The sequence below is a fragment of the Sphingobium ummariense RL-3 genome, from assembly GCF_000447205.1.
Classification (GTDB): Bacteria; Pseudomonadota; Alphaproteobacteria; order Sphingomonadales; family Sphingomonadaceae; genus Sphingobium; species Sphingobium ummariense.
This window is the reverse complement of record NZ_AUWY01000058.1, coordinates 1-53,480: the sequence shown is the minus strand read 5'-3', so window position 1 is coordinate 53,480 and position 53,480 is coordinate 1. Positions and strand designations below refer to the sequence as shown.

The following is a 53,480-nucleotide window of genomic DNA, read 5'->3' as shown; positions in this document are numbered from 1 at the left end:
CCGGGGCAGTGCAGCACGTCCAGCACGAGACGACCGACGGTCACCTGGTCGCCATCTTTCAGCCAGCGATCTGGTTCGAACACCTGACCGTCAATGCCATATTTGCGGCCATCCTCGACCAGCTTGGCGATCCAGAAGCGGTCTGCCTCGTGCGGCCCCTCGATCGGCACGCCCAGTTCCTTGGCAAGGATGCCCGCCTGGCCGCAATGGTCGATATGGCCGTGCGTGACGAGCAGCTTTTCGATGGTGACGCCCTGCTGCTGCGCCGCGGCCTTCAGGCGCGGCAGGTCGCCGCCCGGATCGACGAAGGCGCCGCGCATCGTTTCCGTGCACCAGAGCAGGGTGCAGTTCTGCTGGAGCGGCGTGACGGGGATGAGGGCGGCCTTGAGCGGAGGATTGGTCATGCCCCCGATGTGGCGAAAGCGTCCGGGCGGCGCAAGGCTTTGGGCGAGAGCCGAAGACTGACGGCCTTTCCCGTCATCCCAGCGAAAGCTGGGATGACGGCGATGGGTTAGCGTCCGCAGCCCCCCGTCAGGCAGCATCCCCCGTCGCGAAGGGTTCCGCCAGGCTGATGCCGTCCAGCACCTTGGCGGTCTCGTCGCGCACGCGCAGCATCACGCGATGCAGGCGGCATTCCGATTCGGGCAGGCAATTGGTGCAGGTTTCGTGCGCGAAGCGGCTGGCGCAGGGGGTGAGCGCCAGCGAGCCCCGAGTCAGGCGGACGATGTCGCCATAGCTGATATCCACCGGCGCCAGCGCCAGCCAGTAGCCCCCGTCCCGCCCGCGCTGGGTCGCCACCAGCCCCTCGCGGGAGAGTTCAGAGAGGATGACGGTGAGGAACTTGGCGGGAATATTCTGCCGCGTCGCGATCTCGTTCAGGGGAACGGGCCCCTGGCGGTAACGGTCGGCGAGATGCTGGAGAGCGCGGATGGCGTAACGGGTCTTCTGGGACAGCATAGGTCCGTTATTCGCCCTCGCCGTCCATTTGACAAGCCGCTCGCCGCGCTCAATTCCTTGCCGAAAGCGCCGCCCTCGCCTGGCCCGGGAAATCGCTGAAGATGCCGTCGACACCCGTCGCGGCGATCGCGCGGACATAGCCGGCGAAATCGCCCCGCCCCTGTTCATTGTCCGGGCGCTGATAGACCGCGGGCAGAAAGACGTTCTCCATCCGCAGCGTCCAGACATGGACCTGAAGCCCGGCATCATGGGCGCGGCCGACCAGGCCGGTCGCTCCTTCCGGCGCCAGCACCATCGCGGCCGAGGGACCAAGGCCGTCGGCATATTCGGCGATATGGGCCAGTCCCTCGACCGTCATCATATCGGCATAGCTGGTGCCGGGCTCGTCGGCCGGGCCGCCCTGCGCATCGACCAGCTGGATGAGGCGGAGCCGGGTGGCGGCGCGCAGCGCCTTCAGATTGCCGACTTCGAAGGACTGGATGAAGACCGGGTCGGCCTCCGTCGCATAGCCGTAGCGGCCGAGCAGCTCAAGCAGCGGCGCCTGGTGCGGCAGGCCGATGCCGGCGAAATAGCTGGGATGCTTGGTTTCGGGGTAGATGCCGATGCGGCGGCCGGTCTCCGCCTCCTTGGCGCGGACCAGCTTCAATATCTCCTCGAAGGTCGGGATCTGGTAGAGGTCGTTGAAGCGCTTGTTGGCGGAGCGCAGGTCGGGCAGCCGCTCGCGGGCGTGGAGCGTGCGCAGTTCCGCCAAGGTGAAGTCCTCGGTGAACCAGCCCGCCATCTCGACACCGTCGATGGTCTTCGTGGTCTTGCGGTCGGCGAATTCCGGATGATCGGCGACGTCGGTCGTGCCGCCGATCTCATTTTCGTGCCGGGCGACGAGCACGCCGTCCTTCGTCAGTACCAGATCCGGCTCGATATAGTCGGCGCCCTGGTCGATCGCGCGTTCATAGCCGGCGAGCGTATGTTCGGGGCGCTCCCCACTGGCGCCGCGATGGGCGATGAGGATGGGATCGGCATGCGCGGCGGCCATGGGTAGAACACTCGCCAGAAGGAGAAGAGCGAAGCGGAGCGCCGCGCGCAGGATCATGCGGCCTTGCCCTCCAGCGCCGCCTCATAGGTCGATGCCTTGAACCCGACCACGGTGCGGCCCTTCACGTCCAGGATCGGCCGCTTGATCATCGAGGGGTTGGCCATCATCAGCAGCACCGCCTTGTCCGCGTCGATATGCGCCTTGTCGCCCGCGTCCAGCGCCTTGAACGTGGTGCCCGAACGGTTGAGAATCGTTTCCCAGCCATGTTCCGCCACCCAGCCGCGCAGGCGGTCCTCGTCGATGCCCGACACCTTATAGTCGTGGAAGCCGTAGGAGACGCGGGCGCCATCGAGGAAATTGCGTGCCTTCTTGATCGTGTCGCAGTTCTTGATGCCGTACATGGTGATCATGATGCGTTACCCTTTAAAGGCGGTGACTTCGATTTCGACTTTCATCTCCGGCTTGATGAGGCCGGCGACGACGCAGGTGGCGGCGGGCCGTATGTCGCCAAAGATGGGGGCGGTGGCCTGCCCCAGATCGTCCCAATAGGCGGGGTCGGTGATGTAATAGGTGACGCGCACGACGTCGGCAAAGGAGAAGCCGGCCTGCTCGAGCGCGCGGCCGATGGTCTTGAGGGCATTGGCCGCCTGGTCGACGAAGCCCTCCGGCATCGCCTTCGTGTCGGGATCGCTGCCGGTGGTGCCGGCGACGAAGCACCAGTCGCCCTGGACGAGCGCGCGGGAATAACCGACCTGCGCCTCGAAGGGCGAGCCGGAGGAAATGAGCTGGCGGGACATGAAGATCGCCTTTGTGCAATGCGAAAAGGATCGCCAGCGCCTTTGCCCGTGCCCGCCCCCGCTGTCCAGCGCTTTGTCGGGAACGACGGGCGCGGCCGGCCGTTGGAGCGGCTGGCAGCAGGCCAGGAGAAAGACGATGGACCGACCGATTCCCGACAGGCAGGACGAAGAGAATCTGGAACAGAACGAGGAGGGCTCTCAGGCCCAGGACGTGAGTGGCGACGCACTGGTGCGGTCCACCGATCTGTCGGAGGAGTCGGAACGCGGCGGCCGGTCCGATCCCGCAAGCCTGATCCCCGAGGACATGGAGGATCTGGTCGAGAAGATGAACGCGATGAACCGATCCGGCCGGATCGACATGGATGCCTATACGGGCGAACCGCAGATGGACGACGAGGAGGACATATACGGCGATACCGAGGATGCCGACGACCTCGACGACCCGGAATAGCCGGCAGGTCAGGCCGCGGCGTCGTTCCGCAGGCCGAAGTTGATCATCCCGCGCGCCATATGGCCGAGCGCCTCGGCCATGGCATCGCCAAGCGCGGGATCAAGCTCCTCCTCCCCCGCGATGGCGCAGGTCATGGCCGTCGCCCACTGATCCGCCAGCGCGGGGGTGATCGGGAAGGCACGGTGCAGCGACATGATGCACGGCCCGCGTTCGAACCAGTCGCGCGGGCCGCCGAGCCAGCCGACGAGGAAGCGGGTGAGCCCATGACGGACGGCGGACAGGTCGGCGGCATGGAGGGCGCGCAAGTCGGCGTAGGCGGGATCGCTTTCGACCAGATCGTAGAAGCGACCGACGATCGCGCCGATGACGGAATCTCCGCCGATACGGACATAGGGGCTGGGTGGCGCGGCGGCGTTCATGCGGATGATTTCCCTGGCTGATCACGCAAGCCTGCGCGACGGGCACGGGCGCGTCCTTGATCCCGGTCAAAATGGATCGCTCCATTCCCGCACGATGGCGGACGGGCTTTAACCTTCCTTTTGCGTTCCGTTCCCTATGGTGGCGCGATGGCGAAGGGATGGAGAGCGAGGCACAGGCGGAAGGCCGGCGTGAGCGGGCCTGCGGTCGTCTACATGCTGTGCATCGGCCTGCTGGTCGGGTGGTACGGGCCGGACTGGCGCGACCGGCTGGAGGGCGGGTCGGGAAGTGCGGGGGCGGCGGCCATGCATTCCGCCTCCTCCGATACGCTCTCCGCCCGTTTCGGCCTCTGCCACAGCGGCGGCGGGGCGAACTGCGTGGTCGACGGCGATACCTTCTGGTTCCGGGGCGAAAAGGTCCGGATCGCAGACATCGATACGCCCGAGACCCATGGCCCCCGTTGCGCCGCCGAGGGCGCGCTCGGCGCCCGGGCGACCGAGCGACTGCATGTGCTGCTCAACGCCGGTCCCTTCTCGCTGGAGAGCATCGACCGGGAAACGGATCGCTATGGCCGGACATTGCGCGTGGTCACGCGCGGGGGCCAGTCGATCGGCGGCATGCTGGTCGCCGAAGGACTGGCCCGTGACTGGGACGGCAGTCGCCATCCCTGGTGCTGATCGGCCCGAAGCCGATCGATCCTAGCGGCAGTTGAGGCTGCCGCGGTCGATCTCCCGGCCGAGCAATGCGCCTGCGCCGCCGCCGATCAGGATGCCCGCGATGTTGGAACGGCCCCGATCGAGCTGGCTGCCGAGCAGCCCGCCCAACGCCGCGCCGACGATCAGGCCGGTCGTGCCGTCCGAACGGCGGCAATAATAGCGATCGTCATAGCCGCGATAGATGCGGGTCGAACGGGTCACGCGAATCGGCGCATAGCCACCGCGATAATAGCGGTCGGGGCGATAGTAACGGCCGTAGCGCGGGTCCGGCCGGTTCCAGTCATAGTTGTACACCACGCGGCCGGGGCGACCGTAGCGGTCATGCTTGCCGCCATGCTTCCAGTCGCCGCGGCCGTGGCCGGGATTGCCGTGCTTGCCATGGCCTGCCCAGGGGGGCGGATCGGCGGCGGCGGGCGCCGAACCGAGCGCCATGGCACCGAGCGAAAGGGCCGCGATTGCGGCTTTCAGGCTGAACTTCATCCTCAGTTTCCTTGGTTGTCCTTCCGATGGAGGCAAAACGACCGATTTGCATGTCCGTTGCATGAACGGAACAAAACAATCGGTTCATGGGGTCGTCAGCCTTTCGACGCTCATCGCGGGGCCAGGAGACGGGTGTCGATGGGGAGGGGCACCAACGAGGCAGGAAGCAGGCGAGACCGGACGCTCCGTCAGAAGACGCTGTTGATCGCGGCCTTCTGATCGGCGGGGCTGCTTGCGGCGGCGCGCTGCGCATCGTCCGCGCCGCTGTCGTCCCTGTCGCCGGTTCCCACGAACTGGATCGCCGTCAGGATCACCAGCATCGCCCAGAGCAGCGCAAGCCAGCGGCTGGTGAAAAGCGAGGACAGGCGGACGCCGAACATGGGGCGGAATATAGGGTGGTGGTAGTTAAAAAGTAACACGTGATGCCGCAACATCAGTTGGAACCGCATTCCTAATTGGCCTAGAAAAATCTCGGAGCCTGAGGATCAATAATCCGATAGCCGTTGAGAATCGGTGACTTTGTGTCCGCCCCTCTAGCTTCCGCCAATGCCACACCCTTTACATAGATGTCCAACAAACGGTCTATTGCATCTCCAGTAAATCGAAACCGATCTCTACCGTGTATAGCGCGAAAATCGCGCGCCGAGCCGAGTGCAGGCCCCGCATATAGGTATTCGAAATCTGCACCTTCGTGATCATCTTGCGCAAAGATAGACAGGGCCACGGAGCAAGCAAAATCGATGGCAATTTCGCTCGGAATATAGCTCAAGCGCAATCCCGGCATAACTATGAAGGCTTTTCCTCCCCTCACTCGCAACAGGGGCGCCTTAATTTTTGCATAAACAGTTTTACCATCGTAACGACCAATAGCTATCGCCGTTAGGCCAATCCGATAGCAAAGGGAAGTATTCTCTAATATATATGGCATCAACGTGCGGATAGCTTCTACATTCTGCTTCCGACCTTTAGGATTACCGTGCGTTTGACAATGACGAACCGCAGACTCTAAAGAGTGCTTGCCCCTAAATGCATCACAAATTGTATTGATGGCTGGATCATAATTAAACCCTCCTCCCTTACGGCCGCCATATTCTGAAAGCAACCAATCAGCCACTGAAGAAGGCGTCGCTTGGAACGGTGCATCTCCAAGAGATCGAGCAATATCAACTATGTCTATACTACGTATCGACGACAATTTAACCTCCTCAGTTCACCACAAACTTCTCAGGTAAGTTCGCAAAATGAGCACGAATGTCATCTTCACTTAATCTCAGCGCCAACCTTCCGAGAGGTATTTCAGAGTTCCAAATGCGATCCCAAGGCGACCCTCTTTCGTGCGTCATATCGGACAGTTTCCAAGCATCAAAATGCCGATATTCTTGGAAAACCTTAGATATGAAATCTACGTCAAAATTATTAGTCACCTGAGGAACCGTATTATAATTGCCAGTGTATATATCTAACTTCTTCGCTCTAGTTGTAATCGGGTTCTTTCCAAATTCCTTAAATGCATTCCGTACCACCCGTATAACTGGGCCGTAGTCCCACGCCTCAAAATCTTGTTTTATAAGTCGACAACCCTGGGTAGCTAAATACCATCCATTGCAATAATAAAGTATTTTAAGAAGCTTCAATTGAGTTATAATTACTTTATGCTGGTCGCCCAAATCCAATATTAGATTGGCTACTGATCTTCCATCATATGGAGCCATTTGAGAGCCCAAAGGCGACATGAAGCGAACCCACTATCCCCCTACTCCGCCGCGATGCCCGCTGCCTTGAACATGTCCGGGTCGGCCTCGTCCGCATTGGCCGCGGCGCCGCCCTTGATCTTCTGGCGGCGGTCGAAGGCGTCCCACACGTCGTTCCACTGGCCGCGCGTCGCGCCCTTCGAATATTCGGTCGCGCGGGTTTCGAAGAAATTGGCGTGCTCGACGCCGTTCAGCAGCGGGGCGAGCCAGGGGAGCGGGTGCTCGTCGATCATGTAGATGGGCTTCAGGCCCAGCTGCCCCAGCCGCCAGTCGGCGATGTAGCGGACATAGCGCTTGATGTCCTTGGGCGTCATGCCGGGGACCGGCCCCATTTCGAACACCAGGTCGATGAAGGCGTCCTCGATCCGCACCGTCTTGTGGCACATGTCGATGATGTCGTCCTTGACCGACGCGGTCAGGCAGTCGCGTTCCTTCACGAAGGTGTGGAACAGCTTGATGATGCCCTCGCAATGCAGCGTCTCGTCGCGGACGGACCAGGTGACGATCTGGCCCATGCCCTTCATCTTGTTGAAGCGCGGGAAGTTCATCAGCATCGCGAAGGACGCGAAGAGCTGAAGCCCCTCGGTGAAGCCGCCGAACATGGCCAGCGTCTTGGCGATGTCCTCGTCCGTGTCGACGCCGAACTGGGCGAGATAGTCGTGCTTGTCCTTCATCTCCTTATACTGGAGGAAGGCCGAATATTCGGTCTCCGGCATGCCGATGGTGTCGAGCAGGTGCGAATAGGCGGCGATGTGGACCGTTTCCATGTTGCTGAACGCGGTCAGCATCATCTTGATCTCGGTCGGCTTGAACACGCGGCCATATTTTTCGTGATAGCAGTCCTGCACCTCCACGTCCGCCTGGGTGAAGAAGCGGAAGATCTGGGTCAGCAGGTTGCGCTCATGGTCGGACAGCTTCTGCGCCCAGTCGCGGCAATCCTCGCCCAGCGGCACTTCCTCCGGCAGCCAGTGCAGCTGCTGCTGGCGCTTCCAGAACTCATAGGCCCAGGGATATTCGAACGGCTTGTAGACCTTGGAGGCTTGGAGAAGGGACATGGGTTACTCCGAGACGAATAGGTAAATGTTGAAGAGAAGCGTCAGCGAAAACACGAATATGCCGACCATCCTCAGTTTCATGGAAGTGTCGGGGCGCTGAAGCTTTCGAACGAAATCATCGGTCGTTGGCGTCACTGGCGTCGATAACAATGGAAGCCGAAGATCACGCATCAACAGAATCATCTGAAGAACAGATAGGCAAATCCAAAACAGATGTCCGGACCGTGGATCGCCGGTCGCCAGCCCGTAAACCCATGCGCTCATTCCGATCACAAAAATGAGGAGTAGCATCGTTTTGCCGAGGAGAGATCTGTGCGCCGTCATGCGACCATCTCCGCGCCCGCGCGTTCTGGCTGCGCCAATCCATTAACAGGAGAGCAATGATGGTCGACCTCAGCAGCATCAAGGAACATGCCGAAGTCATCGGCGCCGACGGCGTCCATGTGGGCACCGTCGACCATGTCGACGGCAACCGCATCAAGCTGACCAAGAAGGACAGCAGCGCGCAGATCGAGGGCGCCACCGGCACGCATGAAGGGCATCATCATTATATCAGCGAGGGCCTGGTCGCGGCGGTCGAGGACGACGGCACCGTGCGCCTGAGCGCCAATGCCGATGTGGCGGTGATGTTCGAGGAAGAGGAATGATCGCGCGGGCGCGGCGGCGATTGCCGTCGCGCCCGGCTCCATGCCGTCACTGGCAGGCCAGGCACTCGTCATAGTCGGTGCTCCCGCCGGCCAGCTCGAACTTCGGGGCGTCGATGGTGTTGTCGGCCTCCACCCCGCCCGCGAAGCCGGCGCGCTGCACCGACTTCGAGCGCAGATAATAGAGCGACTTGATGCCCAGTTCCCACGCGCGGAAGTGGAGCATCATCAGATCCCATTTCTCGACGTCCGCCGGGATGAAGAGATTGAGCGACTGCGCCTGGTCGATATAGGGCGTGCGATCCGCCGCCAGTTCGAGCAACCATCGCTGGTCGATCTCGAAGCTGGTCTTGAACACGTCCTTCTCTTCCTGGCTCAGGAAGTCGAGATGCTGGACCGAGCCGCCGCGCTCGAGAATCGAGTTCCAGACGTTGGTGCTGTCCTTCGCCTTGTCGCGCAGCAGCTTTTCCAGATAGGGATTCTTGACCGCGAAGCTGCCCGACAGCGTCTTGTGGGTGTAGATGTTCGCCGGGATCGGCTCGATGCATGCCGAGGTGCCGCCGCAGATGATGCTGATCGACGCGGTCGGCGCGATCGCCATCTTGCAGGAGAAGCGCTCCATCACGCCCTGGTCGGCGGCATCGGGGCACGGCCCGCGCTCCTGCGCCAGCATCATCGACGCTTCGTTCACCTTCGCATTGATGTGCTTGAAGATGCGCAGGTTCCACGATTTCGCCATCGCGCCCTCGAAGGAGAGGCCGCGCGCCTGGAGGAAGCTGTGGAAGCCCATGACGCCCAGGCCCACCGAGCGCTCGCGCGAGGCGCTGTACCGGGCGCGCGCCATCTCGTCGGGCGCGCGGTCGATATAGTCCTGCAGCACATTGTCGAGGAAGCGCATGACGTCCTCGACGAACTGCGGGTCCTTGTTCCACTCGTCCCAGGTCTCGAGGTTGAGGCTGGAGAGGCAGCACACGGCGGTGCGGTCGGCGCCGAGGTGGTCGCGACCCGTCGGCAGGGTGATTTCCGAACAGAGGTTCGAGGTGGAGACCTTGAGCCCCAGGTCGCGGTGATGCTTGGGCATCATCCGGTTCACCGTGTCGGCGAAGATGATGTACGGCTCGCCGGTGGCGAGGCGGGTTTCCACCAGCTTCTGGAACAGGTTGCGCGCATCGACCTTGCCGCGCACCGAGCCGTCCTTGGGCGAGCGGAGCGCGAACTCGGCGCCGTCGCGCACCGCCGCCATGAACTCGTCGGTCAGCAGCACGCCATGGTGCAGGTTCAGCGCCTTGCGGTTGAAGTCGCCCGACGGCTTGCGGATCTCCAGGAACTCCTCGATCTCCGGGTGGGAGATGTCGAGATAGCAGGCGGCCGAGCCGCGACGCAGCGAACCCTGGCTGATCGCGAGCGTCAGCGAGTCCATCACGCGGACGAAGGGGATGATGCCGCTCGTCTTGCCGTTGAGGCCGACCGGCTCGCCGATGCCGCGCACGCTGCCCCAATAGGTGCCGATGCCGCCGCCGCGCGAGGCGAGCCAGACATTCTCGTTCCAGGTGTTGACGATGCCTTCCAGGCTGTCGTCCACCGAATTGAGGTAGCAGCTGATCGGCAGGCCGCGACCGGTGCCGCCGTTCGACAGCACGGGCGTCGCCGGCATGAACCAGAGGCGCGAGATATAGTCATAGACGCGCTGGGCATGATCCGCATCGTCGGCATAGGCCGCGGCGACGCGCGCGAACAGATCCTGGTAGGATTCGCCGGGCAGCAGATAGCGGTCCCTCAGCGTATCCTTGCCGAACTCGGTCAGCAGCGCATCGCGCGAGGGATCGGTCGCCACGTCGAAGCGGCGCGCCTGCACCGTCGTGGAGGAAGTCGGCGCTGCCGCCGGCGCGGCGGGCTTCTTCGCCTCCACCTTGGGCTCCAGTTCGTCCGTCATCGTCGCCACGTCGTCTCTACCTGCCTGTGCACTGTCGCGGAAATCCATGTGATCCCCCGGTTATTGTTCCTGTTTCGTTCGAGTCGGTCAAACAGGCCCAAGGGAAGCCTTGTGCCATAGCATGAACCGTACCCGAGGGGCACAGGAAATGGGTTCAACCGACCGGATCACAAGGGCAAAAAAGCCCGTGGCCGAAATTGACTTCGGCGCCGCGATCACAATCTGTTGGGTCGTCCCTGTTACCCCTATACAAGGGATAGTGCCATAGCCGATGCACGGTTCAAGGGGGTAAATGACAGTTTAGGGACTCGGTTCGCCGACGATATGATTCATTTCGTCGACGGAAAAACACACCGCATCGCAGCGACGCGCGGACTTACAAGGCCCACGGAAAAGACAAGAGGGAGAATGTGCGCCGGAAAATAAATTTGGCTTGCCAAGCAAATGCGTGCGTCGCGCGATCGTCACATTTTTCGCGCGGGGCGGGGTAGACCGTAACGCGGCCGTGTCGCACGAGCGCCAGCGCAATTTTCCCGCGCCGGGCGTTAGAAGGACCATGCGAAAGGATGCCCGGATGATTCTCTATCACCATCCCCTTTCCTCCTATTGCTGGAAGGTGCTGATCGCGTTCTACGAGAACGGCACCCCCTTCACACCGAAGCGCCTGGACGCTGCTGGGGCGGCGGAGGAATGGCAGGCGCTATGGTCGATCGGGCGTTTCCCGGTGCTGCGCGATCCGGTGCGCGACACGACGGTAGCGGAAGCGAGCATCATCATCGAATATCTCGCACGGCACGAGCCAGGCACCTTCCGTCCCATCCCCGCCGATCCCGACGCGGCGCTGGAGGTGCGGCTGATGGACCGACTGTTCGACAATTATGTGATGACGCCGATGCAGACGCTGGTCACCGATCGGTTGCGGCCCGAGGACCAGCGCGATCCCTTGGGTGCGGTGCAGGCGCAGGAATTGCTGGCGAAGAGCTATGCCCTGCTCGACGCACGGATCGCCGAACGCGAATGGGCGGCGGGCGGCAGCTTCTCTCTCGCCGACTGCGCCGCCCTGCCCGCTCTGTTCTACGCCGACCGCATCGTGCCCCTGCGCGATTCGCATCCCGCACTCGGCACCTATCTGGCGCGGCTGGAAGCCAGGCCCAGCGTCGCCCGGGTGCTGGCGGAGAAGGAGCCCTGGTGGCACCTCTTCCCCTTTGCCCGAGAGTGAGCGGGACGGAGGCCTGCTGGCTGTGCGGGCGATCGCTGGGGGGGCGGATCGAATGGCACCATCCGTTGCCCAAAAGCCGGGGCGGCAAGGAGACGGTGCCGGTCCATCCGATCTGCCATCGCACCATCCACGCGACGATCGGCAACGCGGAGCTGGCGCGGCTCTATACCGAGCCGGATCGATTGCGCGCCCATCCCGACATCGCGCGATTCGTCGCCTGGATCGCCGGCAAGCCTCCCAATTTCCATGCGCCGACACGACGCAAGGGCTGAACGATTTTCCCTCTTGCGTCCCGCCGCACAGAGGTAGACCCTCCCCCCGGTTCCGACAGAGAACAGGGGTAGAGGATGATGAAGCGAATCATGGTGGCGGCAGTGCCGCTCGCGACACTGGCCGCGCTCGGCGGCTGCGGCTCGGAGCCGGCACCCGCACCGCAGGAAGAGGCTCCCATAGTGATGCAGGCGGGCCAGTGGCAGCTGATCCGCAAGACCACGGGCTACAACACGCCGACGGTGACGCCGGCCGAATATCAGGAGGCGCTGAAGCAGGTCAGCGACGACAAGGTCTGCATCGCGGTGGATGCGGCCGGCGTGCCCGACGCCAACGCGCTGGCGGGCAGCGAAGGGACGGAATGCACCTACAAGGACAAGATGCTGCGCAAGGGCCGGCTGATTGCGACGCTCAGTTGCAAGGCGGGAAGCGGAACGTCGGAGATCACGGTTGAAGGCAACTACACCGCCGATACGCTGACCGCCGGGACGACGATGACTAAGACGGACGGCGGGCAACCGGTGCTGCGCACCACGCATGACGTGACCGGCAAGCGGCTGGGGGATTGTCCGGCCTGACAGAAACAGAGCCGCTCCAGGCACGCGCCGGCCGGTCAGGATTACGCCGGCGCGTCCACGTCCAGTGGGCGGCCCTGCCGTGCCTTGAGATCGGCGAGCAAGGTGCGCATCGCCCAGCCGCAGGCGCGTGCGATCTGTGCGCCATCGAGGCCCCAATGGTCGCGCATTTCCAGCCAGGGGGGGCGTATGTAGCAACTGGAGCATGGCGGTCGCGAGGCGCCGGTCCTCCGGCAGCAGGTCGCACACGGCGTCGGCGGTAGCCGCCTCATAAGCGACGACGCGGCGCTGGTTGCCGGCAAGACGGATCACTCGCCCCTGCGGGTGGATCGCACCAGCGTGGCAAGCGGCGCGATCCGGTCCGCCTCGCTTTCGGGAAGCGCCACCGTGCTGCGCGGAGGCGGACGGTGATGCGGATGCCTAGAGCGTGGGTAGCGGGCAAGCGGCCTTACCGCCACCCACGCCGCCATCGCCACGGTGCTTGGCCGGGAAGCGGTGATGGCGATCGCGCTGCGGGAGGGCTGGCCGGCCAAATATCCCAAGCGCGGCGGACAGTTCGGCGTGATCGAACTGTGGATCGAGGGGCGGCAGATGATCGAGGGGCTGACCGCCGAGATGCAGGCGGAGCATCTTGCCACCGTCACCATCGACAACTGGCGCGCGATGCTGGCCACCAGCACGCCGGTCTGACGAACAAGACGAAGCGCTATTCCAGGGCGGCGATGGCCCTTCTATCACAGCGCTTCCCCTCGCGGGGAACCGGCGACCAGGCGGGAACCTGGATCGACTGCCCGATCCTCAGCGGCGCGAAGCGGGCACGGGCGATGCCCTCGCAGCGCAGGAACAGCTCCAGCATGCGCGGCGGCGTGTCCCACTTTTCATAGGAAAGCCGGAAGGTTCCCCAGTGGATCGGGATCGCGGTCGAGGCGTCGAGCTTCCCGAAGATCTGCACCGCCTGTTCCGGACCGATATGCGAATCCGATTTCATCTGCCCCTTCCAGAAGCGGAAGGCGCCGATTGGGATGAGGGCGAGGCGGATCGGGCCGAAGCGCGTGGCCTCCGCGGGCCACGCCATGTCCCCTGCCCCGGTGTCGCCGGCGAAGAAGATGTTGCCTGCGCGCGTTTCGATCACGAAGCTGGACCAGAGCGCACGGTTGCGGTCGGTCATCCAGCGGCTGCCCCAATGATGGTTGCGCGTCACATGGACGCGATAGTCGGGGCAATGCTCGTAATTGCCGCACTGAACCACGCTCTGGTCCGGCAGGCCATTGAGCTGCGCACCGCTGACGGACCGGCCCCAGTCCAGCGCGGTGGCCGGGATACCGGCAGCCTTCAGGATCGTGTCGTTGCCCAGGCTGGTGACGATCTTCGGCCGATCCCGGTCCCAGAGCCGCTTCAGCGTCGGAATGTCGAGATGGTCATAATGATTGTGGCTGATGACGACCAGGTCGACCTTCGGCAGGTCCTCGAAGCGGATGCCTGGCTGCGCCACGCGCCGCGGACCGAGCGGTGGAAAGGGGCTGGCATAGTCGGACCAGATTGGGTCGGTGAGAATGTTGAGCCCCGCCGCCTGCACCAGCACGGTCGCATGGCCCACCCAGGTCGCGCTCATCCCGCGGGGTGCGGCGAAGGGCGCCGGGCGCGCCGGCTTCACTGCGATCGCATCGGGCCATTCAGGCCTGTCGTCCTGCCGCAGCAGCCAGCGCGCGATAAAGCCCTGGCGGCTGGTGCCCGGCGGCGCTTCTATGCGGAACTCGCCATCCGGGTTGAAGAAATGCGCCCCGTCATAATGGCCGCTGGCTGGCCCCCGATAATAGATGCGATCGAGAAAAGGGGGGATGATGGTGATCGCAAGACAGAGCGCGACGACGAGAAACAGGAGCGCGACGCCCAGTCCCTTCCCGATAGTACCGATGATACGCCCCATGCCTGCTCCCGATCCGGTTTCGCCAAGCGACATAGCGCGCCACGGGAGGGGGGCAAGGGCGACGGATCAGGTGGCAGTCAATTCTGGTCCTGATAGGCCATCTGCAAAATGCCCCAGTGTCGCCCGTTGATATGGATGGAGGCGATCACCTGCTTCAGCAGGATGACCTCTCCCTCGGCTGTCAGGCGGCGATAGGCCTTGATGCAGAAAGGCTGGGTGATGCGGCACTGCTCGCGCGTGTCGGGGAAATCGAAGATCATGCCCTGGCGGGCAAATTCGAGGTTCCATTTCTCATCGCCCCGCCGCTGCGGCAAGGCGCGCTCTGGCATCGCCACCGCTCCGAAGCTGTTGCGGTCGGTGAAGGTCATGCCGAAAAGGCCCCCGAAGGCACGGGCGCGTTCCTGCTGCTCCCGCGCGGCCGGAACCAGGACGGGCTGGACCGGGTGGCTGTAAAGCGGCGGGTTGGTGCCGGCGATCTGCGCATAATGTTCGCTGAACACTTCGGCCTCACTCAACCGGCCGTCGGCTATCGCGCGCTCGACCGCCTGCTCGACGGCGCGGGCCGCTTCCAGGCAGAAACGGATATAGGGCGAGTCGGGAATTTCGACGCCACTTTCGGCCAGATATTGCAGCAGCTGGTTGGTATCGTCGCTCGCGGTCGATACGCGCCCCGACAGGCGCTGCAGGCCACTGGCATTGTCCGTTGAGGTGCTGGCGAGCGCGGCAAGGCCGCCGCGAATCTCCCCTGCGGAATCGACCATGGATGCGATGCGGAGCGCCACCCCCTCGCTGTTGGCGGAAAGGTCGTGCATCAGCGCCCCGAGCCGTTCCACCAGCGCCTCTATGTTACGCGTGTCGGACATAGCGGTGCGCGCCGTTTCGGCGCCGTGGGTGATGCCTTCCAGCATCTTGCCAGCCTCACCCGTCAGGGCAGCGATGGAGCGCTCGATCGTCTGGGTGGCGGCGGCCGTTTCCTGCGCCAGCTTCTTCACTTCGGAAGCGACGACGGCAAAGCCGCGGCCGGCATCCCCGGCGCGTGCCGCTTCGATCGTGGCGTTGAGCGCCAGCAGATTGGTCTGGCTGGCAATGCCGCTGATGACGCTGGTGACATGGGCGACGGTCTTGAGCGCCTCTCCGAAGCTGCCGAGCTGCTCGTGGATGCCGCTGACCTTGGCGATCAGTTCGACGAAATTCTGGTTCGCGGTGGAGATCTGGCGGCCGGAATCCTCGATGATGCCGCGTGCAGCGATGGCCTTCTCCCGCGCATCCTGGCCCGCGAGCGAGACATTTTCGCCGTCCTGTGAAAGCTGCGCCGCGGCCCCACTGATGGCCTCGATCGTCTGCGCCTGCCGCGTCACACGATCGGCCAGTTCGCTGATGTCTGCCTGCAGGTCGAGCGTACGGATGCCGAGGTCACCCGACAGTCGGGCAACCTGCATCACCGCGCGCGCGACATTCTCTGATTTCGGCTCGTATCCCACGCCCGCATGGCTAGCCCAGGATGGTAAAGGAAGGGTTAGCAGCGCGGCGGGATGAACCCGGCGAAAGGCGGATTTGCGCGGTCGCGAGTACCTGTGGCGGCCATGGCTTCTTGCACCGCGAGGAAGATTGAGACGTGGCAGAGGATCTCGCTCCCGACAGGAAGACCGCTCACCCCCGGTCCGGCGCGGCACGCGGGGCCCACTTCACCTACCGGGAATGGCGGAAGTTACCGGTCCGTTTCCCTTGCATTTCCGCCGTTCCCCCACCCTCCCACCTGATCCTCAGCCCATCATCACCAGGAAGGTGAAGAACAGCGTCAGCGCGATGCACGCGAACAGGTAGAGGAAGGGCAGGCGCAGCAGCGTGCTTGCGCGGCCAAGCGAATAGGCGTCCTTGAACTGGCGATACATGTGCCAGGCCGCGAACAGCAGCAGCACGAAGGTGACGAGACCGGTCGCCACATGCATGACGCTCAGCACCATGGAGAGCGAGAAAAGCAGCGACATAAACGCGATGGAATAAGTGATGTAGATCGCATGATCGTACATCTTGAACCGGCGGCTGAAAGGAAAGAGCAGCCACAGGAAAGGCAGCGAGATCAGGATCAGCGTCCAGGAGAATTTATAGGCATTCGCCTTCAGCTTGTAATAGGCGAATTCCGGATCCTTAGCCGCTGCGCTGACCGCCTTGCCCACTGCCCCGGCAACCCCGCCGTTCACCCCTTCCCCCACCAGCGCATCGGTGAGACCGCTAGCAAGGGTCAGGCCCTGTCGTTCCTCGCGAGCGTCGGCCAGCCTTTCCTGCAGCCTTTCGCGCCGCGATGCCGACAGCCCGCCAGCGCCCAGTTCCCGCTCCAGCTTGCGGATACGGGAATCGGCCTTCGCGATCTCCTTCGCCAGCTCCGCCTTCGCCTCGCCGTTCATCTTGACGCCCTGGACGGTGCCTTCGGGCGCATGGTGGCTGGTGAGCGAGAAGATCGCGTACATGAGGAAGGCGCTGAACAGGAACAGGGCGAAGGGCGAGACGAACTTGGCGCGCTCACCATGGATATAGCGGCGCGTCAGCTTGCCGGGGCGGAAGGCGAGTTCCGGCAGGGTATTCCAGATCTTTCCTTCGAAATGCAGCACGCCATGGGCGAGGTCGTGCCCGATCGCCATGAAGCTGCGATGCAGATGCGCCGCCTGCCCGCATTGCGCGCAATAATTGCCGGTGACCGGCGCGCCGCAGTTCAGGCAGGCGCCATGACCCGCCTCCTGCGCCTCGCCATGCGCCGGCTCCACCGCCCGCGCCAGCATCGCCCCGGTGACCGCGTCACCCGCCGCTTCGATTCCCCCTGTCATGGAGTTTAGGATATCAGGGGTGTATCAGCTGTGCCAGCCACCTTGGCTGTTCCTCCCCATCGCAAGACGGGGAGGATGCGGAAGCCGTCAGGCTCCTTCGAGCAGCTTTTCCCGCTTGATCTTCTCCTGCCACACCAGCGGGGCGAGGCGGTGGACGTTCTGGCCTTCGCTGTCGACCGCGACGGTGACGGGCATGTCCTCCACCGTGAATTCGTAAATGGCTTCCATGCCAAGGTCCGCGAAGCCCACGACCTTCGCCTCCTTGATCGCGCGCGCAACCAGATAGGCCGCGCCGCCGACCGCCATCAGATAGGCGCTCTTGTGCTTCGCGATGCTGTCCGTTGCGCCCGGGCCCCGCTCCGCCTTGCCGACGCAGGCGGCGAGGCCCTGTTCCAGCATCATATCCATGAACTTGTCCATGCGCGTCGCCGTGGTGGGACCTGCGGGGCCGACCACCTCGTCGCGTACCGGATCGACCGGGCCGACATAATAGATGACGCGGCCCTTGAAATCGACCGGCAGGCTCTCGCCCTTCGCCAGCATGTCCTGGATGCGCTTGTGCGCGGCGTCGCGCCCGGTCAGCATCCGGCCGTTGAGCAGCAGCCGGTCGCCATGCTTCCAGCTCTGCACGATCTCCGGCGTCAGCGTGTCCAGGTCGACGCGGATCGCTTCCTTGCTCGGCTTCCAGTCCACCTGCGGCCATTCGGAGAGCTTGGGCGCTTCCAGATACGCGGGGCCCGACCCATCCAGCGTGAAATGGGCGTGGCGGGTCGCGGCGCAATTGGGGATCATCGCCACCGGCTTCCCCGCCGCATGGCAGGGATAGTCGTGGATCTTGACGTCGAGCACTGTGGCGAGGCCGCCCAGCCCCTGCGCCCCGATACCGAGCGCATTGACCTTGTCGAAAATCTCGATCCGCAGTTCCTCGATCTTGTTCTGCGGCCCGCGCGCCTTCAGCTCGCCCATGTCGATCGGGTCCATCAGGCTTTCCTTGGCCAGTGCGACGGCCTTTTCCGCGGTGCCGCCGATGCCGATGCCCAGCATGCCCGGCGGGCACCAGCCCGCGCCCATCTGCGGTACCATTTCCAGCACCCAATCGACGATCGAATCGCTCGGGTTCATCATCTTGAACTTGGTCTTGTTCTCGCTGCCGCCGCCCTTGGCCGCGACGTCGACGGTAACCTTGTTCCCCGGCACCATTTCGACGTTCAGCACGCAGGGCGTGTTGTCCTTGGTGTTCTGGCGGCTGAAGGCGGGATCGCGCAGGATGGAGGCGCGCAGGCGGTTTTCCGGGTTGAGATAGGCGCGGCGCACGCCTTCATCGACGACATCCTGCATGGAACGGCTATTGTCGTCCAGGCGGCAGTCCATGCCCCATTTGATGAAGACGTTGACGATGCCGGTGTCCTGGCAGATCGGGCGATGCCCCTCCGCGCACATACGGCTGTTGGTCAGGATCTGGGCGATGGCGTCCTTGGCCGCCGGATTGGCCTCCGCTTCATAGGCTTTGCCCAGCGCGCGGATATAATCCATCGGGTGATAATAGCTGATGAATTGGAGCGCATCGGCGACGCTCTCGATCAGGTCGGCGGTCTTGATGACGGTCATCTACCCTTGTCCCATTCGGCTGTGTTTTGCGGCCGGCTATAGGAGTTTGCGAGGACGAGTCCAGTAGGGAGCCCGTCCCCGCGTCAGGCGTTCAGGCGTCATGGCGCGCACGCTCAAGGTCTTCCGCACAGCGATCGGCTTCCACGACGCCTATGTCGCGGCGCCGAGCCAGAAGGCTGCGCTGGAGGTTTGGGGCGCGGACATCGATCTGTTCGCGCGCGGCGTGGCGGAGGTAGTTCTCGATGAGACGCTCGCCGCGGAGCCGCTTGCACATCCAGGCAAAGTGATCAAGCGGCCGCGCGGCACCATGGCCGAACATCTCGCGGCCCTTCCCAAGACCAAGCCAGTAAGCAGGGATAAGGCCGGCAGAGTTGGAAAGGCCAAGCCGACCCCTCGGCCCGACCGGTCGGCTCTCGAAGCAGCGGAGGAGACGCTCACACAAGCCAGAAAGGCGCAGGAGAAGAAGCGGAGCGAACTGGCGGCCAGGGAAGCCGCCCTTCGGCGCGAACGACAAGCGATGGACAAGCGTCACGCGGCCGAGATCCAGCGGCTGGAGCGGCGACGGGACGACGCGAAGAGGAGATATGATCGCGCGATGGATGCGTGGCGGGAAACGGCGTGAACGCCCTAGCGTTTACGAACACTCCGCCCCAACCCACCTCCCCGTCGAGCGCGCCTTCATCGCCATGGTTGATCCCTGCGGGCTGCCCACCATCTTCATGTCCATCTGCATCTCGTAGCTTTCGGGCGCGTAGTTGCCGTTCATGACGGCATTCATCGTGCCGCCCTCCGTCTTGCAGGACACCTGCCCCTTCACCGATCCGCCGCGCGCCTCGAACCCGCTGTAGGTGCAGTCCTTGCTCTCCTGGCCAGAGAACATCCGCGCGCCCGGATTGGCAGCCTCTTCCGGCGTCACGCAGTAGCGAAGCGCGGTGCGGCTCATCATCCGCTTCATCTGGTCCTCCATCTGCGCCGGCGCGCCGGGCATATTCGACAGGTCGATGTCATCGACCGCAAAGCTGCCTTCCCATTCGCCGGGCTTGAGCTGGACCTTGTTGACTTCGGCCCTGACCTCCTCCTTGGTCATGCCATCGGTCGCCGCGATCCGGCCAGCCTCCTCGCCCGCCTTCTCGCCACATGCCGACAGCATGGCCAGCAGGCCGGCAAGCATCGGGATCGTCCGGCGCATGACTGTTCCTTCCTCGGTTCGCTCCAGTATTCGCAAGACCATATCAGGAGGCGGCGACGATTCAACGAGAAGACAACATTGGATCGTTCCTTATCCGTTCTCACTTCTCCGTTAAGCAGCCCTGCACGGGAGCAGATGCAGAGAAACCAGAAGATAAACTCCATCGCTTGGGCCACTGATGAACGACATCCGGCACGAACGGGTGGGTGGTCGGCGGCGGTCCCGATGGCATTTCTGCATGTCGAGATCGGCGACCCTTGGATGAGCCTAACCTCTATAAGCACGAAGGCGATGTCGTCCGCAATTTCGATCGCAGCCAAGCCCTGTCCGACCTGCCCCGGGAGGCATAGTATTTCGAACCGGGAGGGCCGAACCTCCAATGGCGCGTGATGGAGTACAGCATCGAGAACGGAAATTCGAGGTTAGTCTCCAAATAGCCGGTGGTTTACCCGCCGCCGCTCTATAGCGCGTTCGAGCTGAAGCCTTGATGCAGCGCCGCGGATTGCGTCGCGGCTCATAGCCCCCATATTCGTCCCATGGCCATCCAGATTCGCACCGACCTGTCCGAACCGGAAACCGGGCAGAGCTTCGTTCCGCATCGTCCGGCGCGCCCCGAAAAGAGCGAGGGCGGGCGGGCATTCAAGCTGGTCAGCGACTATGAGCCGTCCGGCGACCAGCCGACCGCGATCGCCGAGCTGGTGGCGGCAGCCCGCGCGGGCGAGAAGGACCAGGTGCTGCTGGGGGTCACCGGATCGGGAAAGACCTTCACCATGGCGAAGGTGGTCGAGGCGCTGCAGCGTCCCGCGCTGGTGCTCGCCCCCAACAAGATCCTCGCCGCGCAGCTCTATGGCGAGTTCAAGAGCTTCTTTCCGGAGAATGCCGTCGAATATTTCGTCAGCTATTACGACTATTACCAACCCGAAGCCTACGTCCCGCGCTCCGACACCTATATCGAGAAGGAGTCGAGCGTGAACGAGGCGATCGACCGGATGCGCCATTCCGCCACGCGCGCACTGCTGGAGCGGGACGACGTGCTGATCGTCGCGTCGGTCTCCTGCCTCTATGGCATCGGATCGGTCGAGACCTATTCGGCCATGACCTTCGCGATGAAGAAGGGCGGGATCGAGGACCAGCGGGAGATCATCCGCAAGCTGGTCGCGCTCCAGTACAAGCGCAACGACGCGGCCTTCGCGCGCGGCAATTTCCGCGTGAAGGGCGACAATCTGGAGATCTTCCCCTCACACTATGAGGACACCGCCTGGCGCATCAGCTTCTTCGGCAACGAGATCGAGGAGATCGTCGAATTCGATCCCCTGACCGGCAAGAAGATCGCGAGCCTCGATTATGTGAAGGTCTTCCCCAACAGCCACCACGTCACCCCCGGCCCGACGCTCAAGCAGGCGATGGAGGCGATTCGCCACGAACTCACCGAGCGGCTGAAGGAGCTGGTCGATGAGGGCAAGCTGTTGGAAGCGCAGCGGCTGGAGCAGCGCACCAATTTCGACCTGGAGATGATCGCGGCGACGGGCAGTTGCGCAGGGATCGAGAATTATTCCCGCTTCCTGACCGGCCGCCTGCCCGGCGAACCGCCGCCGACTTTGTTCGAATATCTGCCCGAGAACGCCGTGCTGTTCGTCGACGAAAGCCACCAGACCGTGCCGCAGATCGGCGCGATGGCGCGCGGCGACCATCGGCGCAAGATCACGCTGGCCGAATATGGATTCCGCCTGCCGAGCTGCATCGACAACCGCCCGCTGCGCTTCAACGAATGGGACGCGATGCGGCCGCAGACGGTCAGTGTATCGGCGACGCCCGGCCCCTGGGAAATGGAGCAGACCGGCGGCGTGTTCAGCGAGCAGGTGATCCGTCCCACCGGACTGATCGACCCCCCGGTCGAGATCAAGCCGGTTGAGGACCAGGTGGACGACCTGATCCACGAGGCGAAGGAGACGGCCAAGAAGGGCTATCGCACGCTGGTGACCACGCTCACCAAGCGAATGGCCGAGGACCTGACCGAGTTCATGCACGAGGCGGGGATCAAGGTCCGCTATATGCACAGCGATGTCGAAACGTTGGAGCGCATCGAGCTGATCCGCGACCTGCGGCTCGGTGTCTATGACGTGCTGGTCGGCATCAACCTGCTGCGCGAGGGACTGGACATTCCCGAATGCGGCTTGGTCGCGATTCTGGACGCGGACAAGGAGGGCTTCCTGCGTTCCGAAACCTCGCTGATCCAGACCATCGGTCGCGCCGCGCGCAATGTGGAGGGCCGCGTCATCCTTTATGCCGACCGCATCACCGGCAGCATGGAGCGGGCGCTGAACGAGACGTCACGCCGGCGCGAGAAGCAGCAGGCCTATAATGAAGAGCACGGCATCACGCCGACCACGATCAAGCGCAATATCGGCGACATTATCGCCCATGTGGCGTCGAAGGATCAGGTGACGGTCGATACCGGGCTGGAGGACCGGCCGCATCTCGTGGGCCATAACCTGCGCGCCTATATCGAGGATCTCGAGAAGAAGATGCGCGCGGCGGCGGCAGACCTTGAGTTCGAGGAGGCTGGCCGGATCAGGGATGAAATCCGCAAGCTGGAAGCGGAAGAACTGGGCCTGCCGGCGGAGCAGCAGGTCGCGGCGCCCAAGGGTCGCGCGAGCGAGGGCAAGCCGGGGACGCGGAAGATGCGGTACGGGAAGGTGCAGCGGAAGTTCGGGCAGTAAAGTTCTAGAACTTTTTGTAGAAAGATCTGATCTGTTCTGATATGTGGATATCGGAACAGAGGCGGTTTGATGCGCACGATTGAGATAAGCACTAACGTTTTTGCTAAGATTTGGGCTAACCGGATCGAAGGCGAAGAGAGTGAAAACCAGATCTTGCAACGCCTTCTTGGCGTACATGAAGCAAGCCTAAGCGCGTCCGCCGTAAAACCCAAAGTCACCATACCAAAATCGGAACATAAAATCCTCTGGAGGGATGATGTTCGCTCGGCTCTGCTGGAGCTTGGAGGCGCTGGATATCTACGCGATATCTATGATCAAGTGCGTAAAATTCGCCTATCGGCAGGCAGGAGCTTACCAGTAAACACCCATGCCATCATCCGAAGAGAGCTCGAATATAACAGTTCTGATGCGAGCGCATTTACGGGCGAGAGAGACTGGTTTCAAACCGTTGATGGGATCGGAGGAGGAAAATGGGCACTGCGTAAGGACGCGCAAAAGTGATCCGTTCCTTCGCCGACCCGGAAACCGAGAAAATCTGGCGCGGCGAGCGCAGCCGCCGCCTGCCACAAGAGATCCAGCAGACGGCGCGGCGAAAGCTCCGGCAGATCAACCGGACGATCAATCTTTACGACCTGCGCATTCCGGGCGGAAATCGGTTCGAGCAGTTGAAAGGCTTTACGCCTTCACGATATAGTTTGCGCATCAACGACCAGTGGCGCATCACCTTCAACTGGTCCGACGGAGGCGCGGAGAATGTCCGGATCGAGGACTATCACTAGGGATGACGACCGGCTGGATAATGTCCATCCGGGTTCGATCCTGCGCGAGGATTTCCTGATCGGCGGCGAGATTCCCGTAGAGGAAGTGGTCGAAGGCGCGGGCATCGCCTCTGAGCGGATCGAGGCCATTCTGGCGGAGCAGGCTCCTGTCGATGCCAATATCGACCTGCGCCTCGCCCGCTATTTCGGAATCAGCGAGGGCTTTTTCCTTGGCCTCCAGATCGACTTTGATCTGGAGGAGGAGCGCCGTGCCCATGGCGACGAACTGGCGCGGATCGTCACCCGCGCCGCCTGAAAGGGCTTTCGGATTCCCGCTCAATAGGTCCGGCTGCTGACCTTGGCAGTGCCGTCGGGGGTGATCTCGATCAGGTGGGCGCTGCCATTGTCGCATTGCGCCTTCCAGCCCCTGACCCCGGTGCGTATCTCGGCGCGCTGCGATTGCGTGACGGTGGGGCAGGCCGCGCCGGAATCGCGGATCGCCTTGGCAAACACCTCGTCGCGGATGGCGGGATCGAGGCGCGCCACTTCCGCGGCGGCGCCCGTGTCGGGCGCGGCCTGGTTGCGGGGCATCGCGGCCTGATCGCTGCCGCCATCGCAGGCGGCCAGAGTCAGCGCCGCCGCCAGCACGATCACAGTCCGCATATATTTTCCTCCTGCCGGCTGGGCTGATGCGTTCGATGCGTCGCCATGCTCCTAGCATCCGGCGGGACCATCGCCCAGCCCTTCGACGAAGGCATTACAGCCATCGACCGGCGGCGGGAAAGGCGGGTTGAGCCGATGCATCATCCGGCGCATCGTCCCGCATCCGTAACGGCAAGGGAAAGCGAAATGGGCGGCAGGATATGGGTGGCGATGATCGCCGCAACATTGGGTAGCACGGCGCTGGCGCAGACGTCGAAACCACCAGCGCCCGACTATGCCGCGGCGCTCGCCGATGCCAAGCGGCCGGCGGAGGCCCGCGCGCTGGACGAGAGCCGCAAGCCGGCGGAAACGCTCGCCTTCCTTGGCCTGATGCCGGGGATGAAGGCGGCGGACGTCATGACGGGGTCGGGCTATTGGGCGGAGATCATGGCCGACGCCGTGGGTCCCAAGGGCAAGGTGACGGCGTTCGAGCCCAACCAGTTCTACACCCAGCCCGAAGAGCAGAAGAAATGGCAGGCGCTGGTCGCGCGGCGGCCGGAGGTGAACTGGGTTCGCTATCCGTTCGAGGCGTTCACCGCACCCGCCGGCAGTTTCGACCTGACGATCATCAACCTCTCCTATCACGACCTCTACTGGCAGTCGGAGAAGTTCGGCATCCCGCGCACCGACCCGGCGGCGTTCGTGAAGGCGCTCTATGCCGCGACCAAGCCCGGCGGCGTGGTCGGCATTATCGACCATGTGGGCGCGCCGGGTGACACCCGCGCGATCGTCGACAAGGTCCACCGCATCGACCCCGCGACGGTGAAAGCCGACTTCGCAGCAGCCGGATTCATGCTGGAGGCGGAAAGCCCGCTGCTCGCCAACCCGGCGGACGATCACAGCAAGCTGGTGTTCGATCCTTCGGTGCGCGGCAAGACCGACCGGTTCCTGTTCCGCTTCCGAAAGCCGAAGTAAAAGGCGATTGGCGCATCCCTCGGCAAGCGCGGTCGCGCACCTCTCTTGCCGGCCTGCGCATCCGCGCTACAAGCGGGGGATGCAGACCAGCCGCCGCGCCTTCCTGTTCGGAACCTCCGCCACCTTTGCCCTTTCCACCCTGCCCGCCCCCGCGGCCGAAAGCGCCGATGCGCGGGCGGAGGCGCTGCTCGCCGACATCGCCGAGGAGATCATGGCCGATGCGCCGGAGAGCGCGAGCAGCCTGGGCATCGATACGGGCGCGCGCGCGGCGCTCAAGAGCCGGCTGGGCGACAAGAGCCCGGCGGGGCAGCGCCAGATCGCCGGCCATGTCGCCGCCCGGCTGGAGCGGCTGAAGGCCGTCGACCTCGCGCCGCTGGGGGATGTGACGCGCACCAATGTCGAGGTGACGCGCGCCGCCCATGAACTCGCCGCGGAGGGCTTTGCCTTTTCCTTCGGCGACATGGCGATGATGAACAGCAACTGGTCCTATCGCAACGCGCCCTATGCCGTCGCGCAGAACACCGGGGCCTTCATCGAGACGCCCGATTTCCTCGATAGCAGCCACGCCATCGCGACCCCGGCCGACGCCGACGCCTATCTCGCGCGGCTGGAGACCTATGCCGCCAATCTGGACGGGGAGACCGAACGGCTGAGGCATGACGCCGGGATTGGCGTGGTCGCCCCCGCCTTCCTGCTCGACAAGGCGACCGGCCAGATGCAGGCCGTCCGTGCGCTGCCGCTGAACCAGTGGGTGCCCGTCGCCTCGATCGCGCGGCGGACAAAGGCCATGCCCGGCGATTATGGCGCGAAGGCGCTGGCGCTGGTGACCGGAAAGGTCGCCCCGGCGCTGGAACGGCAGGTGACGGAGCTCCAGCGCCATCGGCAGGGCGCCACCATGGACGCAGGCGTGTGGAAGCTGCCACAGGGCGAGGCCTATTATGCCTGGGCGCTGAAGGCCGGGACGACCACGACGATGAGCCCGGATGAGGTGCATGCGCTGGGGCAGGAACAGCTGAGGTCTCTGCAGGCGCAGATGGACGGGCTGCTCAAGGGCCTGGGCATGACGAAGGGCACCGTGGGCGAGCGGATGACGGCCATGGGGAAAGACCCGCGCTATCTGTTCCCTAACACCGACGCCGGACGACAGCAGATCCTGTCCTATATCGACGGGCGGCTGACCGATATCCGCGGCCGCCTGCCCCGCGCCTTCGCCACGCTGGTGCCTGCGAAGCTGACGGTCAAGCGCGTGCCGGTCGAGATCGAAGCGGGAGCACCGGGCGCCTACGCCGGGGCGGGATCAATCGATGGAACCGTGCCGGGCAATTACTATATCAACCTGCGCGACACGAGCATCTGGCCCCGCTATGCGCTACCGACGCTCTGCTATCATGAAGGTATACCGGGCCATATCTGGCAGGGTGAGTATACCTACAAGCTGCCGCTGATCCGCTCGCTGCTGGCGTTCAACGCCTTTTCCGAAGGCTGGGCGCTCTATGCCGAGCAGCTGGGCGACGAACTGGGTGCCTATGAAGGGGACGTCGCGGGGAAGCTAGGCTACCTGCAATCGATCGCCTATCGCTGCTGCCGGCTGGTGGTCGACACCGGGCTGCACGCCAAGCGCTGGACCCGCGACCAGGCGATCCACTGGTTCGCCACCACCAACGGATCAAGCCTTGAGGATGTGCAGGGCGAGGTCGACCGCTATTGCGCCTGGCCGGGGCAGGCCTGCGGCTATAAGGTCGGCCATGGCGAGATCGTGCGGCTGCGCGAGACGGCGCGACAGGCGCTGGGCGAACGGTTCGACTTCCGGCTGTTCAACGATGCGGTGGTCAAGGGCGGCGGCGTGCCGATGACCGTGTTGGCGAGCAATGTCGACGCCTTCATCGCGGAACGGAAGGGCGGCTGATTCTGCGACCTAGGGGGCAGGATCGCTCCACAGGTCGTGAGGGAAGGCGTCGAGCAGCGGATCGAAACTGACGGAAATGCCCGGCATTCCGCCCATTTCCAGGCCCTGTTCGATCGACGTCGCGAACGTCAGATCGGTCCGACCTGTGCCGGCGTGGTAATCCTGATATTTGAACAGCGTCTCCCGTTCGGTCAGGCGCACATAGCGGGCAGGCACGCCATAGGCCTCCGCGATGATCAACCCGTGCAGGGAACTGGCCAGCACGAAGCGGGACGCCACGATGCGCGATATGACATGGTTCCAACCCCGGAGCGGGGACACCACCGGAATCGGGAGTGCAAGCGAAGCGACGTGGGGTAGATCATTGAGATTGGGGACGAAGATCGGCCCCTCTTCGCCCGTGGGGACGAATCGTCCAGGAAGAAGGCGGGGGATTAGCAGGGCTGGGTCGCCATAAACGTCCGGAACCGCGATGCCGCGCCCCCTCAGGAAGTCGGCGGTCAGGGGACCGCGCACGGCCCGCACGTCGAGCGCCTCGAAGCGATGATGCTCCTCCACGATCTTGCCATTGACGCCCGTTCCCCACACCGTGTCGCCGCTTCGCGCAAAGTGCAGAACCGACCCGACGCTGAGCAACCGCGCCGGACGCCGGACTTCTTCGGAACGGAGGCGTCCACGCGACATCAGCACGCTGTCGACGATCACTTCGGCGAGCTGATCGCCGAAATTGATGCGGCCACCGGAAGGCCGCCAAGAATAGCAGTGCACCTGCGGAAAAGGCGGCGGCACCGCAGCAGGCGAGGGTGTGCCAACCGGAGCCTTTTTCTTCACGGGCACCTTCTTGTGCGTCACGCGCCGACCTTTCATTCACCCCATCGCGAAGACGATAGGACGTCGGTTCCCGCGGTGCCAGAAAGACTTGTCAGCCGACGAAGGCGCGCTCGATCACGAACTGGCCCGGAGCGGCGTTGCTGCCTTCGGTGAAGCCTTGCTCCTCGAAATAGGCCGCGAACTGCTTGATCATCTCCATGCTGCCGCACATCATGATCCGGTCGGTTTCCGGGTCGAACCGCGCCGCGCCCGGTATCCCCTCGAACAGCGCGCCGCTTTCGACCAGCGCGTCGATGCGGCTCGTATTACCCTCGAACGGCTCACGCGTCACGGTAGGGACATAATGGAACTGCGCCGGCGCCTGTTCGGACACCAGGGGGTCTTCCGCCCATTTGCCTTTCAGTTCGTCGCGGAAGGCAAGGTCGCTCACCCGGCGCACCGAATGGACGATCACCACCTGCTCGTAAAATTCATAGACATCCGGGTCGCGCGACAGGCTGAGGAAGGGAGCAAGGCCCGTGCCGGTCGACAGCATGAACAGCCGCTTGCCCGGCAGCAACGCATCGGTGACCAGCGTGCCGGTCGGCTTGCGGCCCAGATAGACCTGGTCGCCCGGCTGGATCAGTTGGAGCTTCGACGTCAGCGGCCCGTCCGGCACCTTGATCGAGAGGAACTCCAGTTCTTCGTCCCAAGCGGGGCTGGCCACCGAATAGGCGCGCAGCAGCGGCTTGCCATTGTCGCCCTGGAGGCCGATCATGACGAATTCGCCCGAGCGGAAGCGGAAGCTCGCCGGCCGGGTGATGCGGAAGCTGAAGAGATGTTCGTTCCAGTGGCGCACCGACAGCACCGTCTCCACGCTGAGCGCGCCCGTCGGTTCCAGCACCGGTTTTTCGATCGTCACGTCGTTCAAGACCTTTTCCTTGGCCGAATTCCACGCGCCGCCATGGCGCGCCAGTTGCGGATCATTCGCAATAAGCAATTCCCTTCGCGAATGGCCCTATTGCCGGGCGAAGGCAAGGTGAAAAAATCTTGGCCCAAGGAAAGCTGGCGCAACTGCGACGGGCCGCCGCACCGGATCAGTTTAGATCATGCAATGATCCACTCCCTCACCGCCTGACGCAAAACGGCCGGGTCCGCATTCAGACCCGGCCGCCCCGCGCATGCCCCCACGCCGCGGGAAAACGTCAGAAACGATAACCTATGAAGATGTGCCCGCTCTTGTAATGCTCGCCCTTCTTGGCGATCAGGCCGACGCGCACCACTTCGAAACTGTTGCGGATGTCGCTTTCGCGCGTCCGCACGCCCAGCGACAGGGTCGCTTCGTGCAGCGTGTCGGTATAGAGGTCGTCGCCGAAATAATTGGTGAGCGCATAGCTGGCGCGCAGCGATGTCTGGCGCTGGCCCACGCCCCGGCCCGCCAGCGGCAGTTCGTAGGCGAGGCCGTTGCGGAGCACGAAATTGTCGGTGCGATTGCCGACGTCATAGTCATAGAGCTGCGCCTTCAGCACCTTGGTGAAGCCCGCCATATTGCCGATGGTGAGCGCGCCGCGGCCGACCAGATTGTCGAGATAGAGCAGGCTGGAGACGGTGCCGGTCAGCATCTGGCCCTTAAGCTGCTGGTCGTGGGCATAGACATAGCCATAGGCGACGCGCGGCTCCACGCTCCAGATCCGCGACACGGGCACACGTGCGGCGACGGCAGCGGAGGCGCGCAGCGTGCGCACGCCCTTCACATCCTCGTAGCTGACCGGCACATCGAAGATCAGCAGGGCGCGACTTCCCTCCGCCAGCCGAAAGGAGCGGTTGATACGCGCTTCATAGCTGGTACCAACCGCGCCCTGGCGGTTGATCCGGCCGATTCGCATGCCGATGCCCCAGGGCGCCTCGTCCGGGGTCAGGCTGGGCTGGGTGAAATCCAGCGCAGATTCGATCATCTGGTGCTGCAGGCTCTGCGCATTCCCGACCAGCGGGTTGACGCCGGCGCCGCTGACCGAGCAGCCATAGGCGGCCTGAAGCAGATCCGTGCTGGTGAAGGAGTTCGGTGTGCCATCGGGATTGGCGCCGTATGTCCACTGCCCCTGGGTCGAATCCGCGTCGAGGAACTGCTCGTAGCGGCTGAACACCTCGTCCTCGTCGGCGCCGGTGAAGGTCACGGCATAGGGATTGGCGTAGATGCCGTCGATATTGTCATAGGCCGCATGGCTGATGCCTTCCGGCGGCTGATCGTAATAGCCCTGCTGGATCGCCCGGCCGAGCAGCGAGGTCGGATTGACCACACCCTGTTCGAACACCGAGCGGCGACCGGCGCTGCGGCAGGGCAGCGTGACGGTCAGCTGCGCAATTTCCAGCCCGTTGGTCAGCGTCTGGTTGCGGTAGCGGCCCCAGATCTGCGTCCCCAATATGTTGGATGTGGTGTTGACGACCGCGTCGCCCACGGCATCGGGGTCGAAGCCGTAAATATGGGGAATGACGCTCACATGGTAGAGGTCGATACCCGCATCGCGCGCGACATAGCTGCTGTCGACCGGCACGCCCGGCAACAGGCGGAAGGTCGGTGCGTTGTCGTCCTCCAGCAGCATACGCACATAGACGCGGCCCGGCGCATTGGGCGCCGTCACCTCATCCACATGCTGCGCGCCTGCGGTCGACAGGCAGGCGCCGCCCAGCGCAGCCAAGGCTGCGCCGACGCGCATGACCGAATTTTTCATCTAATCCCCCTCAACCCCGTTTCCGGCTGCCCACTCAGCCGCAAACAACGCTATAGGGGCATAAATTCAGCCCGACATACCCCGGATGGGGTATAGGTCGTCAGCCAAACAGGCCCTTGGCAAGTCCGCCCAGTTCATTGAGGGGATTGCCGTCGCCGTCTCGGTCGAACAGGCCGCCGAGCTTTCCCAGGATCGCTTCCGGCCCGCCGAACTGGCCGAGCAGTTCCTGCAGCTTGTCCGCCGAAACGCCGTGCTCGGCCGCCGTTTCCGCCAGGGCGGAGACGCTGGTGTCGCCAGCGCCGATCTTCGCGCTGATCTCGTTCATCAGCGCCTGCATCTGTTCCGGCTCCATGCCCATGCGGCCAGCGATCGCCTCCAGCCCGCCAAGATTGCCCAGAAGATCGTCGAACATGCTCATGAGAAGGACTCCGCTTTGATCCGGAGAGAATAGCAGGCGAAGCACCCGGGCCAAAGCAAAGACGAGGGGAGACGAGCGAAAATCGGACCCGGCCCTCCCCGCGCGCCCGGCTTTCTTGCGGTCTGCTGCGCCTTCGTCTAACGGAGGGGCAGGTGCAGCCTGCGGGGCGCTTCACGGGCCACCCGGCTGCGACGGCATTTGGGATCACGCATGACCGCAACCATCGCCCTGGTGGATGACGACAAGAATATCCTGACATCGGTGTCCATCGCGTTGCAGACCGAAGGGTTCATGACCCGCATCTATTCCGATGCGGAGGCCGCGCTGAAGGCATTGCTGGATAATCCGGCGGACCTTGCCGTGTTCGACATCAAGATGCCGCGCATGGATGGGCTGGAACTGCTGCGCCGGCTGCGCGAAAAGAGCCAGATGCCGGTCATCTTCCTCACCTCCAAGGCCGACGAGCTGGACGAGGCGCTGGGCCTCGCGATGGGCGCGGACGACTATATCTCCAAACCTTTCTCGCAGCGGCTGCTGATCGCGCGCATCCGCGCCATCCTGCGCCGCGCCGAGGCGAGCAGCCGCACCGCCGCACCGGACGAGCCCGCCGCCGATCCGATCGTGCGCGGACGGTTGGAGATGGACCCGGCGCGCCATCGAGTGAAATGGGGCGGCAAGGACGTGACCCTGACGGTCACCGAATTCCTGATCCTGGAGACGCTGGCCGCCCGGCCTGGCGTGGTCAAGAACCGCAACCAACTGATGGACGCGGCGTATCAGGACGACGTCTATGTCGACGACCGCACGATCGACAGCCACATCAAGCGCCTGCGCCGCAAGTTTCGCGAGGCCGACCCTGAATTCAACGCGATCGATACGCTCTATGGCGCCGGCTACCGATTCTCCGAAGAGTGATCGCGCGCCGCTGGCGGTGCGCTGGTCGGGCCGGCTGAGCCTGACGCCGCGCATCCTGGCGGTGAACGTGTTCGCGCTCGCCCTGCTGGCGGGCGGATTCTTCTATCTCGACAGCTATCGCACGCGCATCGTCGACGACCGGCTGGCACAGTCGGCGCGCGAGCTGAAGCTGCTCGCGATCGGGCTGGAGAACGCGCCGGCCGACCGGCATGACTCCCTGATCGCGGCCTATGCCCGCCAGACCGGCGACCGGGTACGCCGCTATGCAAGCGACGGGCGGTTGATAGCCGACAGCTTCACTATGAACGCCCCCCGCTATCGCCTGCGTTCGCCCGAGGACGAGCAATGGCGCCGCCATGTCGCCCGCTTCCTCGACAAGATGGTGGACAAGGTCGTGTCCGCCGACCGACCGCCCGACTTCGAAGAGCCGGCCATCGACCGCGCTTCCGCCTGGCCGGAGGTCGTGCTGGAACGTAAGACCGGCAAGCCGCAATCGACCAACCGCTACGCGCCGGATCGAACCTTCATGATCTCCGCCGCCGTGGGCGTGAAGGACGGCTCCACCCTGCTGGCGACTGAGAATGCGCGGGACATCACACGCACCGTACGCGCGGAACGGCTCCGGCTCGGCATCGTGCTGGCGGCGGCCGTGCTGGCCTCCGTGCTGCTGTCGCTGTTCCTGGCGCGCACTATCGTCTCGCCGATCCGGCGGTTGGCGCGCGCCGCCGTGCGCGTGCGCCTGGGCCGGGCGCGCGAAGTCACGGTGCCCCGCCTGCCCGAGCGGCGCGACGAGATCGGCATGCTGGCACGCGCGCTGTCCGACATGAGCCATGCACTGCGCCAGCGGATCGACGCCACTGACGCCTTCGCTGCCGATGTGAGCCATGAATTGAAGAACCCCATCGCGTCGCTGCGCTCGGCTCTCGATTCGCTCGACCGAGTGGAAAGGCCGGACCTGCGCGCGCAGCTGATGGCGATCGCGCAGGACGACGTGCGGCGGCTCGACCGGCTGGTGACCGACATCGCCGAGGCTTCGCGCGTCGACGCCGAGCTGTCGCGCACCCGGTTCGAGCCGATCGACCTGGGCCTGCTTATCGAGAAGATGGTGATCGCACGAGAGGCCCGGGGCGTGCCGCGCGGGGTCAGGCTGGCCTTCGCCCGGCCGCGCAAGGACGTCGCCGTCGTGCTGGGAGAGGAGCAGCGGCTGATCCGCGTGCTCGACAACCTGATCGACAACGCCGTGTCCTTCTCACCCGAGGGGGGGCTGGTGCAGATCATCGCGACGGTGGCCGACGACCAGGTGATGGTGAGCGTCGAGGACGAGGGGCCGGGCGTGCCCGAGAGCGAGCGCGAGCATGTCTTCCGTCGCTTCCACAGCGTCCGGCCGGAAGGCGAGGCGTTCGGCACCCATTCGGGCCTGGGCCTTGCCATCGCCCGCTCCATCATAGAAGGGCATCAGGGCCGGATCAGTATCGGCGACCGCGAGGACATGCAGCGCGGCGCCCGCTTCATCGTCCACCTGCCCATGGCCCTGGCGCGCGATCCGGGGATCGCCTCCGAATAACGACGTCCCCGCACGGGACGGGGGTGCGGGAATGGACGCCGCTATTCGATTTGAAGCTAGGCGGCGCGGGTGTAGGAAGCGGGGGACATGACGCGGGCACTTTCATCCGAGACCTTGCATGCGACGACCATCAGCGTCGGGGGCCGTGCCGTACTGCTTTGCGGGCCGAGCGGGGCCGGCAAGTCCGACCTGGCCCTGCGCCTGATCGATCGTGGCGCGGTGCTGGTCAGCGATGACACGACGCTGGTGAAGCGGATCGACGGTCGACTGGTCGCTACCTGCCCCGCCACGATCGCCGGCAAGATGGAGGTGCGCGGGCTTGGGATCATCGCCATGCCCCACATCGACGAGGCCTCAGTGGCGCTGGTCGCCGACCTTTCCGACATAGTGGAACGCATGCCCCTGGAGCAGGTCCACCGCGCGATCGCGGGGATGCAGGTACCGGTCGTCAGGATTGTCCCCCATGAGGCGTCCGCCCCGATTAAGATCGAGCTGGCGCTCAAGACGCTGGGGCAGTCATGAGCGGCGTCAACGCCAAGACCATTCTGCTGGTCTCGGGCCTGTCGGGCGCCGGCAAGACGACCGCGCTCAAGACGCTGGAGGACATGGGTTGGGAGGTGGTCGACAACCTGCCGCTCGTGCTGCTCGACAGGTTGCTTGGCACGCCGCTGCCAGCCGGCCATGACGATGCGGACGACCGGCCGCTGGCGCTGGGCATCGACGCGCGCACGCGCGGCTTCGACGCCAACGCCATCGTCCAGCGGATCAAGACGCTGCGCGAGACGCATGGCCACGACATCGAAACGCTGTTCCTCGACTGCTCCGGGACCGAACTGGAACGCCGCTTTGCCGAGACACGCCGCCGCCACCCGCTGGCGGCCGACCGGCCCGCGGTCGACGGCATCGCCCGGGAGCGCGAGATGGTCGAGCCGCTGCGCCGCTGGGCAAGCCAGGTCATCGACACGACCAATACCACCACCAACGGCCTGCAGCAGGAGATCCGCAATCGCTTTTCGCGGGACGGGTTGTCGGATCCGGTGCTGACCATCCTCTCCTTCGGCTTTTCGCGCGGGGTGCCGCGCAACGCCGACCTGATGTTCGACATGCGCTTCCTGCGCAATCCGCATTGGGAGGAAGCGCTGCGTCCCAAGACCGGACAGGACGCCGAGGTGGCGGCCTATATCGCCGAAGACCCCGCCTATGAGGAAGCGGTTGGGCAGATCGAGCGGCTGCTCGCCACCTTGCTGCCGCGCTATGCGGAGAGCGGCAAGACATACGTCACCATAGCCTTCGGCTGCACCGGGGGACGGCATCGGTCCGTCCATGTGGCCGAGCGTGTCGCCAGATACTTGCAAGACGCGGGCTTTTCGCCCACGGTCTCGCACCGCAATATGGAATCAGCGCCACAGGATGCCCTGGAGAAGCGCGGATCATCGGGAGGCCCGAAAGCACAATCATGAAACAGATGGGCCGACGAAGCAGATGATTGGACTCGTACTTGTCACGCATGGATCGCTGGCGACTGAGTTCGTCATCGCCATGGAGCATGTGGTGGGACCGCAGCAGCAGATCGAGACGATCTGCATCGGCCCGGAAGACGACATGGAGCTGCGCCGCGCGGACATTGCGGCGGCGGTGGCGCGGGTGAACGACGGCGCGGGCGTGATCCTGCTGACCGACCTGTTCGGCGGCACCCCTTCGAATCTGGCCATCTCCCTCCTGAAAGCGGGCGAGATCGAGGTGATCGCGGGCATCAACCTCCCCATGCTGATCCGCCTTGAAAGCGCGCGCAAGGTGATGGACGTGCGCGCTGCCGTCGCTGCCGCGCGCGAGGCGGGACAGAAATATATCAGCGTAGCATCGGAACTGTTGGGCAGCACCACATGAGCGAAGTCAGCCGGGAAGTCCTGATTAGCAACCGCCGAGGGCTTCATGCCCGGGCCAGCGCAAAATTCGTGACCCTGGCGAGCGGCCTCCCCGCACAGATTACCGTGCGCAAGGACGGCAACGAGGTGACCGGCACATCGATCATGGGCCTGATGATGCTGGGCGCGGCGATGGGCGATTCCATCGTCATCAGCGCCGCCGGCCCGGAAGCCGAACACGCGCTGGGCCAGCTGGTGACGCTGGTAGAAGGGAAGTTCGGGGAAGAGTGAGGCGAGACCGGTTTTGGCCGGTTGTATTCCCGCGCTCCTACCCCGGCCCTTTACCCGTCGGGAGCGACCTTCGCGCCGACACATCCTTCCTACCGAAACCCGATTGCTAATGAAAATGATTCTTATTACTTCCCGCCCCCAGGGACGTGGTTTGAATCACAGGCAAAGGGGTTTTCATGACGATCGCACGCTTCTCCCTGCTGGCATGCACCGCTCTGGCGGGCTTTCCGGCGCTGGCGCAGACGCCTGAAGAGGCGGTCGCCGAACGGGACAGCATCATCGTGACGGCCGCGCGCCAGTCGAGCGGCGCGGGCACCAAGACAGACACACCGCTGATCGAGACGCCGCAGCCGATCACCATCGTCAAGGACGACGTCTTTCTGTCGCAGGGGGCGCTGTCGATCAGCGACACGCTGAACTATGTCGCAGGCGTGCAGGCCAATCCCTATGGTCCCGACAGCCGCGTCGACGGCGGCTTCATCCGCGGCATCAACCCGCTGCAGTTCCGCGACGGCATGCGCGACCTCTACAGCTATTATGCGAGCATCCGGTCGGACCCATATAATTTCTCACAGATCGAGGTGGTGCGTGGCCCCGCGTCCGTGCTGTTCGGCAACGGGTCGATCGGTGGTCTCGTCAACATGGTGTCGAAGGTACCGCAGTTCGAGGCCGGCGGCGAGATGGCGCTGCGCTATGGCTCCTTCGACCGCAAGGAGGCGCTGGCCGACATCACCGGGCCGATCACGGACGACATTGCGGGGCGGATCGTGGCGCGGGTGCGGAGTTCAGGCACGCAGGTCGATCATGTGCCCGACGACCGGGTGATGATCGCGCCGTCACTGCGCTTCCAGCCCGACGCGGCGACCGACATCACGCTGATCGGCCTCTACCAGGAGGATGACGGCGGATCGACGTCGCAATTCCTGCCGGTGGTGGGCACGCTCTATCCCAATCCCAATGGTCGCCTGCCCAATGACACCTTCATCGGCAAGCCGGGCTGGGACCGTTATGACGGGCGGCTGCTGCAGGGCACGGGTATCGTCGACCGGCAGTTTGGCGAGCATGTGAAGCTGAGCCTCAAGGCGCGCTACATCGACAGCGACCTCACCTATTTCACCCATTATCCCAACAGCTATTCCAATCCGACCAATCCCTATGTGCTGCTCAATCCGCAGACCGGCATGCCCGTCCCGGGCGAGGATGACCGCCCCCTGCCCGATCCGGCGCAGCGCACGATCGGCCTCTATTCGGACGGCAGCTATGCGCGGATGAACGTCTTCTCCACCGACAACAACATCCGCTTCGACTTCGACACAGGTGAAGGCATCCAGCATGTCCTGCTGGCAGGCGTCGATTACAGCTGGAACCGGGTGCGCAAGACCAATGGCTCCGGCATGGAATATATCGATATCTACGACATCGATTACGATGCGCTGTCGGACTATGGCGGCGGCATCCCCAATCCCCAGTTCGCAAGCCATGAGGACACGAAGCAGTCCCAGATCGGCTTCTACGTGCAGGACCAGATCCGGTTCTGGGATCGGGTGTCGATCGTGCTCGGCGGGCGGCGGGACCATGTCCGCACCCAGGCGGCGGGCGAGCCAGCGGAGACGGTGAACGCCACGACATTCCGCGCCGGCATCATCGCGGAAGTCGTGCGAGGCGTGTCGCCCTTCTTCAGCTACACCGAATCCTTCCAGCCGCTGCCGGGCCGCGATGGCGCCGGCAACACCTTCCGTCCCACCACCGGCCGCCAATATGAGGTCGGGATCAAGCTTCATCCCGACGACGCCACGCTGGTCACGGTCACCGGCTATCACATCAAGGAGGACAATCGCCTGATCAGCGATCCGGCCAATCCGCTGGAGCAGATTCAGGCCGGAACCAGCACCTCCAAGGGCTTCGAGGTCGAAGCGAGCCGGATGCTGCCGGGCAATTACGAGATCATCGCCAATTACAGCTACAACAAGGCCGAACTGGACGAGGTCGGCCGGCAGTTGGACAATGTGCCCAAATACAATGCCTCGGTCTGGGGGACGAAGACGATCCAGGCCAATGAGGAGACCAGCCTGCGGCTGGGCATGGGCGTGCGCTATTCGGGCAGGAACCGGTCGGGCGGGATCATCACCACGCCGGATTATACACTGGTCGACGCGCTGGCGGAGGTGAACTGGCGGAGCTGGCGCTTCTCGGTCAATGCGACCAACCTGCTGGGCGAGAAATACTACGCTGCCTGCCTGTCGCGCGGCGACTGCTTCATCGGTGCGGAGCGCAATGTGTTTGGCACGGTGAGCTACCGCTTCTAGGAAAGAAGGGTCCACAATGGCTGCATTCGACGTCATGATGGGAACCGGCGCCGCGGCCGCCGCTGCGGGCGTGCTGGTGCTGCGCCTGTCCTGGGCGCGGGCGCGGCGGTCGGCCGGGCTCAACGCCGTGGGCTGGCTGCTGATACTGGCGGGCATCAGTGCCGGCATGGTCGCGGCGGGGGCCTGGGGCGTTGCTGTCGTTGCCATCATTGCCATGGGCACAGCGGCAGTCCTGCTGGGTCATGCGGCGCTGACTTCGCCTCCGGGCAGGAGCCGGCCTTCCGAACGACGGGCGCACATGCTGCCCGGCAAGGGCGAGCCGCTGCATCTGGGACAGCGCGTCCTGACCTTCCTGCTGGCGGTCCCCGGCGCGATGCTGAGCGCGCTGCTGGTGGCGCTGGCGGCACGGGCGGGTGCCGGCGCCGCCGACTGGCACGAGGCGAACGGCAATGCGCTCGCCCTGTTCCTGCTGCCGACGCTATGGGGCGTGTTCGCCTTCCTACTGCTGATGCTGCGGCGGCGCGGGCAGTTGCTGCTGCTGGCCCTACCGGCCGCCGCGAGCGCGGCGATCCTCTGGCTGGGGCCGCAGGCATGACGGCGGCGATCCAAAAGGACACCGTGCAGAAGGCGCTGTCGGCGCATGCCGCGATCGGCCTGGTCGTCAGCGCACTGCTTTACATCGTGTGCGTCACCGGCACGGTCGTTGTCTTTTATCAGGAATGGCAGCGGATCGAGCAGCCTGACGCGCCGGAGATGGCGCGCATCGCCCCCGAGACGGTGCAGGCGGGGATCGCGCGCGTGCTGGCGACCGAAAAGGGCAAGCCGCGCACAACACATCTCTATGTCCACCTGCCCGTTCCCGACCTGCCGCGCACGACCGTCACCACCGACCATCAGGCCGTGCATCTGGACGGTGCGGGGCGGATCGCCGCGCGGGAAGAAAATGGCTGGTCCGAATTCCTGCTGGCGCTGCATTATACGCTGAGCGTGCCGGGACCGGTCGGCATCACCATCGTCGGCGCGCTGGGCGTGATGATCGTGGCGCTCTCCCTGTCGGGCGTGATCGCGCATCCTCGCATCTTCCGCGACGCCTTTCGCCTCCGCGCGCGGGACAGGAACGGCATCGGCCTGGCCGACTGGCACAACCGGCTGAGCGTCTGGACGCTACCCTTCATCCTGGCGATCGCGCTGACGGGCGCGGTGATCGGGCTGGCGACCGTCGGAGGATACGGCCTGGCCGCGAAATTCTACAAGGGGGACATAGAGGCGACCTATGCCCCCATCTTCGGCGGCGAGGGCAAACCGGACGCTCGACCCGCGCCGCTGCCGGACGTGGCCGCCACGCTGCGACATATGGCGGTGCGCTTCCCCGGCGTCCGGCCCAGCTATGTCATCCTGCATGATCCCGGCACGGCGGGACAGCATGTGCAGGTCATCGCCGAGCATGACCGCCGCCTGATCTACGGCGAGAATTACGCCTTCGACGCGCAGGGGCGGTTCCATGGCGCGGCTGGCCTGGCCGATGGCGAGGTCGGGCAGCAGGCGTCTGCGTCCATCTACAACCTGCATTTCGGTAATTTCGGCGGACTGCCGGTGAAGATCGCCTATGTGCTGCTGGGACTGGCGCTCAGCGTCGTCACGGCTACCGGCGTGTCGATCTGGCTCGGCAAGCGCGAGCGGCGCGGCGTCCATGCGCCCCGTTTGCGCAGCGGCTGGGATGCGGTGACCTGGGGTGTGCCGCTGGCCCTGGCGCTGACCTTGCTGGCGCGGCTGCTGATCGGCAACAGCGCCCCCTTCGTTGCGATCTTCTGGATCGCTAGCGCGCTGTTCGTCGCGCTGGCGATGGCATGGCCGTCACGGCGGACGAAGCGAGGGATGCAATGGTCGCTTCTGGCGTCGCTGCTGGGATCGCTGGCAGCGGCGATAGTCTGACGATCGTCAACCCCTGTCCTTTTGCCAGCCCTGCCTCTATGGAGGCGACTTCATCCGTCGAGGGACATGAGGCAGAATTGGCGCGCGAGATCACCGGATTTTCCAACCCGCTGGTGAAGCGCGTCCGGTCGCTGCGGGAAAAGAAGTTCCGCAAGGCCGAGGGCCTGTTCCTGGCCGAAGGGCTGCGCATCCTGACCGAGGCACGCGAGGAAGGCGTGCTGCCGGAGATGCTGTTCCATGCCGGCTCGTCCCACCCGCTCGCGGTGGAGCTGATCGCGGCGATGGAGGCGGCCGGCGGGGACGTCATCGAAACGACGCCCGACATCCTCTCCAAGATTTCCGGCAAGGACAATCCGCAGGCAGTGGTGGGCGTCTATCGCGACCGGCTGACGCCGCTGGAGCGGCTCGACCGGACAAAGGCCGACATCTGGATCGTCGCGCAGTCGCTGCGCGATCCCGGCAATCTGGGCACCATATTGCGGACCGGCGACGCGGTTGGCGCGGGCGGGCTGATCCTGGTCGACGATTGCGTCGACCCCTTCTCCGTGGAGTCGGTGCGGGCCAGCATGGGCGCGCTATTCACCCAGTCGATCACTCTGGCGCGCTGGGACGAATTCCTCGCCTGGCTGCGGCAAGGGCCGGGGCAGCTGATCGGCACCAGCCTCAAGGCGACGCAGGATTACCAGGAACCGCGCTACGAAAGTCCCAGCTTTCTGCTGGTGGGCAATGAGGCGCAGGGCCTGCCGGAATCCTATGAGGCGCAATGCGACCTGCTGGTCAAGATGCCGATGCGGGGCAAGGCCGACAGTCTGAACGCAGCGGTGGCATGCGCCGTCATGGCCTATGAGCTGTTGAACCAGAGGCGAAGAATGTAATTCCGTCATCATGGCGAAATGACGAATTTTGGGGGACGACGAGGGTGACAGAGACGGACGGCATCGGCGCGATGTGGCGCCACAAGCGGGTGCTGGCGGCGAGCCTGATCGGCACCGCGGTCGAATTCTACGATTTCTACATCTATGCGACGGCCGCCAGCCTGATCTTCCCCGCGCTCTTCTTCCCCTCCTCCTCGCCCACGGCGCAGCTCATGGCGTCCTATGGCAGCCTCGCCCTCGCCTTCCTCGCCCGGCCGCTCGGGGCGGCGATCTTCGGCCATTATGGCGACCGCATCGGCCGAAAGGCGACTCTGGTCATATCGCTGATGCTGATGGGCGGGTCGACGCTCGCCATCGGTTTCCTGCCCACCTACGCGCAGATCGGCTGGTGGGCGCCGCTGATCCTGTGCCTGCTACGCTTCGGCCAGGGGCTCGGCCTCGGCGGCGAATGGGGCGGCGCGGCGCTGCTGGCGGTGGAGAACGCTCCACCGGGATGGCGCGCACGCTTCGGCATGTTCCCGCAGCTGGGCGCGCCGGTGGGCTTCATCGCCGCCAACGGGCTGTTCCTGCTGCTGGGCCTCGTCCTGTCCGATGCGGACTTCTTCGCCTGGGGCTGGCGCCTGCCCTTCCTGGGCAGCGCGGTGCTGGTCGTGCTGGGGCTGTGGATCCGGCTGAAGCTCACCGAGACGCCCGAATTCGCCGCCGCCAAGGCGGAGGCGCCGCCGCCCGCCGTGCCGCTCGCGACCCTGCTGTCGACGCATCTGGGTGCGGCCATCGCCGGCACCTTCGCGGTCGTGTGCTGCTTTGCGATCTACTATATCGCGACCGCCTTCGCGCTCGGCTATGGCACGACGGCACTGAAGATCGACCGGGAGATCTTCCTCGCCATCCAGCTGGGCGCGATCCTGTTCATGGCGCTGTCGATCGTGCTCGCGGGCTGGTGGGCCGACCGCACCAGCCCGACGCGGGTGCTGAGCTGGGGCTGCGTCGGCACGGTCGCCATGGGGCTGGTCTTCGGCCCGGCCATGGGCACGGGGGCGCTGCTGCCGCTGTTCCTGATCCTCAGCCTGGCGCTGTTCCTGATGGGATTCGTCTACGGGCCGCTGGGCGCCTATCTGCCCGCCCTATTCCCGGTGCAGCTGCGCTATACCGGCGCGTCCTTCTCCTTCAACCTGGGCGGGATCATCGGCGGCGCGCTGGCGCCGATCGTCGCGACCTGGCTGATCGCCATGCAGGGAGTGGCGCTGGTCGGCCTCTACATGTCGGCGGCGGCAGCGATCAGCCTTGCGGGGCTGTGGTGGACGAGCCGGCACGCCTGAATCCGCGAAGTTCACACCGTTGCAGGCGCCAAATTCCACGAAACGTCTTGCGAAATCCGCGCTGCCGGATTTGCGAAGTGGTGAAGTTCACACCGTCGCACGGGTGCTCCGGTCCTCCTGCGGGAAAGCCTATATCCACCGTAGAAAGAGCGGGGCCGGCATAGCATGGGCGGATGCGAGTAGGACAGCGCAACCCGCTCCGGATTCCTTGTTTTCCGCGATTTCTTAACCAGCGATCGGTTCCGATCGCTTGGAAATCGCTCTATCCGATCGCCTTGCGCATCAGGATCAACGGCACGCCGCTGTCCTGGAACGGGCGCACCTCCTCGAAACCGAAGCTGCGGTAGAGCGGCACCCCGGCCATGGTGGCGGACAGCTCCAGCGCGGCATAGCCTTCGGCGCGCGCCGCCGCCTCGCAGAGCGAGAGGATGAGCGTGCCGACGCCCTTCCGCACATGATCGGGATGGGTGTACATCGCCCGCACCTTTGCGGCCTCTGTGGCCGGGTCGAGCAGCCGGTCGTCCCGCCCGGCGCTATGATTGCCGCCATAGGGCGTGGCACGCCGGCTCCAGCCGCCGCAGCCGGCGAGCTGCCCCGCATCCTCGATCACGAAATAGGTGCCGTCGGCGATGAGTCGGCTGTCGAGGCCCATGAAGCCGTGGCTGGCCTTGACCTGCTCGGGCGTCAGGAAATCGCGTTGCAGATGCTCGATCGCCAGCAGCATGACGGCGGAGAGCGCGGCTTCGTCGACAGCGGTGGCGAGGCGATGGCTGAGCGGCATGCGGCCTTCCTTCAATGGGAACGGCCGGCCCCACCAGGGACCGGCCGCACCGTTTCGATGGAAACAGGATCAGAACTTGAAGCCGACCTTCGCGTACCAGAACCCGCCGTTGAAGCCGAAGGGCGAAACGTCGGGGTAGATGTCGCCCGTGAAACGCCCGCCCGTCGACGCATAGACGGGTCCAAGGCCGCCGGCGCGATTGTCGAACTTGTCGGGATAGTTACTGAAGAGGTTCTGCACGCCCGCCGTCAGCGTGAAGCTGTCGTTGAGCTGATAGCTTGCCTCCACGTCGAACACGAACTCGCTGCCGAAAGTCTGCTGCACGTAGCTGGCGCCGTTCAGGCCAGCGCCATCGTCGAACACCTTGTACTTGCCGTACCAGTTCATGCGACCGAGTACCGAGAACGGGCCGGAAGACCAGTTTTCGGTCAGGATCAAACGCGTCTTGGGCAGCGTGTTTTCCAGCTGCATGATCCGCGTGTCGCTGATGATCGGCGAGTCGGTTTCGGGGTCGATCCCGACCCGGATCACCTTGGTCTTGTTGTAGTTGAAGGCCAGGGTGGTGTTGAAGGTTCCCATGCTGTCGGTCGTGAACCGATAGCTGCCGACGACGTCGATGCCCTGCGTGCGGGTGTCGAAGGCATTTGTCAGGAACTGCACTTCATTGACGGTCGCATAGTTGGCGAGGCCCAGCGCCTGGAGTTCCGGACGCTGGTCATCCGTGATGACGCGCGATCCGGTGGTGCCGATCCGGTCCTTCACCTTGATGTTGTAATAGTCGATCGTCAGCGAGGCGCCCGGGGCCGGCGTGAACACCGCGCCGCCCGAGAAGCTGACCGATTCTTCGGGGCTGAGCGGAACCGCACCCAGATATTGCGCAACGGGGCTCGCCACCGGCAGCGTCATGAATTCGATCGCGTTCGGATTGCCCGGATTGAAGGTGGTCGCGATGCTGCTGGTGTTGGTCTGGCCGGGCGTGGGCGCGCGGAAGCCCGTCGCGACCGTGCCACGAAGCGCGAAGATGTCCGGCACGATGGCATAGCGCGCCGACACCTTGCCGGTGGTCGAGTTGCCGAAGTCGGACAGATGCTCGTAGCGACCGGCAACGCCGAGCGAGAACTGCTCGGTGATGTCGCCTTCGATGTCGATGTAAAGACCCTTGGAATTGCGGCTGCTTTCGCCCGCGATCGCCGGACCGTAGCCGGGGAAGCCGTTGGCGCCGACGGGCAGCGCGATCGACAGCTGCGAGCCGTCCGGGTTCAGGACCGGGGTACCGTCCTGATGGAAGACCAGATTGCCGGTGTACGGCCCGATCGCATAGGAAGCAGGATCGCCAAGGCCAAGCTCATAAGACTCCCGGAAATACTGGCCGCCAAAGGCGATCGTGATCGGGCTGGCGAAGCCGACTTCCCAAGGATAGCTGAAGTCCGCGTTGAACAGCGTTTCGCGCTGTTCCAGCTTACCCAGGTAGAATTCGGTCGGCGACGCGATGCCCAGAGACGGGTTCATCGTGCCGTTCATCGTGTATTTCAGCGTCGACTGGCCATAGCTGCCGGAAATGTCGTAGTTCAGACCGAAACCGAGCGTGCCCTTGTAACCCGCGGTACCGGAAATATCGTCGATCTTGCCGAAGAAGATCGGCGTGAAGCCGCCGGGATAGACGCAGCTCCAGTTCTGGACGAGGGGGTCGGAGCAAGTCGAGACCTGCGTATAGTCGCGTGCCGCCACGGAATAGCCGTTGGGCGCGTAGACATTGCCGCCCGCCGCGCCGGTCTGAATGCCGGGCCGCGTATTGTCGAAATCGGTGAAATAGTCGGCGAAAATTCCGTTCAGGCCGAAGTCGGCGGAATTGACCGACTGGCGATAGTTGAAGCTTTCCTCCTGGAAGCTGTGACCGTAGTTGCCGAAGAAATAGATGCTGCTGTCATCGCCCAGATCGAAACCGCCGTTCACGAAGAAGCGGTACGATTCCATCTCCGGATTGCCGTAGCGCTGCGCCAGCTTGGGCACGCCGATGTTCGGCTGTTCCTGCGACAATTGCAGTGCGCCGGGGCGGGTGACGCCGCGGCTGGTCTTGCCCGCATTCACATATTCGCCGCTGATGTTGATGAAGCCGCTGTCGCCAAGCTTGAAACCGCCATTCAGCGCGACCTGATAGTCCTCGCCGTCGCCACGATAATATTGGCCATAGCGTGCATAGCCGGAAAGCCCGTCCGCATCGTCGCGAAGGCCCATGTTGATGACGCCCGCGATGGCGTCCGATCCATATTGCGCAGACGCGCCGTCGCGCAGGACTTCCACGCTCTTGATGGCAATCGCCGGGATCTGCGCAAGGTCCGCCGAGTGAGCGCCCGCAGACTGGGCGTTGGCGCCAATCTGCACCAATGCGGAACGATGCATGCGCTTGCCATTGACCAGCACCAGCGTCTGGTCCGGCGCGAGGCCGCGCAGGTTGGGCGGGCGCACGAAAGACGAGCCGTCGCCGATCGCATAACGCGCCACGGAGAAGGACGGCACCAGATTCTGGATCACCTGGTTCATGTCGGCAACGCCCTGCTTCTGCAGTTCCTCGCCACTGTAGACGTCGATCGGCGTCGGGGATTCCGCAACCGTGCGGTCGGTACGGCGGGTGCCGGTGACGATGATCGTCTGACCGGGCGCTTCATCAGCGGCCTGTGGAGCATTGTCCTGAGCGACGGCAGGCACTGAATAGATCAATGCGGCCGCGAGAGCGCCTTTGGAAATAAAACCCTGAAACTTCATGAAAAAGCCCCCTAGTATTTCTTTTGTAGAGGCCTTTTTCGACATCCTCGTTATTTTTTTACAGTGCCACCCAGAAAATTCACATGCATATCCGGCACCGAAACCATGCGGTTTCAGTATGAACCCTGCCGAGTAACATCTGGAAACGGAAGGCTGACACAAATCCGCCATGGGGCAAACGGATTTTGAATCGCGTCGACAAATCCCTGCACCTCGCCATCGCGAAAGAGGATCGACAACGATGTCATATCATTGAAACACAAAGAAAAAGGCGGCACCCGGAGGGGGCGCCGCCTGTCTCTTTTTTACAACTGTCAAGGACAGTTTTTACCGAACGATCAATCCTCGCTGCGGACGTCGCGGCGCTCGGCGATGCGGGCGCGCTTGCCGGTGCGGCCACGCAGATAATAGAGCTTGGCACGGCGCACGACGCCGCGGCGGACGACGGTGATCGAATCGATGTTCGGCGAATAGAGGGGGAACACGCGCTCCACGCCCTCGCCGAACGAAATCTTGCGAACGGTGAAGTTGCTGCCCATGCCCTTGTTGGAGCGGGCGATGCACACGCCTTCATAGTTCTGGACGCGGCTGCGGTCGCCTTCGACGACCTTCACGCCGACGCGCAGCGTATCGCCCGGGCGGAAATCCGGGATGTCCCTGGCGAGGGCCGCGATGTTCTCGGCCTCGATCTGCTGGATCAGGTTCATTGCACTCAAAGTCCCTAGTCTTCGCGTTGCGCGCCAGAGGGCGGCTGGTCCCGAACGCCGATATGGCGTTCCCAAAGGTCCGGCCGCCTTAGCCGTGTATCTGCCTCCGCCCTTTGTTTCCGCCAGGCGGCGATCTTCGCATGATCCCCCGATCGCAACACTTCGGGGATCGTGCGCCCTTCCCATTCTACGGGCCGGGTATAGTGCGGATATTCGAGAAGGCCGCTTTCGAAGCTCTCATCATCCCCGCTGGAAGGCGCGCCCATTACACCGGGCAGCAGCCGGATGCAAGCGTCCAGCAGCATCAGCGCGCCCATTTCGCCGCCCGACAGGATGATGTCGCCCATGCTGACCGGCTCGATCGGGCGAGCGTCGAAGATCCGCTCGTCGAATCCCTCGAACCGGCCGCACAGGATAGTCGCGCCCGGCCCCGCCGCGAGCGCCCTCACGCGCGCCTGGGTGATCGGCGCGCCGCGCGGCGTCATGGCAAGGACCGGGAGGTCGGGGCGGCGCTCCAGTGCGTGATCGACCGCCAGCCCGAGGATGTCGGCGCGCAGCACCATGCCCGCACCACCGCCCGCGGGCGTGTCGTCGACAGTGCGGTGCCGGTCGGTCGCGAAGTCGCGGATGTGGATGGGGTCGCAGGCCCATTTCCCCTCCGCCAGCGCGCGGCCCGCCAGCGACAGGCCGAGCGGACCGGGGAACATCTCCGGATAGAGCGTCAGGATCTGGGCGGTGAAGGTCATGCGCGGCGGGCGCGCAGCCAGGCGATGGCCATGCCGGCGGCGAGGCAGAGCATCCCACAGACCAGCAAGGCGAGGCCGAGCGCCAGCAGCAGGTCGGCAAAGGGTTCGCGCGGACGCAGCAGCGCCGGCAGCAGGAAGAGCAGCGGCAGCGGAACGACGAGCGACAGGCCGGTCGCCACCTTGATACGCCGCGACCATGCGATCCCGAACAGGCGCCAGCCGGCCGCGACCAGGAAGAGCAGATAGGCGCCAAGCAGGATTTTCGGGACGAACGGCATCGGCCGCGCTTAGGCGAAGCGCGCCTCCGCGTCCAGTTCCGGCCGATCAGGGCGCCTTCATCTCCAGCTTCAGTTCCTGTATCTGCGCGGTCCTTGTGGGTGCCAGCAGCAGCGTGCCCGCCACCCTGCCCTTGTCGCAATCCCAGGTGAACCGGCCCGACAGATTGCCGGTCGCCTCGACCGGCCCATCCGTGCGGCAGGCACCCGCCTCCCCCTTGAGCGCGGCGAGGGACTTCGCCCAATGATCGGCGTCGCGATCCATCAGGAAGTTCATCGCCAGCGCTTCCTTCGCCGCAAGGACGTCACCCGCGGCATAGATGCGCCCGGCCGCGGCATAGGCCTCCGCCAGCAGCGGCGTCACCGGCCGCTGCCGTGCGACCAGTGCGCCGGCCCGTTGCAACGCGACGGCCGCGTCCCAGGCCGGCCCGGCGCCGCCATTATAGGTCCGGTTGGTGAAGACGAAGATGCCCACGCCATAGTCCGGCATGAGCATCACATGGCTGCCATAGCCGGGATAGCCGCCGCCATGCGCCAGGGTAAGGCCGAGGTCGCAATCCTGCGCCACGCGCATCGCGAAGCCGTAGGCGGCCGCCTGCCGGCATGCGGCGGGACCGCTCTTGCCGTTGCGCTGGGCGAGCGCGACGAAGTTGCTTCCCTCCGCCAGCATGCGGACCGAGGCGCGGGACACCGGCCCAGCCTCCGCATCGTCGCGCGGCGGCCAGGCGGACAGCAGGAAGGCGATCCATCGCGCGTAATCGCTGGCGCTGGTCTGGAGGCCGCCCATCGCCCCGAAGGCGCCGTCGGCCATGGTCGGCTCGACCTTCCACCGCCCGTCCTCCCAGCGATAGCCGATAGCGCGCCGCTCGACCGGCCATTCGGACACCTGATAGCCGCTCGACGCCATGCCCAGCGGACCGAGCAGGTTGCGCTCGACATAGCTGCGGTAGGGCATGCCCGAGACGTTGGCGATGATCCGGCCGAGCACGGCATAGCCGAAGTTGGAATATTCATAATGGGTCGCCGGGGCGGCGCTCAGCGGAACGCCCTGCGCCAGCATCTTCGTGAAGTCGGCGTCGGGCAGCGGCGTCTGGCGGTCGCCCCAGGGATTGTCGTCGACCAAGCCGGCGCTGTGGGTCAGCAGGTCGCGGATGCGGATGCGCGGGCTGTCCTTCGTCGGATAGGTCCAGCCGCGCATTTCCGGCACATATTTTTCGGCGAGGTCGTCGAGCGAAAGCCGGCCCTCTTCCCGCAGTTTCAGGATCGACAGCGCGGTGAACGCCTTGGTCATGGACGCGATGCGGAACAGGCTGTCGGGCGTGACCGGACGGCTGTGGACCAGATCCTGCACGCCGAAGCCCTTCACATGGACGAGCCGTCCATTGGCGACGATGCCATAGACCAGGCCGGGGGTGTGGCTTTCGACCTGAAAGTCGGAAAAGAGGCGGTCGATCGCCGGGATGGCAGCGGCGATCTTCTTCTCGTCGGCAGCATGGGCGGCGGGGGCTGCAAGGAACAGTAGCAGGATAGCGACCAGGCGCATCATATCGTCCAATCCTCCACCTTCAAATCCGGGACATCGTCGAAATCGGCGACATTGTGCGTCACGAATGTCAGATCGAGCGACAGGGCGTGTGCCGCAATGAGCCGGTCGAAACTTCCCCGCTTGATGGGCAGGCTGCCGTACATGTCGGCCGCGGCATCATCGAACGGCAGGACAGGCATTTGCGCAACCAGTAGTTGCAATGCACCGCGGTCCGGCTGCCTCCCCCGATTGCTGCCCAGTATCAGTTCGGCATAGGTAATCGCCGACAGGGCGATCTCGCCTTGAGACGTCTCCGACACGCGGCGGATCAACCCGCGATGCGTGCCGGAGAACAGGTAGATGCAGCAATTGGTATCGAGCAGATAGCGCACTGGCGATCAGGGCCGGTCGTTGTCCGGCGACGATCCGTCCAGCAGATGCCAATCGCGCGGGCTGTCGTCGAAATCGCGTTCTTCCCGCGTCAGCGGCTTGAGCCAGGGCATCGAGCCGACAATCCCGGTCAGGTCGATCTTGCGCGGGGCAAGGTCGGCAGGCTCGAACATGTACCTGCCATGCTCCTCGCGCACGGTCATCTCCATGCCTTCCTTCAGGCCGAGCGCCTTGGGCAGGCGCAGAGCCAGGCTGTTGCCCGACTTGAAGACCTTGGCCCTATACTCCTCGCTCATGGCGGCTCCCGTATATACGGGATGTATATACTATTGCGCGAAGACCGAGTCAATGACGGCGCGGTCGTCCTCCAGCGTCACGGCATGCATGGGGGCCATGAAGCGCTTGCCGGTCGGGCGCTCGACCTCGACGATGTCGCCCGCGCCGAAATTCTCGACCGCGACGATCGCGCCCAGCGCCTCGCCCTCGCTCGACGTGCAGGGCAGGCCAATGAGGTCGGCATGATAATATTCGCCCTCCGCCAGCGGCGGCAGGGCGGATCGCGGGACGGTGAGTTCCGTGCCGCGCAGCGCTTCGGCGGCGCTGCGGTCGCCGATCTCGGCGAAGCGCGCAACCGCGCCATTGGGGCCGGGACGCACCGACTTCAAAGTCAGGCTGCGCCCCGCCACCGTGAAACCCGTATAGCGTTTGAGGCTCTCTACCCCTTCGCCAAAAAGCTTCAGACGGACTTCGCCCGTCACTCCATGCGCGCCGACGATGACGGCGAGAGTGACGGGCTTGTCGGTCAAGTCGCTCAGCCCTCGGCCTGCTCGGCAGCGGCTTCCTCGGCGGGAGCCTCTTCGGCAGGGGCCTCAGCCGGAGCCTTGGCGGCTTCCTCGGCGGCCTTGCGGGCCTCTTCGGCCTCGGCCAGCTTGGCCGCGCGGTCTTCAGCGCGCTCCTTGGCCTTCTTGCCGGGCTCGCCCTTCTGCGGGTTGTTGCGGGCGGCGCGCTCCTTCACGCCGGCGGCGTCGAGGAAGCGGGCGACGCGGTCGGTCGGCTGCGCGCCGACCTCGACCCAGTGCTTCGCGCGCTCGACGTTCAGCACGACGCGCTTCTCGTCATCCTTGGCGAGCAGCGGGTTGAAGCTGCCGATGCGCTCGATGAACGCGCCGTCGCGGGGCGAGCGGCTGTCGGCCACCACGATCTTGTAATAGGGGCGCTTCTTGGAACCGCCGCGCGAGAGACGGATGGACGTTGCCATAAAACCTGACCTTACCTTTCTGACTAACTTGCTTAACCGTTGATCCTGTTCCGTCATCCCAGCGAAAGCTGGGATCTCCCTTCCCCTTTTGAAGAAGTGGGATCCCAGCTTTCGCTGGGATGACGGGGTTGCTTCACTTCTTCATGAAATTCTGAAAGCCGGGCGGCAGGTTGGGCATGTTGCCCAGTCCCGGAAGCCCGCCGAGGCCGCCGCCCAAGTCGGGCGCGCCGCCGGGGCCGCCCGCTCCGCCGGCGCCGCCCAGGCCGCCCATCCCGCCACCGCCGAACATCTTGGCCAGCCCCTTGAGGCCGCCCATCTTGCGGATCTTCTTCATGGCCGTCTCCATCTCCTGGTGCATCTTCAGGAGGCGGTTGACGTCCTGCACCGTGGTGCCGGAACCCTTGGCGATGCGGATCTTGCGCTTGGCGTTGATCAGCGCGGGCTTCTCCCGCTCCTTGGGCGTCATCGAGCCGATCATGGCATCGAGGTGGAGCAGGGTCTTGTCGTTGGCACCGCTGTTCGCCATCGCCGCCTGGGCCTTCTTGAGGCCGGGGATCATGCCGGCGAGCACGCCCAGCCCGCCCATGCGGCGCATCTGATTGAGCTGCGCGCGCAGGTCGTTCATGTCGAACTGGCCCTTCGCCATCTTCTTGGCGAGCTTGTCGGCTTCCTCCGCGTCGATCGCCTCGGCCGCCTTCTCGACCAGCGAGACGACGTCGCCCATGCCCAGGATGCGCTGCGCCACGCGTGCGGGGTGGAAGGGCTCGATCGCGTCGAGCTTTTCGCCGGTGCCGGCGAACTTGATCGGCCGGCCGGTGACGGCGCGCATCGAGAGCGCCGCGCCGCCCCGTGCGTCGCCGTCCATGCGGGTCAGCACCACGCCGGTCAGCGGCACCTGCGCCGAGAAGCTGGTCGCGACGTTGACCGCGTCCTGGCCGGTCAGCGAGTCGACCACCAGCAGGATCTCCGCCGGATCGGCGACGTCGGCCACGGCCTTCATCTCGTCCATCAGCGCCTGGTCGACATGGAGGCGGCCGGCGGTGTCGAGCATCACCACGTCGAAGCCCTGGAGCTTCGCCGACTGGAGCGCGCGGCGGGCGATGTCGACCGGCTGCTGCCCGGCCACGATCGGCAGGGTTGCCACATCGGCCTGGGTGCCGAGCACAGCAAGCTGTTCCTGCGCGGCGGGGCGCTGGACGTCGAGCGACGCCATCAGCACCTTCTTGCGCTCCTTGTCCTTCAGGCGCTTGGCGATCTTGGCGGTGGAGGTCGTCTTGCCCGACCCCTGCAGGCCGACCATCATGATGACGGCGGGCGGGGTGACGTCGATCAGCAGGTCGCTGGTTTCGGAACCCAGCGTCTCGGTCAGCGTGTCGGAGACGATCTTGACGACCATCTGGCCCGGCGTGACGGAGCGCAGCACGTCGCTGCCCACCGCACGCTCGGTCGCCTGGTCGACGAACTGGCGGACGACCGGCAGCGCCACGTCGGCCTCCAGCAGCGCGACTCGCACCTCGCGCATCGCGGCGCGGACGTCATCCTCCGTGAGTGCACCGCGCCCCCGCAGCTTGTCGAACACCCCGCCCAGACGATCGCTTAGCGAATCGAACATCGAACACCTCTAAACCGGAGCGTCATGCCCCGCTGAAAACACTCGTATCCCCAAACGACAAAACCGCCGGCGGGCGAAACCTCGCCGGCCAGCGTCCATCCGATGCCCCACCTGGGCGTCCTGGAGTCGTCAGAGTCGAACGGCACGCCGCCCTATTCTGGGAGCGCCCTTAGGGGAAAGCACCGGAAAGCGCAAGCGACGACAATCGAATCGCCGCCAGCTTGAAGTGGCAGGGGCACGTCCTACTTGGCCGCTGTCGCCAGCCTTGGACCGAACCACCCGCCGAGGCGCCTGGTCGTCGCCAGCGCCGCCGTCACGCCAATTGCTATCAGGACGCACAGCGCGACCCCCGCCGCCACGGAATAACCCCACCGATGCAGCAACTGAAGCACGGGGAACTGTATCGCGTAGAGCGGAAAGGATAAGGCCCCCAAATACTCGCCCAACCGTCCGCCCGCAGCGGACAGGCCCGCGCTGAGCACCAGCGGGCTGATCAGGAATATGAAAAGGAGGTCGGCCCATCCGCTCTCGACATCCAGCGCCCAGATGCCAGCGAAATAGGCTGGCAGAGCGGCGAACGTCAGCCATTGGGGCAGCCAGAACGGCGCTTTGTCGCCCAACCAGCGCCAGAGCACGATACCGAGGGTATAACTGAACAAGACGCGCGGAAGGGCGTCCATCAACGTTTTGGGCGTCGACCCCACATCAATGCCCCGCGGCAGCGCGATCATGGCCAATATGGCGCCCAGCGGGAAGAGCGCCTTGACCAACGTAGATGTGCGCGTCCGGCGAAAGACAAGATGATGCAGCAGATTCGCGATGAGTTCAAACAGGATCGACCAGGCCGCGATGTTGAGCGGAAACGCATTCTGCCCCGCAAGAACCGGCACCATCAGCATGTTCAAGATGGCTATCTCGATCCAGATGTCCGGCATCGTCTGCCGCAGCAGGATGAGGCCGAAAGCGCCACCGATGACCATGGCGGGGTACAGCCGGGACAGACGAGCGTCGAGGAATACGCTCCAGCTCATGCCAGCGGCAAAGCGTGTTTCGTAGGTGCGCGCCATGACATAGCCCGAAAGAGCGAAGAAGAAATCCACGGCGAGATAAGCCTTGCCCACGCCAAATCCGTGGTCGTAGACGACAGTGGCGTGGAAGATCATGACGCTGGCAGCGGCTATGCCGCGCAGGGTATCCAAACCCGGAAGTCTGCCAGCTGCCTTTCCCGCCATATGATTTACCTAATATCCCGCACTTAATAGGCATTTAACGCTGGTGGAAAGAGATCGGCGGGCAACCACCGGCCGACACGCACACCCCGTTCATTGCGCCGCAGTTCAAACTGGCTCCGGTCGCGAGAGCATGATAGTCATGCCAGCCGCTTGAATGCCGAGGCCGTTTCGTTCTGGTTGGGCTTTCGGAGCAGACCGGGCGCGAGAATATGCAAGGCCGAGCGTCCGCTCAGTCTGTTCCGGTAACCCCTGCGCAATCTGGGCGGGCGCGCCGACGATAAAAGTTGCAGGGGGAGCCTTCCGAACCATGTCCTGGACACGC

General features: G+C 64.5%; 62 protein-coding genes (1 of these 62 running past the window's edge). 26 read left to right on the top strand and 36 right to left on the bottom strand.

The window, feature by feature from the left end; all coding sequences use genetic code 11:
- From M529_RS32655 to M529_RS32635, 5 genes are all read right to left on the bottom strand, one after another.
- Positions 1 to 404 carry the 5' portion of an MBL fold metallo-hydrolase gene (locus M529_RS32655; protein WP_021317476.1) on the bottom strand. Its footprint begins 256 nt before the window's first position, so 404 of the gene's 660 nt are visible here — the first part of the coding sequence; it begins with the start codon at positions 402 to 404; its stop codon lies beyond the left edge, outside the window.
- Positions 405 to 531: 127 nt separating this feature from the next.
- A complete protein-coding gene (locus M529_RS32650) occupies positions 532 to 957 on the bottom strand; it encodes an RrF2 family transcriptional regulator (RefSeq protein WP_021317475.1) in 426 nt (141 codons plus the stop codon).
- 49 nt (positions 958 to 1,006) lie between these two features.
- The gene (locus M529_RS32645) at positions 1,007 to 2,047 is read right to left on the bottom strand and encodes a glycerophosphodiester phosphodiesterase (RefSeq protein ID WP_021317474.1); all 1,041 of its coding nucleotides are present in this window, start codon (positions 2,045 to 2,047) and stop codon (positions 1,007 to 1,009) included.
- A complete protein-coding gene (locus tag M529_RS32640) occupies positions 2,044 to 2,400 on the bottom strand; it encodes an ArsC family reductase (protein WP_021317473.1) in 357 nt (118 codons plus the stop codon). The genes M529_RS32645 and M529_RS32640 overlap by 4 nt, the downstream gene beginning before the upstream one ends.
- A 6-nt stretch (positions 2,401 to 2,406) precedes the next feature.
- Positions 2,407 to 2,787, bottom strand: a complete 381-nt coding sequence (locus tag M529_RS32635) for a RidA family protein (RefSeq protein ID WP_021317472.1) — start codon at positions 2,785 to 2,787, stop codon at positions 2,407 to 2,409.
- Between the two features lie 136 nt (positions 2,788 to 2,923).
- Between M529_RS32635 and M529_RS0124450 the strand changes: the two genes are divergently transcribed.
- A complete protein-coding gene (locus M529_RS0124450) occupies positions 2,924 to 3,238 on the top strand; it encodes a hypothetical protein (protein ID WP_031294797.1) in 315 nt (104 codons plus the stop codon).
- Between the two features lie 8 nt (positions 3,239 to 3,246).
- On the opposite strand, the gene M529_RS32630 is transcribed toward M529_RS0124450, so the two are convergent.
- Complete coding sequence (locus tag M529_RS32630) at positions 3,247 to 3,657, bottom strand: globin domain-containing protein (RefSeq protein ID WP_021317470.1); 411 nt, start codon at positions 3,655 to 3,657, stop codon at positions 3,247 to 3,249.
- Positions 3,658 to 3,804: 147 nt separating this feature from the next.
- Here M529_RS32630 and M529_RS32625 point away from each other — a divergent pair, with 147 nt between their 5' ends.
- Positions 3,805 to 4,332, top strand: coding sequence for a thermonuclease family protein (locus M529_RS32625; protein ID WP_174391617.1), 528 nt, complete (start codon positions 3,805 to 3,807; stop codon positions 4,330 to 4,332).
- 21 nt (positions 4,333 to 4,353) lie between these two features.
- On the opposite strand, the gene M529_RS32620 is transcribed toward M529_RS32625, so the two are convergent.
- The 5 genes from M529_RS32620 to M529_RS32610 form a co-directional block, all read right to left on the bottom strand.
- Complete coding sequence (locus tag M529_RS32620; RefSeq protein WP_021317468.1) at positions 4,354 to 4,851, bottom strand: glycine zipper 2TM domain-containing protein; 498 nt, start codon at positions 4,849 to 4,851, stop codon at positions 4,354 to 4,356.
- 188 nt (positions 4,852 to 5,039) lie between these two features.
- Positions 5,040 to 5,231, bottom strand: a complete 192-nt coding sequence (locus tag M529_RS32615) for a hypothetical protein (RefSeq protein ID WP_021317467.1) — start codon at positions 5,229 to 5,231, stop codon at positions 5,040 to 5,042.
- Positions 5,232 to 5,311: 80 nt separating this feature from the next.
- A complete protein-coding gene (locus tag M529_RS49135) occupies positions 5,312 to 5,965 on the bottom strand; it encodes a hypothetical protein (RefSeq protein WP_236617670.1) in 654 nt (217 codons plus the stop codon).
- Positions 5,966 to 6,056: 91 nt separating this feature from the next.
- Complete coding sequence (locus M529_RS48275) at positions 6,057 to 6,584, bottom strand: Panacea domain-containing protein (RefSeq protein ID WP_084490981.1); 528 nt, start codon at positions 6,582 to 6,584, stop codon at positions 6,057 to 6,059.
- Positions 6,585 to 6,604: 20 nt separating this feature from the next.
- On the bottom strand, positions 6,605 to 7,657 hold the full coding sequence (locus M529_RS32610) for a ribonucleotide-diphosphate reductase subunit beta (protein ID WP_021317465.1): 1,053 nt from the start codon (positions 7,655 to 7,657) through the stop codon (positions 6,605 to 6,607).
- Between the two features lie 383 nt (positions 7,658 to 8,040).
- Here M529_RS32610 and M529_RS32600 point away from each other — a divergent pair, with 383 nt between their 5' ends.
- On the top strand, positions 8,041 to 8,304 hold the full coding sequence (locus M529_RS32600; protein ID WP_031294794.1) for a DUF2171 domain-containing protein: 264 nt from the start codon (positions 8,041 to 8,043) through the stop codon (positions 8,302 to 8,304).
- Between the two features lie 46 nt (positions 8,305 to 8,350).
- On the opposite strand, the gene M529_RS32595 is transcribed toward M529_RS32600, so the two are convergent.
- Positions 8,351 to 10,282, bottom strand: coding sequence for a ribonucleoside-diphosphate reductase subunit alpha (locus tag M529_RS32595; RefSeq protein ID WP_021317462.1), 1,932 nt, complete (start codon positions 10,280 to 10,282; stop codon positions 8,351 to 8,353).
- Between the two features lie 526 nt (positions 10,283 to 10,808).
- Here M529_RS32595 and M529_RS32590 point away from each other — a divergent pair.
- The 3 genes from M529_RS32590 (at position 10,809) to M529_RS32580 (ending at position 12,301) form a co-directional block, all read left to right on the top strand.
- Complete coding sequence (locus M529_RS32590; RefSeq protein WP_021317461.1) at positions 10,809 to 11,453, top strand: glutathione S-transferase family protein; 645 nt, start codon at positions 10,809 to 10,811, stop codon at positions 11,451 to 11,453.
- Positions 11,450 to 11,725 (top strand): hypothetical protein, encoded by a 276-nt coding sequence (locus M529_RS32585; protein WP_021317460.1) that lies wholly within the window; start codon positions 11,450 to 11,452, stop codon positions 11,723 to 11,725. Before M529_RS32590 ends, M529_RS32585 begins: the two co-directional genes overlap by 4 nt.
- A 78-nt stretch (positions 11,726 to 11,803) precedes the next feature.
- Positions 11,804 to 12,301 carry a DUF3617 domain-containing protein gene (locus tag M529_RS32580; RefSeq protein ID WP_031294791.1) on the top strand — a complete coding sequence of 166 codons (498 nt, stop codon included), beginning with the start codon at positions 11,804 to 11,806 and terminating at the stop codon, positions 12,299 to 12,301.
- A 41-nt stretch (positions 12,302 to 12,342) separates the two neighbouring features.
- Here M529_RS32580 and M529_RS50550 read toward each other — a convergent pair whose 3' ends face one another.
- Both M529_RS50550 and M529_RS49685 read right to left on the bottom strand, forming a co-directional pair.
- A complete protein-coding gene (locus tag M529_RS50550; protein WP_021317458.1) occupies positions 12,343 to 12,468 on the bottom strand; it encodes a hypothetical protein in 126 nt (41 codons plus the stop codon).
- Between the two features lie 138 nt (positions 12,469 to 12,606).
- Entirely contained in the window at positions 12,607 to 12,768 is a 162-nt protein-coding gene (locus M529_RS49685; protein WP_161626331.1) for a hypothetical protein, read from the bottom strand.
- Positions 12,769 to 12,796: 28 nt separating this feature from the next.
- Here M529_RS49685 and M529_RS0124440 point away from each other — a divergent pair, with 28 nt between their 5' ends.
- Positions 12,797 to 12,988 (top strand): hypothetical protein, encoded by a 192-nt coding sequence (locus tag M529_RS0124440; RefSeq protein ID WP_021317457.1) that lies wholly within the window; start codon positions 12,797 to 12,799, stop codon positions 12,986 to 12,988.
- 16 nt (positions 12,989 to 13,004) lie between these two features.
- On the opposite strand, the gene M529_RS32570 is transcribed toward M529_RS0124440, so the two are convergent.
- The 4 genes from M529_RS32570 to M529_RS32555 form a co-directional block, all read right to left on the bottom strand.
- Entirely contained in the window at positions 13,005 to 14,225 is a 1,221-nt protein-coding gene (locus M529_RS32570) for an MBL fold metallo-hydrolase (RefSeq protein ID WP_021317456.1), read from the bottom strand.
- A 77-nt stretch (positions 14,226 to 14,302) separates the two neighbouring features.
- A complete protein-coding gene (locus tag M529_RS32565) occupies positions 14,303 to 15,664 on the bottom strand; it encodes a methyl-accepting chemotaxis protein (protein WP_031294786.1) in 1,362 nt (453 codons plus the stop codon).
- Positions 15,665 to 15,988: 324 nt separating this feature from the next.
- On the bottom strand, positions 15,989 to 17,047 hold the full coding sequence (locus M529_RS32560; RefSeq protein ID WP_021317454.1) for a DUF3667 domain-containing protein: 1,059 nt from the start codon (positions 17,045 to 17,047) through the stop codon (positions 15,989 to 15,991).
- A gap of 87 nt (positions 17,048 to 17,134) precedes the next feature.
- Complete coding sequence (locus M529_RS32555) at positions 17,135 to 18,655, bottom strand: fumarate hydratase (RefSeq protein ID WP_021317453.1); 1,521 nt, start codon at positions 18,653 to 18,655, stop codon at positions 17,135 to 17,137.
- Between the two features lie 100 nt (positions 18,656 to 18,755).
- Between M529_RS32555 and M529_RS32550 the strand changes: the two genes are divergently transcribed.
- Entirely contained in the window at positions 18,756 to 19,277 is a 522-nt protein-coding gene (locus M529_RS32550) for a hypothetical protein (protein ID WP_021317452.1), read from the top strand.
- A 12-nt stretch (positions 19,278 to 19,289) separates the two neighbouring features.
- Here the strand turns inward: M529_RS32550 and M529_RS32545 are convergent, their stop codons facing one another.
- The gene (locus M529_RS32545; protein WP_021317451.1) at positions 19,290 to 19,844 is read right to left on the bottom strand and encodes a DUF3617 domain-containing protein; all 555 of its coding nucleotides are present in this window, start codon (positions 19,842 to 19,844) and stop codon (positions 19,290 to 19,292) included.
- A 536-nt stretch (positions 19,845 to 20,380) separates the two neighbouring features.
- Here M529_RS32545 and uvrB point away from each other — a divergent pair.
- The 4 genes from uvrB to M529_RS32530 all read left to right on the top strand — a co-directional run bounded on the left by uvrB (position 20,381) and on the right by M529_RS32530 (position 23,638).
- Positions 20,381 to 22,564, top strand: a complete 2,184-nt coding sequence (uvrB, locus tag M529_RS32540) for an excinuclease ABC subunit UvrB (RefSeq protein WP_021317450.1) — start codon at positions 20,381 to 20,383, stop codon at positions 22,562 to 22,564.
- A 69-nt stretch (positions 22,565 to 22,633) separates the two neighbouring features.
- The gene (locus M529_RS49130; RefSeq protein WP_152522555.1) at positions 22,634 to 23,065 is read left to right on the top strand and encodes a hypothetical protein; all 432 of its coding nucleotides are present in this window, start codon (positions 22,634 to 22,636) and stop codon (positions 23,063 to 23,065) included.
- Positions 23,062 to 23,343, top strand: coding sequence for a type II toxin-antitoxin system RelE/ParE family toxin (locus tag M529_RS32535; protein WP_021317448.1), 282 nt, complete (start codon positions 23,062 to 23,064; stop codon positions 23,341 to 23,343). The genes M529_RS49130 and M529_RS32535 overlap by 4 nt, the downstream gene beginning before the upstream one ends.
- Positions 23,318 to 23,638, top strand: a complete 321-nt coding sequence (locus M529_RS32530) for a HigA family addiction module antitoxin (RefSeq protein WP_021317447.1) — start codon at positions 23,318 to 23,320, stop codon at positions 23,636 to 23,638. Before M529_RS32535 ends, M529_RS32530 begins: the two co-directional genes overlap by 26 nt.
- 20 nt (positions 23,639 to 23,658) lie before the next feature.
- Here the strand turns inward: M529_RS32530 and M529_RS32525 are convergent, their stop codons facing one another.
- Positions 23,659 to 23,985, bottom strand: a complete 327-nt coding sequence (locus tag M529_RS32525) for a hypothetical protein (RefSeq protein WP_021317446.1) — start codon at positions 23,983 to 23,985, stop codon at positions 23,659 to 23,661.
- Positions 23,986 to 24,195: 210 nt separating this feature from the next.
- On the opposite strand from M529_RS32525, the gene M529_RS32520 reads away from it, so the two are divergent.
- Both M529_RS32520 and M529_RS32515 read left to right on the top strand, forming a co-directional pair.
- The gene (locus tag M529_RS32520) at positions 24,196 to 24,939 is read left to right on the top strand and encodes a class I SAM-dependent methyltransferase (RefSeq protein ID WP_051184034.1); all 744 of its coding nucleotides are present in this window, start codon (positions 24,196 to 24,198) and stop codon (positions 24,937 to 24,939) included.
- Between the two features lie 79 nt (positions 24,940 to 25,018).
- Positions 25,019 to 26,845 (top strand): DUF885 domain-containing protein, encoded by a 1,827-nt coding sequence (locus M529_RS32515; protein ID WP_021317443.1) that lies wholly within the window; start codon positions 25,019 to 25,021, stop codon positions 26,843 to 26,845.
- Positions 26,846 to 26,854: 9 nt separating this feature from the next.
- On the opposite strand, the gene M529_RS32510 is transcribed toward M529_RS32515, so the two are convergent.
- Both M529_RS32510 and M529_RS32505 read right to left on the bottom strand, forming a co-directional pair.
- Entirely contained in the window at positions 26,855 to 27,676 is an 822-nt protein-coding gene (locus M529_RS32510) for a polysaccharide pyruvyl transferase family protein (RefSeq protein ID WP_051184033.1), read from the bottom strand.
- 91 nt (positions 27,677 to 27,767) lie between these two features.
- Positions 27,768 to 28,586, bottom strand: a complete 819-nt coding sequence (locus M529_RS32505; RefSeq protein ID WP_031294780.1) for a ferredoxin--NADP reductase — start codon at positions 28,584 to 28,586, stop codon at positions 27,768 to 27,770.
- Between the two features lie 33 nt (positions 28,587 to 28,619).
- On the opposite strand from M529_RS32505, the gene M529_RS49680 reads away from it, so the two are divergent.
- Positions 28,620 to 28,793 (top strand): hypothetical protein, encoded by a 174-nt coding sequence (locus M529_RS49680; protein WP_161626330.1) that lies wholly within the window; start codon positions 28,620 to 28,622, stop codon positions 28,791 to 28,793.
- 67 nt (positions 28,794 to 28,860) lie between these two features.
- On the opposite strand, the gene M529_RS47695 is transcribed toward M529_RS49680, so the two are convergent.
- Both M529_RS47695 and M529_RS32500 read right to left on the bottom strand, forming a co-directional pair.
- On the bottom strand, positions 28,861 to 30,384 hold the full coding sequence (locus M529_RS47695; protein ID WP_021317440.1) for a hypothetical protein: 1,524 nt from the start codon (positions 30,382 to 30,384) through the stop codon (positions 28,861 to 28,863).
- Positions 30,385 to 30,484: 100 nt separating this feature from the next.
- Positions 30,485 to 30,802 (bottom strand): hypothetical protein, encoded by a 318-nt coding sequence (locus M529_RS32500; protein WP_021317439.1) that lies wholly within the window; start codon positions 30,800 to 30,802, stop codon positions 30,485 to 30,487.
- 210 nt (positions 30,803 to 31,012) lie between these two features.
- Here M529_RS32500 and M529_RS32495 point away from each other — a divergent pair, with 210 nt between their 5' ends.
- The 11 genes from M529_RS32495 to M529_RS32445 all read left to right on the top strand — a co-directional run bounded on the left by M529_RS32495 (position 31,013) and on the right by M529_RS32445 (position 41,869).
- Positions 31,013 to 31,717 carry a response regulator transcription factor gene (locus tag M529_RS32495; protein WP_021317438.1) on the top strand — a complete coding sequence of 235 codons (705 nt, stop codon included), beginning with the start codon at positions 31,013 to 31,015 and terminating at the stop codon, positions 31,715 to 31,717.
- Entirely contained in the window at positions 31,686 to 33,281 is a 1,596-nt protein-coding gene (locus M529_RS32490; protein ID WP_021317437.1) for a sensor histidine kinase, read from the top strand. The genes M529_RS32495 and M529_RS32490 overlap by 32 nt, the downstream gene beginning before the upstream one ends.
- A gap of 87 nt (positions 33,282 to 33,368) precedes the next feature.
- Positions 33,369 to 33,803: an HPr kinase/phosphorylase gene (locus tag M529_RS32485; protein ID WP_021317436.1), complete on the top strand. Its 435-nt coding sequence runs from the start codon at positions 33,369 to 33,371 to the stop codon at positions 33,801 to 33,803.
- On the top strand, positions 33,800 to 34,741 hold the full coding sequence (rapZ, locus tag M529_RS32480; protein WP_021317435.1) for an RNase adapter RapZ: 942 nt from the start codon (positions 33,800 to 33,802) through the stop codon (positions 34,739 to 34,741). The genes M529_RS32485 and rapZ overlap by 4 nt, the downstream gene beginning before the upstream one ends.
- 22 nt (positions 34,742 to 34,763) lie before the next feature.
- A complete protein-coding gene (locus tag M529_RS32475) occupies positions 34,764 to 35,168 on the top strand; it encodes a PTS sugar transporter subunit IIA (RefSeq protein ID WP_021317434.1) in 405 nt (134 codons plus the stop codon).
- The gene (locus tag M529_RS32470; protein ID WP_021317433.1) at positions 35,165 to 35,437 is read left to right on the top strand and encodes an HPr family phosphocarrier protein; all 273 of its coding nucleotides are present in this window, start codon (positions 35,165 to 35,167) and stop codon (positions 35,435 to 35,437) included. The genes M529_RS32475 and M529_RS32470 overlap by 4 nt, the downstream gene beginning before the upstream one ends.
- A 176-nt stretch (positions 35,438 to 35,613) precedes the next feature.
- Positions 35,614 to 37,743, top strand: a complete 2,130-nt coding sequence (locus M529_RS32465) for a TonB-dependent siderophore receptor (RefSeq protein WP_021317432.1) — start codon at positions 35,614 to 35,616, stop codon at positions 37,741 to 37,743.
- 16 nt (positions 37,744 to 37,759) lie between these two features.
- On the top strand, positions 37,760 to 38,338 hold the full coding sequence (locus M529_RS32460) for a hypothetical protein (RefSeq protein ID WP_021317431.1): 579 nt from the start codon (positions 37,760 to 37,762) through the stop codon (positions 38,336 to 38,338).
- Positions 38,335 to 39,675, top strand: coding sequence for a PepSY-associated TM helix domain-containing protein (locus M529_RS32455; RefSeq protein ID WP_021317430.1), 1,341 nt, complete (start codon positions 38,335 to 38,337; stop codon positions 39,673 to 39,675). The genes M529_RS32460 and M529_RS32455 overlap by 4 nt, the downstream gene beginning before the upstream one ends.
- Before the next feature lie 77 nt (positions 39,676 to 39,752).
- Positions 39,753 to 40,550, top strand: coding sequence for a TrmH family RNA methyltransferase (locus tag M529_RS32450; protein ID WP_021317429.1), 798 nt, complete (start codon positions 39,753 to 39,755; stop codon positions 40,548 to 40,550).
- A 71-nt stretch (positions 40,551 to 40,621) separates the two neighbouring features.
- Positions 40,622 to 41,869, top strand: coding sequence for an MFS transporter (locus tag M529_RS32445; RefSeq protein WP_031294773.1), 1,248 nt, complete (start codon positions 40,622 to 40,624; stop codon positions 41,867 to 41,869).
- Between the two features lie 262 nt (positions 41,870 to 42,131).
- Here the strand turns inward: M529_RS32445 and M529_RS32440 are convergent, their stop codons facing one another.
- The 12 genes from M529_RS32440 to M529_RS32385 form a co-directional block, all read right to left on the bottom strand.
- Positions 42,132 to 42,650 carry a GNAT family N-acetyltransferase gene (locus M529_RS32440; RefSeq protein WP_021317427.1) on the bottom strand — a complete coding sequence of 173 codons (519 nt, stop codon included), beginning with the start codon at positions 42,648 to 42,650 and terminating at the stop codon, positions 42,132 to 42,134.
- A gap of 69 nt (positions 42,651 to 42,719) precedes the next feature.
- Positions 42,720 to 45,413: a TonB-dependent receptor plug domain-containing protein gene (locus M529_RS32435; RefSeq protein WP_021317426.1), complete on the bottom strand. Its 2,694-nt coding sequence runs from the start codon at positions 45,411 to 45,413 to the stop codon at positions 42,720 to 42,722.
- A gap of 338 nt (positions 45,414 to 45,751) precedes the next feature.
- Positions 45,752 to 46,120, bottom strand: a complete 369-nt coding sequence (gene rplS, locus M529_RS32430; RefSeq protein WP_021317425.1) for a 50S ribosomal protein L19 — start codon at positions 46,118 to 46,120, stop codon at positions 45,752 to 45,754.
- 14 nt (positions 46,121 to 46,134) lie between these two features.
- Complete coding sequence (trmD, locus tag M529_RS32425; RefSeq protein WP_021317424.1) at positions 46,135 to 46,866, bottom strand: tRNA (guanosine(37)-N1)-methyltransferase TrmD; 732 nt, start codon at positions 46,864 to 46,866, stop codon at positions 46,135 to 46,137.
- Complete coding sequence (locus M529_RS32420; RefSeq protein ID WP_021317423.1) at positions 46,863 to 47,144, bottom strand: hypothetical protein; 282 nt, start codon at positions 47,142 to 47,144, stop codon at positions 46,863 to 46,865. The genes trmD and M529_RS32420 overlap by 4 nt, the downstream gene beginning before the upstream one ends.
- 46 nt (positions 47,145 to 47,190) lie before the next feature.
- The gene (locus M529_RS32415; RefSeq protein ID WP_408021270.1) at positions 47,191 to 48,684 is read right to left on the bottom strand and encodes a serine hydrolase domain-containing protein; all 1,494 of its coding nucleotides are present in this window, start codon (positions 48,682 to 48,684) and stop codon (positions 47,191 to 47,193) included.
- Positions 48,684 to 49,058, bottom strand: a complete 375-nt coding sequence (locus M529_RS32410) for a type II toxin-antitoxin system VapC family toxin (protein ID WP_021317421.1) — start codon at positions 49,056 to 49,058, stop codon at positions 48,684 to 48,686. Before M529_RS32410 ends, M529_RS32415 begins: the two co-directional genes overlap by 1 nt.
- Before the next feature lie 6 nt (positions 49,059 to 49,064).
- A complete protein-coding gene (locus tag M529_RS32405; protein ID WP_021317420.1) occupies positions 49,065 to 49,352 on the bottom strand; it encodes an AbrB/MazE/SpoVT family DNA-binding domain-containing protein in 288 nt (95 codons plus the stop codon).
- A gap of 30 nt (positions 49,353 to 49,382) precedes the next feature.
- Complete coding sequence (rimM, locus tag M529_RS32400; RefSeq protein WP_021317419.1) at positions 49,383 to 49,862, bottom strand: ribosome maturation factor RimM; 480 nt, start codon at positions 49,860 to 49,862, stop codon at positions 49,383 to 49,385.
- A gap of 5 nt (positions 49,863 to 49,867) precedes the next feature.
- A complete protein-coding gene (gene rpsP / locus M529_RS32395) occupies positions 49,868 to 50,314 on the bottom strand; it encodes a 30S ribosomal protein S16 (protein ID WP_021317418.1) in 447 nt (148 codons plus the stop codon).
- 133 nt (positions 50,315 to 50,447) lie between these two features.
- Positions 50,448 to 51,926: a signal recognition particle protein gene (ffh, locus tag M529_RS32390; RefSeq protein WP_021317417.1), complete on the bottom strand. Its 1,479-nt coding sequence runs from the start codon at positions 51,924 to 51,926 to the stop codon at positions 50,448 to 50,450.
- A 242-nt stretch (positions 51,927 to 52,168) separates the two neighbouring features.
- Positions 52,169 to 53,158 carry an acyltransferase family protein gene (locus M529_RS32385; RefSeq protein ID WP_084490974.1) on the bottom strand — a complete coding sequence of 330 codons (990 nt, stop codon included), beginning with the start codon at positions 53,156 to 53,158 and terminating at the stop codon, positions 52,169 to 52,171.
- Positions 53,159 to 53,480: the final 322 nt, after the last annotated feature.

What these genes read in the sequence shown, in the direction of transcription:
- M529_RS32650 (WP_021317475.1), bottom strand. Translation starts at nt 957, where the DNA reads ATGCTGTCCCAGAAGACCCGTTACGCCATCCGCGCTCTCCAGCATCTC.
- M529_RS32645 (WP_021317474.1), bottom strand. Translation starts at nt 2,047, where the DNA reads ATGATCCTGCGCGCGGCGCTCCGCTTCGCTCTTCTCCTTCTGGCGAGT.
- M529_RS32640 (WP_021317473.1), bottom strand. Translation starts at nt 2,400, where the DNA reads ATGATCACCATGTACGGCATCAAGAACTGCGACACGATCAAGAAGGCA.
- M529_RS32635 (WP_021317472.1), bottom strand. Translation starts at nt 2,787, where the DNA reads ATGTCCCGCCAGCTCATTTCCTCCGGCTCGCCCTTCGAGGCGCAGGTC.
- M529_RS0124450 (WP_031294797.1), top strand. Translation starts at nt 2,924, where the DNA reads ATGGACCGACCGATTCCCGACAGGCAGGACGAAGAGAATCTGGAACAG.
- M529_RS32630 (WP_021317470.1), bottom strand. Translation starts at nt 3,657, where the DNA reads ATGAACGCCGCCGCGCCACCCAGCCCCTATGTCCGTATCGGCGGAGAT.
- M529_RS32625 (WP_174391617.1), top strand. Translation starts at nt 3,805, where the DNA reads ATGGCGAAGGGATGGAGAGCGAGGCACAGGCGGAAGGCCGGCGTGAGC.
- M529_RS32620 (WP_021317468.1), bottom strand. Translation starts at nt 4,851, where the DNA reads ATGAAGTTCAGCCTGAAAGCCGCAATCGCGGCCCTTTCGCTCGGTGCC.
- M529_RS32615 (WP_021317467.1), bottom strand. Translation starts at nt 5,231, where the DNA reads ATGTTCGGCGTCCGCCTGTCCTCGCTTTTCACCAGCCGCTGGCTTGCG.
- M529_RS48275 (WP_084490981.1), bottom strand. Translation starts at nt 6,584, where the DNA reads ATGTCGCCTTTGGGCTCTCAAATGGCTCCATATGATGGAAGATCAGTA.
- M529_RS32610 (WP_021317465.1), bottom strand. Translation starts at nt 7,657, where the DNA reads ATGTCCCTTCTCCAAGCCTCCAAGGTCTACAAGCCGTTCGAATATCCC.
- M529_RS32600 (WP_031294794.1), top strand. Translation starts at nt 8,041, where the DNA reads ATGGTCGACCTCAGCAGCATCAAGGAACATGCCGAAGTCATCGGCGCC.
- M529_RS32595 (WP_021317462.1), bottom strand. Translation starts at nt 10,282, where the DNA reads ATGGATTTCCGCGACAGTGCACAGGCAGGTAGAGACGACGTGGCGACG.
- M529_RS32590 (WP_021317461.1), top strand. Translation starts at nt 10,809, where the DNA reads ATGATTCTCTATCACCATCCCCTTTCCTCCTATTGCTGGAAGGTGCTG.
- M529_RS32580 (WP_031294791.1), top strand. Translation starts at nt 11,804, where the DNA reads ATGAAGCGAATCATGGTGGCGGCAGTGCCGCTCGCGACACTGGCCGCG.
- M529_RS50550 (WP_021317458.1), bottom strand. Translation starts at nt 12,468, where the DNA reads ATGCGCGACCATTGGGGCCTCGATGGCGCACAGATCGCACGCGCCTGC.
- M529_RS49685 (WP_161626331.1), bottom strand. Translation starts at nt 12,768, where the DNA reads ATGGCGGCGTGGGTGGCGGTAAGGCCGCTTGCCCGCTACCCACGCTCT.
- M529_RS0124440 (WP_021317457.1), top strand. Translation starts at nt 12,797, where the DNA reads ATGGCGATCGCGCTGCGGGAGGGCTGGCCGGCCAAATATCCCAAGCGC.
- M529_RS32570 (WP_021317456.1), bottom strand. Translation starts at nt 14,225, where the DNA reads ATGGGGCGTATCATCGGTACTATCGGGAAGGGACTGGGCGTCGCGCTC.
- M529_RS32565 (WP_031294786.1), bottom strand. Translation starts at nt 15,664, where the DNA reads ATGCAGGTTGCCCGACTGTCGGGTGACCTCGGCATCCGTACGCTCGAC.
- M529_RS32560 (WP_021317454.1), bottom strand. Translation starts at nt 17,047, where the DNA reads ATGACAGGGGGAATCGAAGCGGCGGGTGACGCGGTCACCGGGGCGATG.
- M529_RS32555 (WP_021317453.1), bottom strand. Translation starts at nt 18,655, where the DNA reads ATGACCGTCATCAAGACCGCCGACCTGATCGAGAGCGTCGCCGATGCG.
- M529_RS32550 (WP_021317452.1), top strand. Translation starts at nt 18,756, where the DNA reads ATGGCGCGCACGCTCAAGGTCTTCCGCACAGCGATCGGCTTCCACGAC.
- M529_RS32545 (WP_021317451.1), bottom strand. Translation starts at nt 19,844, where the DNA reads ATGCGCCGGACGATCCCGATGCTTGCCGGCCTGCTGGCCATGCTGTCG.
- uvrB (WP_021317450.1), top strand. Translation starts at nt 20,381, where the DNA reads ATGGCCATCCAGATTCGCACCGACCTGTCCGAACCGGAAACCGGGCAG.
- M529_RS49130 (WP_152522555.1), top strand. Translation starts at nt 22,634, where the DNA reads ATGCGCACGATTGAGATAAGCACTAACGTTTTTGCTAAGATTTGGGCT.
- M529_RS32530 (WP_021317447.1), top strand. Translation starts at nt 23,318, where the DNA reads ATGTCCGGATCGAGGACTATCACTAGGGATGACGACCGGCTGGATAAT.
- M529_RS32525 (WP_021317446.1), bottom strand. Translation starts at nt 23,985, where the DNA reads ATGCGGACTGTGATCGTGCTGGCGGCGGCGCTGACTCTGGCCGCCTGC.
- M529_RS32520 (WP_051184034.1), top strand. Translation starts at nt 24,196, where the DNA reads ATGATCGCCGCAACATTGGGTAGCACGGCGCTGGCGCAGACGTCGAAA.
- M529_RS32515 (WP_021317443.1), top strand. Translation starts at nt 25,019, where the DNA reads ATGCAGACCAGCCGCCGCGCCTTCCTGTTCGGAACCTCCGCCACCTTT.
- M529_RS49680 (WP_161626330.1), top strand. Translation starts at nt 28,620, where the DNA reads ATGGCGCGCCAGTTGCGGATCATTCGCAATAAGCAATTCCCTTCGCGA.
- M529_RS47695 (WP_021317440.1), bottom strand. Translation starts at nt 30,384, where the DNA reads ATGAAAAATTCGGTCATGCGCGTCGGCGCAGCCTTGGCTGCGCTGGGC.
- M529_RS32500 (WP_021317439.1), bottom strand. Translation starts at nt 30,802, where the DNA reads ATGAGCATGTTCGACGATCTTCTGGGCAATCTTGGCGGGCTGGAGGCG.
- M529_RS32495 (WP_021317438.1), top strand. Translation starts at nt 31,013, where the DNA reads ATGACCGCAACCATCGCCCTGGTGGATGACGACAAGAATATCCTGACA.
- M529_RS32490 (WP_021317437.1), top strand. Translation starts at nt 31,686, where the DNA reads ATGGCGCCGGCTACCGATTCTCCGAAGAGTGATCGCGCGCCGCTGGCG.
- M529_RS32485 (WP_021317436.1), top strand. Translation starts at nt 33,369, where the DNA reads ATGACGCGGGCACTTTCATCCGAGACCTTGCATGCGACGACCATCAGC.
- rapZ (WP_021317435.1), top strand. Translation starts at nt 33,800, where the DNA reads ATGAGCGGCGTCAACGCCAAGACCATTCTGCTGGTCTCGGGCCTGTCG.
- M529_RS32475 (WP_021317434.1), top strand. Translation starts at nt 34,764, where the DNA reads ATGATTGGACTCGTACTTGTCACGCATGGATCGCTGGCGACTGAGTTC.
- M529_RS32470 (WP_021317433.1), top strand. Translation starts at nt 35,165, where the DNA reads ATGAGCGAAGTCAGCCGGGAAGTCCTGATTAGCAACCGCCGAGGGCTT.
- M529_RS32465 (WP_021317432.1), top strand. Translation starts at nt 35,614, where the DNA reads ATGACGATCGCACGCTTCTCCCTGCTGGCATGCACCGCTCTGGCGGGC.
- M529_RS32460 (WP_021317431.1), top strand. Translation starts at nt 37,760, where the DNA reads ATGGCTGCATTCGACGTCATGATGGGAACCGGCGCCGCGGCCGCCGCT.
- M529_RS32455 (WP_021317430.1), top strand. Translation starts at nt 38,335, where the DNA reads ATGACGGCGGCGATCCAAAAGGACACCGTGCAGAAGGCGCTGTCGGCG.
- M529_RS32445 (WP_031294773.1), top strand. Translation starts at nt 40,622, where the DNA reads ATGTGGCGCCACAAGCGGGTGCTGGCGGCGAGCCTGATCGGCACCGCG.
- M529_RS32440 (WP_021317427.1), bottom strand. Translation starts at nt 42,650, where the DNA reads ATGCCGCTCAGCCATCGCCTCGCCACCGCTGTCGACGAAGCCGCGCTC.
- M529_RS32435 (WP_021317426.1), bottom strand. Translation starts at nt 45,413, where the DNA reads ATGAAGTTTCAGGGTTTTATTTCCAAAGGCGCTCTCGCGGCCGCATTG.
- rplS (WP_021317425.1), bottom strand. Translation starts at nt 46,120, where the DNA reads ATGAACCTGATCCAGCAGATCGAGGCCGAGAACATCGCGGCCCTCGCC.
- trmD (WP_021317424.1), bottom strand. Translation starts at nt 46,866, where the DNA reads ATGACCTTCACCGCCCAGATCCTGACGCTCTATCCGGAGATGTTCCCC.
- M529_RS32420 (WP_021317423.1), bottom strand. Translation starts at nt 47,144, where the DNA reads ATGCCGTTCGTCCCGAAAATCCTGCTTGGCGCCTATCTGCTCTTCCTG.
- M529_RS32415 (WP_408021270.1), bottom strand. Translation starts at nt 48,684, where the DNA reads ATGCGCCTGGTCGCTATCCTGCTACTGTTCCTTGCAGCCCCCGCCGCC.
- M529_RS32405 (WP_021317420.1), bottom strand. Translation starts at nt 49,352, where the DNA reads ATGAGCGAGGAGTATAGGGCCAAGGTCTTCAAGTCGGGCAACAGCCTG.
- rpsP (WP_021317418.1), bottom strand. Translation starts at nt 50,314, where the DNA reads ATGGCAACGTCCATCCGTCTCTCGCGCGGCGGTTCCAAGAAGCGCCCC.
- ffh (WP_021317417.1), bottom strand. Translation starts at nt 51,926, where the DNA reads ATGTTCGATTCGCTAAGCGATCGTCTGGGCGGGGTGTTCGACAAGCTG.
- M529_RS32385 (WP_084490974.1), bottom strand. Translation starts at nt 53,158, where the DNA reads ATGGCGGGAAAGGCAGCTGGCAGACTTCCGGGTTTGGATACCCTGCGC.